Genomic DNA, 45,580 nt, shown 5'->3' with positions numbered 1-45,580 from the left:
TGTATAGACCGGGGACATAGGTAACGGGTGTGCCAGGACATGGGTAACGCTTTCGGGGTTTAGAAGCCCCGGAAGAAGCCCATGGTCTGGACGGAGAAGAGCACCGTGTCCCTGCGTGAAGAATTCGTGCACCTGGCCTGCCAGGACGGCGCCAACGTGCGCGCGTTGTGTCGCCAGTTCGGCATCAGCCCCAAGACCGGCTACAAGTGGCTCGGCCGCTTTGAACTCGCTCAGGGCGATGTCCAGGTGCTGCATGACCGCAGTCGCCGCCCGCTGAGCAGCCCCGCTCGCAGTTGCGATGCCATCGAGCAGGCCGTGCTGGCCGTTCGTCGCGAGCACCCCGCCTGGGGCGGCCGCAAGATCGCCCGGCGCCTGGCGGACCTTGGCCAGGCTTGCGTGGCGCCCAGCACCGTCACGYGCATCCTGCATCGGCACGACCTGATCAGTCCCGCGGCCAGCGACACCGCCCGGCCCTGGCAGCGCTTCGAGCACGAAGCTCCGAACTGTCTGTGGCAGATCGACTTCAAGGGCCACTTCCCCACGCTGGCCGGGCGTTGCCATGCGCTCACGCTGCTGGACGACCACTCGCGCTTCAACCTTTGCCTGCACGCGCTGACGCGCACCGACACGCCCGCTGTGCGCGATCAACTCATCCAGGCGTTCCAGCGCTACGGGCTGCCGCTGCGCATCAACGCCGACAACGGCTCGCCCTGGGGCACGCCCAAGGCCAGCGGGCACAGCCTCAGCGAGTTGGCGGTCTGGCTGATCCGCCAGGGCGTGCGAGTGAGCTTCAGCGCTCCTCACCATCCGCAGACCAACGGCAAACTGGAGCGGTTCCACCGCACGCTGGACGTGGAGGTGCTGGCCGGGCGGCACTTCACAGACATCGCTGCTGTGCAGTGCGCGTTCGATGCCTGGCGCCCGAGCTACAACTGCCAGCGTCCGCACGAGGCACTGGGCTTGCAAGCGCCCATGCAGCGCTACCGGCCCAGCGCCGTCGGCTACAACGAGGTGCTGCGCCCCATCGAGTACCCCGACACGGATTGCGTGGTCACCGTCGGCTGGAACGGCTTCTTCCACTTCCAGCGGCGCAAGCTGCACGTGTCCAGCGCACTGCAGGGACTGCCCATCGGCATCCGCCCGAGCCTGGAGTGCGATGGCCTGCATGACGTGTACTTCTGCCATCAGCGGTTCACGCAGTTCGACCTGCGCGAGCCGACGTTGGACACTTGAGAAGGTGTTACCCATGTCCTGGCACGGGTGTTACCCATGTCTCCGGTCTATACANAAGGCACGACGAGGATCAGGCCCAGCAGCGCGGTGGCCATGTGACGTGTACTTCTGCCATCAGCGGTTCACGCAGTTCGACCTGCGCGAGCCGACGTTGGACACTTGAGAAGGTGTTACCCATGTCCTGGCACGGGTGTTACCCATGTCTCCGGTCTATACAGCSCCGCAGAAGAAAGTTACCCGGCCGCCGGGACGGACTCCCGGCAATGCATCGAGCAGACGCTATTTGGACAGAGCGTCCAACAGCTTCTCGTGGATCCCGCCAAACCCACCATTGCTCATACACAGCAAATGGTCCCCAGGCTTGGCGGCCTTGACGACAGCCGCCACCAACGCATCCACATCCGCACCCACAACCGCTGACGCACCCATCGGCGCCAGCGCCTCTTTCGCATCCCAGCTCAAACCCTGCTGATTGCAAAACGCGAGGTCCACTTCCTCCAGCGCCCAGGGCAACTGAGCCTTCATCGTGCCCAGCTTCATCGTGTTGGAGCGCGGCTCGAATATCGCGAGGATGCGGTCGACGGGCGCAATGCGGCGGCGCAGGCCGTTGACGGTGGTGCGCATCGCCGTCGGGTGATGTGCGAAGTCGTCGTACACCTTGATGCCGCGCACCTCGCCGCGCAGTTCCATGCGGCGCTTGACGTTCTGGAACTCGGCCAGGGCCGCCGCCGATTGCTCGGGCGACACGCCGACATGCTCCGCGGCGGCGATGGCAGCCAGCGCATTCAACTGGTTGTGCTCGCCGAACAGGCTCCACTCGACACGCGCGACCTTGAGGCTGCCGCGCAGCACGTCGAAAGCCTGCGGCTCGCCGCGCGCGCGCAGCATGCCGGCCTCTTCCTTCTTGGCGCCGAAGCGCAGCACCTCGCTCCAGCAGCCGCGCGCGATGACGCGCTGCAAGGCCTCCTCGCGGGCGTTGACGACCAGGCGGCCGCTGGCCGGCACGGTGCGCACGAGGTGATGGAACTGGGTCTCGATGGCGGCCAGGTCCGGGAAGATGTCGGCGTGGTCGTGCTCGAGGTTGTTCAGCACAGCCGTGCGCGGCCGGTAGTGCACGAATTTGCTGCGCTTGTCGAAGAAGGCGGTGTCGTACTCGTCCGCTTCGATGACGAAGGTCTTGCCCTCACCGAGGCGAGCCGACACGCCGAAATTCTGCGGCACACCACCCACCAGGAAGCCGGGCTTGAGGCCGGCATGCGCCAGGATCCAGGCCAGCATCGACGTCGTCGACGTCTTGCCATGCGTGCCGGCCACGGCCAGCACGTGGCGACCCTGCAGCACATGCTCGGCCAGCCATTGCGGGCCCGATGTGTAGGGCAGGCCGGTGTCAAGGATGGCTTCCATCAGCGGGAAACGCTCGCCGCGCGTGATGACATTGCCGATGACGAAGACATCGGGCTTGAGTTCCAGCTGCTCGGCGCCGAAGCCGGTGATGAGCTCGATGCCTAACGCCTCGAGCTGGGTGCTCATGGGCGGGTAGACGTTGGCATCGCAGCCGGTGACCTTGTGGCCGGCTTCGCGTGCGAGTGCCGCGAGGCCACCCATGAAGGTGCCGCAGATGCCGAGGATGTGGAGATGCATGTCAACGCGCCCCGAAGGACGTCAAGAGATCAGCGCAATGCGGTGCGTGCGGCCGCGAGGGTGGCGTCGATATCGGCCTGGCTGTGGGCCGCCGACACGAAGCCCGCCTCATACAAGGCCGGAGCAAGATAGATGCCGGCATCCAGCATCGCATGGAAGAAGCGGTTGAAGCGCTCCTTGTCCGTCGTCATGACGGTGGTGTAGTTCTGCGGCAGATCGGGCATCAGGAAGAAGCCGAACATGCCGCCTTCACAGTCGGCGCTGAAGGGCACGCCGTTCTCGGCGGCGACGGCCTTGAGGCCATCGACGAGCTGGCGGGTCTTGGCCGACAGGGCCTCGAAGAAGCCGGGCTTCTGGATCTCGCGCAGCGTTGCCAGCCCGCAGGCCGTGGCCACCGGGTTGCCGGACAGCGTGCCGGCCTGGTAGACGCCACCCAGCGGCGCCAGATGCTGCATGACCGCGCGCCGGGCACCAAAAGCCGCCAGCGGCATGCCGCCGCCGATGACTTTGCCGAAGACCGATATGTCGGGTGCAAAACCCGGGATGAGCCGGGCGTAGTGAGCCTGGGCGCTGCCGAGGCCGACGCGAAAGCCCGTCATCACCTCATCCAGCACCAGCAGGGCGCCATGCTGGGTGCACAGGCGGCGCATGGCGCTCATGAAGGCCACTGACGAGCGCACGAAATTCATGTTGCCGGCGATGGGCTCGACGATGACGCAGGCCAGTTCGCTGCCGTACTGGGCGAAGGCGGCTTCGAGCTGCTCGACGTTGTTGTATTCCAGGACGACGGTGTCGGCCGCGGCTCCCGGCGTGACGCCGGCACTGGTCGGGTGGCCGAAGGTGGCCAGGCCGGAACCGGCTTTCACGAGCAACGCGTCGGTGTGGCCGTGGTAGCAGCCTTCGAACTTGATGAACTTGGCGCGGCCGGTGGCGCCGCGCGCCAGGCGGATGGCGCTCATGGTCGCCTCGGTGCCCGAGCTGACCAGGCGCACCTGGTCCATGCTGGGCACGAGCTTCAAGATCTCCTCGGCCAGCTCGATCTCCCGCTCCGTCGGCGCGCCGAAGGAGAAGCCTTCGGCTGCGGCCTTTGTGACTGCTTCGAGCACGGCCGGGTGGCCGTGGCCGAGGATCATCGGCCCCCAGGAGCCGATGTAGTCGACATAACGCTTGCCTTCGGCGTCATGGATGTAGGCGCCTTCGCCGCGCTGGATGAAGCGCGGCGTGCCGCCGACGGCGCGGAAGGCGCGCACGGGGGAATTCACGCCCCCGGGAATGACGCGCGCGGCGCGCTCGAAGAGCTCTGAATTGCTGGCCATGAGAGAGGAGTCAGGAGATCAATGCATGCGCCGCGGCGTCTTGGGCGGCTGTTCGGGTTCGGGTTCGGGCTCGAAGTCGGGCGGCTCGCCGCCTTCTTCGTCCGCCGCGGGCAGGGCCCAGAAGAAGCGGTCGGGGATGACGTTGCCCATACCGGGACGAAAGCCCGCATCCAGCGACTGGTCCAGGAAGGACAAGGCTTCACTGACGGCCGAGTGCAGTTCCGCGCCCACCGACAGCAGCGCCGCGAGCGCCGCCGACAGCGTGTCGCCCGCGCCGACGAAGGCCGTCTCGAAGCGCTCGAACTTCTCCCCGGTGATGGGCCCCTGCGAGTTGGCCAGCACGTTGTCCACGAACTGGTTGGGCAGCTGGATGCCGGTCACCAGCACGTGCTGGGCGCCGGCCTGGGCGGCTGCGACGGCCAGTTCGCGGGCCGACGGCGCGCGCTCGTTGTCCCAATCGGGCAGCAGGAAGTCCGTCATGGTCTTGTGGTTGCCCACCAGCACGGCGGTCTGCGGCAGCACCAGCTCGCGAAGCGCGTCCAGGTACTGCTGCTGGTCGTCCTCGTCGATCCAGGCGACGGAGGGCAGATAAGTCACCAGCGGCACGTCGGGGTAGTCGCTCAGCACCTCGGCCACGGCGCTGACGGCCTCGGCATTGCCCAGGAAGCCGACCTTCCAGGCCGTGATGGGCACGTCTTCCAGGATGTGGCGGGCCTGCTCGGCGACGGTGTCGGCGTCGAGGTTCTCGTGCTCGAAGGTCTCGGCCGTGTCGCGCAGCACGATGGCGGTGACGACGGGCAGGCAGTGCGCGCCCATGGCCGCAATCGTGGCGACATCGCCGGCCAGGCCGCCTGCGCCAGAGGCGTCGCTGGCATTGAAGCTCAGCACGCAAGCTGGCGGCGGGCTTTCCTGTTCGTCTTGGGCATCTTCGGCCGCGGGGTCGGTGGGGAGGGGTGTTGGGCTCATGGGGAAGTCATGGCGGTCGCGGCCAAATAGCAGCCGCAAAGCGTGGAGTCTGCCGCTAAAAGGGCGCTTCTGAGGCCCGGGGCACAGGCGTTTGCCCTCAGCATTGCGCTTTCGAGCCCTGGCTAGAATGATTCGATTGTAGTGAGCAAACTCTAAGCACCGTGAGCGAACCCAGTACCTGGATGTGCCTGATCTGTGGATGGATCTATGACGAAGCAGCGGGCGATCCGGAGCACGGCATCGCGCCGGGCACCGCCTGGGCCGATGTGGACATGAACTGGACCTGCCCCGACTGCGGCGCGCGCAAAGAGGATTTTGAGATGGTGCGCATCTGACTCGGCCTCACATGCCTCACAGGGGGCCGAAAGGGCCGGGCCCCGAGCTGAAGTTCCGAGGAGACGACGTTTGAACGAGCAAGTTTCCGGTGCAGGACCCACCCGCATCCTGGTCATCGACGACAGCAACACCATCCGCCGCAGCGCGGAGATCTTCCTGAAGCAGGGCGGCCATGAGGTGGCCCTGGCCGAGGACGGCTTCGATGCGTTGGCGAAGCTGGGCGACTTTCATCCCGATCTCGTGTTCTGCGACATCCTGATGCCTCGCCTGGACGGTTATCAGACCTGCGCCATCATCAAGCGCAACCCGCAGTTCTCGGGAGTGCCGGTGATCATGCTGTCGTCAAAAGACGGCCTCTTCGACAAGGCCCGCGGGCGCATGGTGGGCTCGCAGGACTATCTGACCAAGCCTTTCACCAAGGACCAGCTGCTTCAGGCGGTGCTCCAGCACCGTCGGCAAGAAGCGCGTACGTAAAGAGAACTGCCATGAGCATTCACAACATCCTGCTGGTTGACGATTCCAAGACCGAACTGCATGCCTTATCGGAAATGCTGGGCAAGCGCGGCTTCACTGTCCGCACGGCCGAGAACGCCGAAGAGGCCATGAAGCGCCTGGCCGAGGCCAAGCCCGACCTGATCCTGATGGACGTCGTCATGCCCGGCCAGAACGGCTTCCAGCTGACGCGTGCCATCACCCGCGACGAGCGCTACATCGGCATCCCCATCATCATGTGCACGAGCAAGGGCCAGGAGACGGACAAGGTCTGGGGCATGCGCCAGGGCGCCAGCGACTACGTCGTCAAACCCGTCAAGGCCGAAGAGCTGCTGGCCAAGATCAAAGCCCTGGGCTGAAATGATGACGCCCCCACGTTCACTTCGTTCACTGCCCCCCGCGGGGGCGCTTCATCGCCTTCGGGCGGCCGGGCGGCGCTGAGCATGGCAAACAAGACGGCACTCCGCGAACTCCAGCAGCGCTTGGCCGAGCGCATGGCGGCCGCGCGCGAGCAGACGCTCGTGGCGAACTGGCTGGCCGTGGAATGTGCCGGCGTCGGCCTGTTGTTCTCGCTGAAGCAGGCCAGCGAAATCTTCGCGCCCGTGCCCATCAAGCCCGTGCCCTATGCCAAGCCATGGCTGGCGGGCGTGGCCAACCTGCGCGGCGGCTTGTTCACCGTGGTCGACCTGGCCGTCTACCTGGGCTTGCGCGATCCCGCGCCTGGCCGCGCCGTGGCGGTGCAAAGCCGCCTGGTGTCGCTGGGTAGCGACCTGAACCTGAACTGCGCGTTGCTCGTCGACCGGCTGGCCGGCCTGCGCAGCGACGAGCAACTGCCGCTGGCCGAGCAGCAGCCCGCCGGGCCGCTGCCCCGTTTTGCTGGCGCCCTGCGCCGCGACGAAGCCGGGCGCAACTGGCAAGAAATCAATCTCGAAGCGTTGTCGCGGCAGGAGAATTTCCTGCACATCGTCGCGTGATGCGCGCATCTGTTTCCAAGCTTCAAGCCGCGCGCGAGTGCGGCACCACAAACACTGAAGGACGAGGGTGAGATGAGCCTGCTGGACAAAATCAGGGGAAAGTCCGAAGCCGATGATCTGCCGCTGGCGCCGCCGGAAGGCGTCGACACGACCATCGATTCGCGCAGCAACGTCGGCTTCGACGCCACCCGCAACGCCGACTCCACCCTGGCCGGCGTCGAGATTCCCGCGCGCACCGAGGTGTATCCACGCACCGAGGCGCCGTCCATCATTTCGCAGGCGGTGCCCACCGAACCGGGCCCGAACAGCGAGTTCGCGCCCAGCAGCACGATGAGCTTCGCGCCCACCACGCAGGCCGCCGACCCGACCATGCTGCCGCCCAAGGCGGCCACCGGTGCCGAGAAGCTGACCGACCTGTTCGGCCGCCACCGCCAGCGTGCACTGACCGGCCTCGTCGTCCTCGGCCTCGTCGGCACGGCCGTGTCGGTCAGCCTGGTGCTGGCCAGTTCCAGCCGCAGTGCGGCCCAGGTGCGTGCCACCGGCCAGGCGCTGATGCATTCACAGCGCATGGCCAAGTCCGTGTCCGCGGCCCTCGTCGGCAATCCAGCCGCGTTCGCGGAGCTGCGCGAGTCGGTCAGCACGCTGAGCGGCGTCGTCAACAACCTGCGCACCGGCGAAGGCGACCTGGCGGTCGCGCCGGCCGCCGTGCAGCCGACGCTGGACATGGTCAAGCCGCTGGTCGAGCGCGCCGAGAAGAACGGCAAGGTCGTGCAGTCCCAGGAAAAGATCCTGACCCAGGTCGGCCAGGCGCTGCGCGCCATCAACCGGCAGTCCAGCGACCTGCTGGAAAGCGCCGAGGCCGTGTCATCTCAAGCCCTGCAGATCGGCTCGTCGGCGGGTGAAGTCTCTGCCGTCGGCCAGCTCGTCATGCTGACCCAGCGTATCGGCAAGAGCGCCAACGAATTCCTGACCCAGGAAGGCGTCAGCCCCGAGGCGGTGTTCCTGCTGGGCAAGGACTTGAACTCCTTCAAGCTCATCACCGAAGCGCTCATCAGCGGCAGCCCCGAGCTGCGCCTGAACGCGGCACGCGACCCGCAACTGAAGGAACGCCTGCAGACCCTGCTCAAGCAGTACGAGCAGACCCGCACGCAAGCCTCTGCGATTCTGGGCAACCTGCAGGGCCTGGTGTCGGCACGTGAAGCGCAGACGGCCATCCTGAACGATTCCGAGCCGCTGCGTAAGGGCCTGGAGCAGGCCGCTGGCGAGCTGGAAAAGTCCGGCGGCGCGGGCTGGGGCCTGATCGCCTTCATGGTGCTGTCCCTGATTGCCCTGGTGGCCGGTGCCTTCGGTTTCCTGCGCCTGTTCGTGGCCGACCAGTCCGAGCGCGCGGCGCTCGCCGAAGCCTCACGCCGTGAAGCCGAGGCCCAGGAGCAAGAGGCCAAGCGCGTCAACGACGCCAACCAGGCCGCCATTTTGCGGTTGATGAACGAACTGGCCAGCGTCGCTGAAGGCGATTTGACGCAGCAAGCGACGGTGACGGAAGACATCACCGGCGCCATCGCCGACTCCGTGAACTATACGGTGGAGGAACTGCGCAACCTGGTCGGCCAGGTGCAGGCCRCGGCGGCTCGCGTGACAGACACGACCGGCGCGGTGGACCAGACGTCCACCGACCTGCTGGCGGCCTCCAAGGAGCAGCTGCACGAGATCCGCGCCACCGGCGAGGCCGTGCTCGGCATGGCGAGCCGAATCACCGACGTGTCCGCGCAGGCGCAGACAACGGCCGGTGTGGCGCGCCAGAGCCGTCAGGCTGCCGAGCAGGGTCTCTCCGCGATGCAGAACAACATCGCCGGTATGAACACCATCCGCGACTCCATCCAGGAGACCTCCAAGCGCATCAAGCGACTGGGCGAGTCGTCTCAGGAAATCGGCGAGATCACGGAGCTGATCTCGGACATCACGGAACAGACGAACGTGCTGGCCTTGAACGCCGCCATTCAGGCCGCGTCCGCCGGCGAAGCGGGTCGCGGCTTCTCGGTGGTTGCGGAAGAAGTGCAGCGCCTGGCGGAACGCTCCGGCGACGCGACGCGGCGAATCGCTGCGCTGGTCAAGACCATTCAGACCGACACCCACGATGCGGTGGCCGCCATGGAGCGTTCGACGCGCGGGGTGGTGGAAGGTACGCAGCTGTCTGACGCGGCCGGCAAGGCGCTGGAAGACATCGACAGCGTGTCCCGCCAGCTGGACAACCTGATCGGGCAGATCTCGACCCAGGCCCAGCAGGAAGCCGAGCATGCCAACGAGGTGGCCTCCAACATCCAGCACATCTTCGCGGTGACCGAGCAGACGTCGGAGGGCACGCGCTCCACCGCCCAGATGGTGCATGAGCTGTCGCGCTCTGCCGAGGCGCTGCGCACGTCCGTGTCCCGATTCAAGGTCGCCTGACCGGCCCCGCCCTACCGCATCGAGCGAGAAAGCCCACGCATGGACAGCTCCCTGCGAGACTCCGAACTCCCGGCCGACCTCAGCCCACTGGCCTGGGTGCAGGAGGAGTTACGCCGCTCCCTGGAGTCGGTGCACAAGACCCTGCGCCGCCTCGTGCGCGACAGCGGCGACAACCGCCTCTCCGCCTTTGGCGGTGATGCCCAGCCCAGCGCGCCGCTGCAGCAGGCGGCCGCGCAGTTGCACCAGGTCAGCGGCGTGCTGTCGCTGGTCGGCCTGCCGGCCGGCGCCAGCGTGCTGCGCGCCGCCGAAGTGGCCGTCGCGCGTCTGGCCGAGCGGCCGCTGGAGGTCGAAGCCAGCACCGTCGACACCATCGAACGCGCCGACTTTGCCCTGCTGGCCTATGTCGCCCGCCTGCTGGCTGGCAACAAGACCTCGTCGCTGGCCCTCTACCCGGGCTATCGCGCGCTGCAGCAGCTCAATGGTGCCGATCGCATCCACCCGGCCGACCTCTGGCAGTACGACTGGTCCTGGCGCAGCATTGCGTCCGAAGCCGGTGTGTCGCCGCGTTCGCCCGAGGCCGTGCGCGCGCCTTTTGAAGCCGCATTGCTGCGCCATATGCGCGAGCCCAGCTCGACGCATGCGGCCAATCTTTCCGGCCTGTGCGCTGGTCTGGCAGCCGCCTTGCCGGCTGGTACGACGCGCACGCTGTGGCAACTCGCCGCCGCCGTCTTCGAAGGCCAGGCACTCAAGCTGATTCCCAGCGACGGCTATGCCAAACGCCTGGGCTCCAAGCTGCTGCATGAACTGCGCCTCGTTGGCCACGGCGATCAGATGGACCCGGCACGCGAACGCCTGGCCCAGGATCTGCTGTTCTTCTGCGCCCAGTGCCGCGTCAACCAGGGCGCCGGCCCGCGCCTGACAGCGGTGCATGAAACCTACCGCCTCACTGATGAGCATGCCGGCGACTACGAGGACGCCGGCCTCGGCCGCATCGATCCGGCCTGGGTCGCGCAAGCCAAGCGCCGCGTGATTTCAGCCAAGGAAAGCTGGTCCAGCGCCGCCGAAGGCGACCAGCACCGCCTGGCCGGTCTGGACGAGCAGTTCGCCGGTCTGGCCGATTCGCTGACCCGCCTCTTCCCCAGCGGTGAAGTGCTGGCTCAGACACTGCAGCGCGCCGTCGTCGCGACGCTGCGCTCGCGCAGCACGCCGCCACCCGCGCTGGCCATGGAAATCGCCACCAGCCTGCTCTATGTCGAAGCCGCGCTGGAAGACGCCGCCTTCGACCAGCCCGAGCAGGCCGATCGCGTGCGTCGCCTGGCGCGCCGCGTCGAGGCCGTGGCCCATGGCCAGACGCCCGAGCCGCTGGAAGACTGGATGGAGGACCTGTACCGCCGGGTCTCCGACCGCCAGACCCTGGGCAGCGTCGTGCACGAGCTGCGTGCCAGCCTGTCGGAAGTCGAGAAGCAGTGCGACGAATACTTCCGCGACCCGGCCCGGCGTGAGCTGCTGATTCCCGTGCCCGGCCAGTTGCAGGCGATGCGCGGCGTGCTCAGCGTGCTGGGCCTGGACCAGGCGGCGCAGGCCACCGTTCGTATGCGCGACGAGGTCGACGGCCTGGCCAACACCGAGATCGATTTCGAGCGCGCCAGCGCCCGTGGCGTGTTTGAGCGCCTGGCCAACAACCTCGGCGCCCTGGGTTTCCTGATCGACATGCTCAGCGTCCAGCCTCAGCTGGCCAAGCGCATGTTCCAGTTCGACGACGCCAGCGGCCGCCTGGACGCCGTCATGGGCCGCCGCGAAGGCGCCGTCGAGCTGCCGAGTTTCGAGGCCAGCGGCTTCCACGTCGATCTGGTCGACGAATCGGCCCAGATTGCCGCTCCCGCCGCCTACGACGCCACCCAGCCCTTGCGCATCGACCTGGGGACGCTGGACCTGCCCGACCTCAGCCTGCCCGACGTCGACCTGTCGCAGCCGGCCGCTCCCGCACCCGTTCCCGTGGTTGCTCCCCCGCCGCCCGCGCCCAGCGTCGCGGACGACCCCGAGATGCGCGAGATCTTCCTCGAGGAAGCCGACGAGGTCATCGGCAACGCCCGGGCCGCGCTGGAAGAGCTGCGCCAGGCCCCCGCCGACCACGGCCAGCTCACCATCGTGCGTCGCGCCTTCCACACCCTCAAGGGCAGCGCCCGCATGGTCGGCCTGGACCCCTTCGGTGAAGGTGCCTGGGCCTGCGAACAGCTCTACAACGCCCGCCTCGCCGAAGCCACCCCCCAGGCCGACGCCGCCTTGCTGGGCTTCACCACCGAGGCGCTGGACTACTTTGCCCACTGGCGCAACCAGATTGCTGGCACGGAACCGGGCCACAGCTTGCCCGACCCGGTGCGCCGCAGTGCCGATTCGTTGCGCCTGCATGGCCAGCCCCTGCCTATTGCCGTTTCGGCTGCTCCGGCCGCCGAAGCCATCGAAGCGGTAGAAGCCCAGAGCCTCGACCTGCCGCTGGACGCCGCGACACCGGCCGAAGCCGCCGAGCGCGGCGCCGAGGCCATGGCCGAGCCGGCCGCAGAACCCATCGTCGCCGCACTGCCGGCGGAGATGGAGGAGACCCCGCCGCTGGTGCCCGACTTCGTTCTCGAGCTTGGCGCACCGGCCAACGAGGCCCCCATCGAGGCTGACCTCGACCTCGCCCTGCCCGAGGTCACGCTGGATCTCGACCCGACCGAACTACCCGCCGAGCTGGTCAGCGAGTTCGATGCCCACGCACCGACCGAACCCCTGCCGCTGCCGCCCACGCCTGATGAAGAGCCGACCTTGGCCAACTTCGGCGTCGTGCTGGATCTGGACGAGCCTGAGCCTGTCATTGCCGCCGAACCCCTGGCCGAGCCCCCGGTCCGGCCGGAGGAGTCCACGCTGGCCCTGCACAAGCTGCTCGAGGAGGACGAGGAGCCGGCCGCGCCGGTTCTCACGCTGGTCAGCCCTGCCGAGACGGAGCTGGAGCCTGAACCCGAGTCGGCCGACCCCGACGAAGGCTTCAAGGTCATCGGCTCGCTGCGCATCAGCATCGCGCTGTTCAACATCTTCCTGAACGAGGCCGACGAGCTGTCGCGCAAGCTGTCCATCGGCCTGGCCGAGTGGGCCGTCGAGCTCAGCCACCCGGTGCCGCAGAGCTGCGAAGTGCAGGCTCACGCCCTGGCCGGCAATGCGGCTACGGTGGGCTACGAGGATCTCTCCATCCTGGCCCGGGAACTCGAGCACACCCTGGGTCGCGCCCATCGCGCCGTGCGCTACGAGCAGGCCGACGCCGAACTGTTCGTGCGCGCCGCCGACGACATCCGCCGCCTGCTGCACCAGTTCGCAGCCGGCTTCCTGAAGCCCAACGATCCCGAGGTCGTCGCGCAACTGCATGCCTACGAGCCGCAGGAAGAGTCCTTCACGGCGTCCGCGCCGCTGGACGCGCTGCCCGTGCCGGCCCTGCACGACACCCTCGCCGGCGACCTGGATGACCAGGTCACCGTGGCTGCTGATCTGCCGGAGTCCGTCGTTGATCTCGCCGATCTCGTCGACCTGGCCGAACCCCTCGTCGAGCCCATTGCCGAGCCGGCCGCAGAGACGGTTGCCGAGGCTGTGCCGCAAACCGAGCCTGCCCCGCTGCTAGCGGCCGACGACGAGCCCGAGCCGGGCCTGCCCGACCACATCGAGCCCGACCTCTATCCCATCTTCGAGGAGGAAGGGCGCGACCTGCTGGAACAACTGCACGGTGCGCTGCGCGACTGGTTGGCCCATCCGGGCGAGCTGGGTCGCTCCGACGCCTGCATGCGTGCTCTGCACACCTTCAAGGGTGGCGCCCGCCTGGCCGGCGCCATGCGCCTGGGTGAGCAGGCCCACAACCTCGAATCCGCCATCGAGAACCTGCTGAGGGCCGGCAGCGCCAACCACAGCCAGGTCCAGGCGCTGCAGCATGAGGGTGATGCCCTCGAGCACGCCTTCGAGGAACTCGGTCGCCGGCTCGCATCTGCCGCCGTGCCAGCCGCGCCGGCCATCGTCGCCCCGCCGCCGCCCGCACCCGCTGCCAAGCCGCCGGTCGTTGTCGAGGCGGCTGCGCCGGCGCCTGAACCCGAGCGCCTGCTGGCCGAGATTGCCCAAGCCGATGTGCGGCCGGTCGCATCCACCTTCGTCGAGAAGCCCGCCGAACCAGCGCGCGAGATCGACTGGAGCCGCTTCACCGACACCGCCGAGGTCGCTGCCGGCAGCGACAACCTCGCCATCGGCCAGGCCCTGGTGCGTGTGCGCGGCAGCCTGCTGGAGCGCATGGCCACGCAGGCCGGCGAGGTCAGCATCCGCCGTGCGCGGATGGAGTCCGAGCTGGTCCAGATGAAGGGCGCACTGCTTGACCTGGACGACAACCTGGAGCGCCTGCGCGCCCAGCTGCGCGAGCTGGATCTGCAGGCCGAGGCCCAGATGCACGCCCAGCAAGAGGCGGCGCAGCAGGGCGGCCGCGAGTTCGACCCGCTGGAGTTCGACCGCTACACGCGCTTCCAGGAACTGACCCGCATGCTGACCGAGTCGGTGGGTGACGTGGCCACGCTGCAGCGCACACTGGGCCGCAACGTCCAGACCGGCGAAGACGAGCTGGCCGCACAATCCCGGCTGACGCGCGAGCTGCAGGACGACCTGCTGCGCACCCGCCTCGTCGACTTCGACAGCATCGGCGAGCGCATGCACCGCGTCGTGCGGCAGGCTGCCCGCGATGCCGGCAAGCAGGTCAAGCTGGAGATCACCGGCGGCCAGACCGAACTGGACCGCTCGGTGCTGGAACGTACCGCTGGGGCCTTCGAGCATCTGCTGCGCAACAGCGTCGCTCACGGCATCGAGTCGCCCGAGGTGCGCACGGCTTCGGCCAAGGACCCGGTCGGCACGTTGCGCATCGAGGTCAGCCAGCACGGCAACGAAGTGCTGCTGAATTTCTCCGACAACGGCGCCGGCCTCAACCTCGGACGCATCCGCGAGCGCGGCCTGCAGCTCGGGTTGATCTCGCCCGACGCCGAGCCTGACGACGCGCAGCTCAAGCGCCTGATCTTCGCGCCGGGCTTTTCCACGGCCAGCCAGGTTACCGAGTTGAGCGGCCGCGGCATCGGCATGGACGTCGTGCGTGCCGAGGTCGGCACGCTGGGCGGCACCATCGAAACCACGTCGACCACCGGCCAGGGCACCAGCTTCCTGCTGCGCCTGCCGCTCACCACGGCGCTGACGCAGGTCGTGCTGCTGAAGAGCTCCGACCAGGTCATCGCCGTCCCCGCGGCGCTGATGCAGTCAGTGCAGCGCGTGCCCGTCGATGCAGTCGAGGCGGCCTATGCCACCGGCAAGCTGCAGCATGGCGGTGTCGAGATGCCCTTCTACTGGCTGGGCGGCCTGCTCGGCCACGCGGGCCGTGGCCATGTCCATGGCCGCCACACCCATGTGGTGCTGGTGCGCAGCGCCCAGGGCGCACTGGCCCTGCACGTGGATGAGGTCGTCGGCAACCAGGAAGTCGTCGTCAAGAACCTCGGCGCCCAGCTCAACCGCGTACCGGGCCTGGCGGGCATCAGCCTGCTGGCTTCGGGCGAGGTGGCGCTGATCTACAACGTCGTGGCACTCGCCGACTGGTACGGCCTCGACGCCCAGGCCCGGCTGGCGGCGGCCCATGCAATGTCGCTGGGCGAAACGCCGCAGCAGGCCGCACCGGTCGTCGAGACGGTGACGCAGGCGCCGCTCGTCCTCGTCGTCGATGACTCGCTGACTGTGCGTCGCGTGACCCAGCGCTTCCTGGAGCGCGTCGGCCTGCGCGTCATGCTGGCCAAGGACGGCCTGGATGCGATGGAGAAGCTGTCGGGTGACGAGTTGCCTTCGGTGGTACTGTCCGACATCGAAATGCCCCGTATGGACGGTTTCGACCTGGTGCGCAATATGCGCGCCGACTCGCGGCTGGCTGCCCTGCCCGTCATCATGATCACCTCGCGCATTGCCCAGAAGCACCGCGACTACGCGGCTCAGCTGGGTGTCGACCACTACCTGGGCAAGCCCTACGATGAGGAGTATCTGCTCGGGTTGATCCAGCAGTTCACCCAGCAGGCCGTGGCGGCCTGAGCACCCCCCCCCATGTCCCAGGTTGTCGACCATCTTGCTGAACTGACCGGTTTTCGTGACCGGGATGTCATGGACGTCACCCTGGTCATGGCGCTGCGTGACCTGCTGGAACCCGAGTCCGTCGCGATCTACCGCAGCGTCGGCGAGCCGGGCGACGAACGTTGGCTGACCCGTGCCCATCTGCGCGCGGGTGATGCGGTCGCGTCGGCCGACCCGCTGTGGGCCAAGCCTGGTGCGCTGCCGAAGGCGACCGACCATCCGCTGCGCCTGGAGGCCATGCGCAGCCGCAGCGTCACCCAGGTGGCCCAGGGCGGCCAGTGGCTCTACCTCTTCCCGATTGCGACCGACCGCGACGTCATCGGCGTCATCGAGATACTGTCCACGCGGCGCCTGGGCACGGGCGCGCAGCGCATGGTCAGCAGCGTGCTGCGGATCTATCACAACTTCCAGGGCCTGCTCGACTACTCCGAGCGTGACACGCTGACGGGGTTGCTGAACCGCAAGACCTTCGACGAGAGCTTCCTGAAGGTGTTGTCGGACATCCCGACGCGTGCCGACGTGACGCACGAGGCCGAGGACCGCCGCCACGAGACGGCCATCCAACACTATGTGCTCGGCGTGATCGACATTGATCACTTCAAGACCGTCAATGACCGCTTCGGGCACCTGATCGGCGACGAAGTGCTGTTGTTGCTGTCGCGCCTGATGCGCGGCTCTTTCCGCTTTCACGACATGCTCTATCGCTTCGGCGGCGAGGAGTTCGTCGTGCTGATGCGCTGCGATGAAGAGATCCACGCGGGCGAGGCCTTCGAGCGCCTGCGCCTGAACACCGAACGCTACGCCTTCCCGCAGGTGGGCCGCATCACCGTCAGCATCGGCTTCACCGAGGTGCGCCCTGGCGACGGGCCGGCCGATGCGTTCGAGCGCGCCGACAAGGCGGTCTATCACGCCAAGGGCCATGGTCGCAACCAGGTCCACAACTACGCGGCCCTGGTGGCCAGCGGCGTGATCCAGGAATCGGCACAGCTCAGCGACGTCGAGCTGTTCTGAAGTCGCCGCGCTGAAGCATTCGTCACCCGCGCAAGACCGCAGGTTGACCTTTTCGCTCCCCGTTCATCGCCTGACGACGGCGTAGCGAGCCAGCGTGCGCTCCCGTGCGATGGCGTGGTCGACGATGGGGCGCGGGTAGACGCTGCCCTGCATCTGCAGCGGCGCGCGCGCCCAGGGCTCGTGGATGGTCTTGGCCGGCAGCTCCGCCAGTTCGGGGCAGTAGCGGCGGATGAAGCGGCCCTGCGCGTCGAACTTCTCGCTCTGGCTCACCGGGTTGAAGATGCGGAAATAGGGCTGGGCGTCGCAGCCGCTGCTGCTGGCCCACTGCCAGCCGCCGTTGTTGGCGGCGAGGTCGAAGTCCAGCAGTTGCTGCGCGAAATATGCCTCGCCGCGTTGCCAGGCGATGCCGAGATCCTTGGTCAAGAAGCTGGCCGTCACCATGCGCAGGCGGTTGTGCATATAGCCCGTCTGGTTGAGCTGGCGCATGGCGGCGTCCACCAGCGGGTAGCCGGTGCGGCCCTCGCACCAGGCGGCGAACAGCGCGTCGGCTTCGGCGCCCGTCTCCCAGCGGATGGCGTCGTATTCCGGCCGGAAGGCCGCCGTCATCGCATGCGGGTGGTGGTGCATGACCTGGTGATAGAAATCGCGCCAGATCAGCTCCGACAGCCAGATCTCGGCGCCGTGGTCGCCGCCTTGCATCAACTGGTGGGCGATGCGCGCGAGGCGCCGGATCGACACGGTGCCGAAGCGCAGATGCACGCTGAGATAGCTTGGGCCCTTGACCGCCGGGAAGTCGCGCTTGCTGTCGTACTGGTCGACGCGGTCCAGGAAGTCGTCCAGCAGCGCCTCGGCACCGGGGCTGCCCTGGCCGACATGCCCGGTCAGCCCGGCGGGTTTGAAGCCGATGTCTTCGAGCGTGGGAACGCCCTTGGCGAACTCGGTTCTCGCCAGTGCCCGCGCATGGCGCTCGACCGGATAGCTGCTCAGGTAGAACTCGTCCACCTTGCGCAGCCAGGCGTTCTTGTAGGGTGTGAACACGCTGTACGGCCCACCCGCGGCCGTCATGACCTCGCCGCGCTCGAAGATGACATGGTCCTTGAAGGTGCGCAGCTCGGCATTGAGGGGTTTCAGCAGGTCGGCCACCAGCGCGTCGCGCATCAGCGCCTGCGGTTCGTCGTCGTGGTTGGTGAACACGGCCTGCGCGCCCAGCTCGGCCACCAGGCGCGGGATCTCGTCCGCCGCAAAGCCATGCCGCACGATCAGCGCCCCGCCGAGCTTGCCCAGGTCCTCGTCCAGCACCTGCAGCGCGCCCAGGATGAACTCGACGCGTCGGTCCGCGCGTGGCAGGGCGTCGAGGATGTCGCGGTCCAAGACGAAAGCGCAGAAGACCTGTTTCGCGCTGCGCAGCGCGTGATACAGCGCGGCCTGGTCGTCCGCGCGCAGGTCGCGGCGAAACCAGACAAGAGCGCGGTCAAGGTGAGCAGGCATGGGCGCAGATTAAGGTCTTTGCGCGCCCGCCCAGGCTGGGCGACCTCGGCAAGCACCAGTCTCCCGGGCGATAAAGCGCTGAAGCGCAAAGCGGCCAGAATAAAATGCCGCCATGCCCGCCGACCGGATCGTCCTGACCAACCAATTCCTCATCGCCATGCCCGGCATGGCCGACGAGGCCTTCGCAGGCACCGTGGTCTACCTCTGCGAGCACAACGACAACGGCGCCCTGGGCCTCGTCATCAACAAACCCATCTCTCTGACGCTGGGCAATCTGTTCGAGAAGGTCGAGCTCAGCCCACCGGCCGAACCGCTGGCCGACAGCCCCGTCTTCTATGGCGGCCCGGTGCAGACCGACCGCGGCTTCGTGCTGCACGAGCCGCTGGACGAAGAGGGTGGCCACTACAACGCGACGCTGGCCGTGCCCGGCGGCCTGGAGATGACGACCAGCCGCGACGTGCTTGAAGCGCTATCCAACGGCGCCGGCCCCAGGAAGATCTTTGTCACGCTCGGCTACAGCGGTTGGGCCGCGGGCCAGCTCGAAGAGGAAATCGGCCGCAACGGCTGGCTGACGGTGGACGCGGCGCCCGAGATCATCTTCGACACGCCGGTGGAGCAGCGCTACGAGCGCGCACTGGCCCTGCTGGGCGTGGACCCACGCATGCTCAGCTCGGACGCGGGGCACGCATGATGGCGGCGTTGGCGCCGTCGCATCAGATCTTTCTTGCTTTTGACTTTGGCACCCGACGCATCGGCATCGCCTCGGGCACACGCTTGCTCGGTTCGGCCGAGCCGCGTGCCACGGTCAGGAGTGGCGATTTCGACGCGATTGCCGCCCTCGTCAAGACCTGGCAGCCCGACGCCCTCGTCATCGGCGTGCCGCGCCACCCCGACGGCGCGCCCCACGAGATGACGGCCAAGGCACAGAATTTCGGTCGCCGGCTGGCCGGGCGCCATCACCTGCCGGTCTTCGAAGTGGACGAGCGCTACACCAGCGTCGAAGCCGAGGCTGAAGGCGCGCACGACGTGGACGCCGCAGCGGCCGCCCTCATCCTTGAACAATTTTTCCGGGAACATCCATGAGTGACCTCAAGCTGGACGCTGAAGGCCTTTACCTCGAGCTCAGGCGCGGCGTGCAGCGACTGCTGACCGCCGACACCGCCCTCGTGGGCATCTGGAGCGGCGGCGCCTGGCTGGCCGAGCGCCTGGCCGTCGACCTGGGCCTGGCCGACGCCGGCACCATCTCCAGCGTGCTGCACCGCGACGACTTCGGCTCGCGGGGCCTGGCCAAGGCCGACCACACCTCGCTGCCTTTCGACGTCAACGGCCGCGACATCCTGCTCATCGACGACGTGCTCTACACCGGCCGCACGACGCGGGCCGTGCTCAACGAGTTGTTCGACTTCGGCCGCCCGGCGAGCGTGCAGCTGGCGGTGCTGGTGGACCGCGGCGGGCGGCAGCTGCCGATCGAGCCGGCGTTCTCTGCGGCCCGCGTCACGCTCGCCGCAGACCAGAGCCTGCGCCTTGCGCGCGCCGACGGGGGCCGATTTGCCTTTGAGGTGAAGTGATGCTTTCCAAACGCAACCCCCAGCTCAACAAGCACGGCGAGCTGATCCACCTGCTGTCCACCGAAGGCCTGCCGCGTGCGGTCATGGAACAGATCCTGGACACCGCGGGCAGCTTCCTCTCGGTCAACGACCGTGAGGTCAAGAAGGTGCCGCTGCTGCGCGGCAAGTCGGTGTTCAACCTGTTCTTCGAGAACAGCACCCGCACCCGCACCACCTTCGAGATCGCCGCCAAGCGCCTGTCGGCCGACGTCATCAACCTGGACATCGCGCGCAGCTCCACGGCCAAGGGCGAGACGCTGCTGGACACTGTGGCCAACCTCAGCGCCATGCACGCCGACATGTTCGTCGTGCGCCACAGCGAGAGCGGCGCGCCCCACCTGATTGCCCAGCATTGCGCGCCGCACGTGCACGTTGTCAACGCCGGCGACGGCCGCCACGCCCACCCGACTCAAGGGCTGCTGGACATGTACACGATCCGGCACTTCAAGAAAGACTTCCGCAACCTGACCGTATCCATAGTCGGCGACATCGTTCACTCGCGCGTCGCTCGCAGCGACATCCATGCGCTCAACATCCTGGGCGTGCCGGAGATCCGCGCGGTGGGCCCCAAGACCCTGGTCCCCGGCGACCTGCGCGACATGGGCGTGCGCGTCTGCCACGACATGGCCGAAGGTGTGAAGGACGCCGACGTCATCATCATGCTGCGCCTGCAAAACGAGCGCATGAACGGCGGCATGCTGCCCAGCAGCGGCGAGTTCTTCAAGCACTTTGGCCTGACGCCCGACAAGTTGCGCCTGGCCAAGCCCGACGCCATCGTCATGCACCCGGGGCCGATCAACCGCGGCGTCGAGATCGCGTCCGAAGTGGCCGACGGCAAGAGCAGCGTCATCCTGCCGCAGGTCACCTTCGGCATCGCGGTGCGCATGGCCGTCATGGCCATCCTGGCTGGCAACGAGGCATGAGCATGAAGATCCTGATCCAAGGCGGCCGCCTGATCGACCCGGCGTCCAATCTCGACCGCATTGGCGACGTCGCCATCGCGAACGGCCGCATCGTGCACCTGGGGGATGTGGGCGACTTCGTTGCCGACCGCACCGTGGACGCGAGCGGCCTCATCGTCGCGCCCGGCCTCGTCGACCTGTGCGCCCGACTGCGCGAGCCCGGGCACGAGCATGAAGGCCTGCTCGAAAGCGAACTCGCCGCAGCGGCCGCTGGTGGCGTGACCAGCCTGGTCTGCCCGCCCGACACCGACCCGGTGCTCGACGAGCCCGGTCTCGTCGAGATGCTGAAGTTCCGCGCCCGCAAGCTCAGTCGCTGCCGCCTGTTTCCGCTCGGCGCGCTGACGCGCCAGTTGAACGGCACGGCGCTGACCGAGATGGCCGAGCTGACCGAGGCTGGCTGCATCGGCTTCTCGCAGGCCGAGGTGCCGATCAAGGACACGCTGGTGCTGAGCCGGGCGCTTCAATACGCCGCCACCTATGGCTACACGGTCTGGCTGCGCCCGCAGGACGCGTATCTCGGCGGTGGCGTCGCGGCCAGCGGTTCGGTCGCGACGCGGCTGGGGCTGTCCGGCGTGCCCGTCAGCGCCGAGACAGTGGCGCTGCACACCATTTTTGAATTGGTACGCGCCACGGGCGCCCGGGTGCATGTGTGCCGCCTGTCCAGCGCCGCCGGCGTCGAACTGGTGCGCGCGGCCAAGCGCGAGGGCCTGCCCGTCACGGCGGACGTGTCCATCAATTCGCTGCACCTCAGTGACGTCGACATCGGCTACTTCGATTCGGCCATGCGCCTGACGCCGCCGCTGCGCCAGGGTCGTGATCGCGATGCGCTGCGCGCGGGCCTCGCCGATGGAACTATTGACGCGCTGGTGTCCGACCACATGCCCGTGACGATCGACGAGAAGGCTGTGCCCTTTGCCGAGGCCACGCCGGGCGCGACGGGCCTGGAGCTGCTGCTGAGCCTGGCGCTGCGCTGGGCCCAGGATTCCAAGCTGCCGCTGCAGCGCGCGCTGGCCGTCGTGACGGCCGAACCGGTGCGGGTGCTGGGCAGCGCACTCGGCTCTTTGTCCGCCAGCGCCGGTCGCCTGGTGGAAGGTGGCGTCGCCGATGTCTGCGTGTTCGACGCGGCGGCGAGCTGGTCCGTCACGCCCGACGCCCTGGCCAGCCAGGGCAAGCACACGCCGTTTGCCTTCGCCTCCAGCGGTTTCGAGCTGCCCGCGCGCGTGCGTTGCACCCTTGTCGCCGGCCACGTCGCCTACGAAGGATGACCGCCCCCACGCGCGCTTCGCACGCTGCCCCCCGAGGGGGTGCAGCCTCCCTAGGGGCGGCCCGGCGGGAGGCTGAATGAGATCCCTGATCGCCACCTGGCGCCTCACGCGCCTTGTGCCGCATGTGCTGCACGGCCTGTGGATCGTCAAGCGCCGCTTCGAGCTGCTGACGGCGTCCGAGCGGCATGGGCTGATCCAGTGGTGGTCGCTCAAGACGCTGCGCATCCTCGGCATCGCGCTGAAGTCCCAGGGCCAGGCCTTGCCGACGGGTCATCTCATGGTGGCCAACCACATCTCCTGGCTGGACATCGCCGGCGTCCACGCGGTGCTGCCGCAGGCGCGCTTCGTGTCCAAGGCGGACGTGAGGCACTGGCCGGTGGTCGGCGCCCTCGTCGAAGGCGCCGGCACGCTCTTCATCGAGCGCGCCAGCAAGCGCGATGCGCTGCGTGTCGTGCACCAGACGGCCGCAGCCCTGCAGGCGGGCGACTGTGTCGCCGTCTTCCCGGAAGGCACCACGGGCGCCGGGCCCGAGATGCTGCCCTTCCACGCCAACCTGCTGCAGGCGGCGGTGTCGGTCGATGCCCCGGTGCTGCCCGTCGTGCTGCGGTGGCACGAGCCCGGCGAGCGCTTCAGCTCGTCGGCGCGCTTCATTGGCGACACGACGTTGGTTGAGAGCCTGTGGCGCATTGCTTCGGCCAAGGGGCTGGGCATTGATGTGCAGATCCTGCCCAGCGTGATGACGACCGGCCAGGACCGTCGCGCCCTTGGTGCGATGCTGCGCGGCGTGATCAGCGCGAAGCTGGGCTGAGCCAGGCCAGGCCGGCCGGCGTATTGCCACGGGGCCGGTATTCCAGGCCGACAACGCCTTGCCAGCCACGCGCGTCCAGCAAGGCCAGCTCCGCCGCGAATTCACCGGCCTCGGGCTCATGCCGCCCGGCAACGCCGGCGACCTGCACATGGCCCAGCACGCCGAGGTCCAGCGCGCGCGCCAGATGTGTCAGTGATTCACCTTCAGCGACGCGGCAATGGTAGAGGTCGAGTTGCAGTTGCACGCGGGGCGTGTCCAGCGCCGCCAGCAGCTCCAGCGCCTGGGCCTGGCGATGCAGGAAATAGCCGGGCATGTCGCGGCGGTTGATGGGCTCGACGACCAAGGGCAGGGGCGACTGCTCGGCGGCCCAGCCGAGGTTGGCCAGCCAGGTCGAGCGGTGCTCGGGCGTGTCCTCGGCCAAGCCTGACAGCAGATGCACGCGGGCCGCGCCAAGGCGGTCGGCCAAGTCCAGGCCGCGCAGCGTCGCGTCGCGAAACTCGGCCACGCGGCCGGGCAGGGCGGTGAAGCCGCGCTCGCCGACGGCCCAGTCGCCGGCAGGGGCGTTGATGAGGACGACCTTCAGCCCCGCCAGCGCGGCCGTCAGCGGTGGGCGGTCATGCAGATGCGGCTGCTGCAGCTCGACGGCGGCAAAGCCGTCGGCCCGCGCCACCGCCGGCCGGTCGAGATAGGCGTGCTCGGTGTAGAGCCAATCGAGATTGGCTGCGAAGCGTGGCGGGATCACTGCGACTCCGCTACCAGGGCGGCGTCATGGCTGGCGATCACTTTGGCTGAGGAGGGCAGGGTGATCTCGGGCATGGAGAACGGGCCTGCGCAGGGAGAATCCCGCGTCACTTGTAAAGAATTGCTGATGATAGAAGCCCGACCGTTGATCGTCCGTCTGCGCAACTTCGTTGGCGACACGGTTTTGAGCATTCCGGCGCTGCGGCTGCTGCAAAGCCACGGCTATCGCCTTGAACTGGTCGGCAAGAGCTGGGCACGCGGGTTGTTGGAGACGGAAGGCTGGCGCGTCCATGTGCGGCCCGAGAGGCTCGGCGAGCGCGTGGCGCAGTTGCGCGCGCTGCGGCGGCAGCTGCGTGCGCAAGACCCCGGATTCGACCGACGCTCCAATACGCTGCTCTTTCCCTACGCGTTTTCAGCGGCGCTGGACGCGCGACTGGCCGGCCTGCGCGCCGAGGGCCATGCGGTGGAGGGGCGCACCTGGCTGATGCGCCGTGGTCACCCGCGGCGCCCGGGGCGGCACACGCTGGTCGAATACTGGGAACTGGCCTGCGACTTCCTCGGCATCGACGAGCCGCCTCCGCCGGCCATCGGCCTGCAGGTCAGCGAGGCCCAGCGGGAGCGGGCCGCGGCTCTGCTGGCGGGGCAAGGCATCGCGCCGGGGCGCTACGTGATGATCTGCCCGTTCGCCAACGGGAAAACCGAGTTCCTGGACCGTACCTGGCCGGCTTTCCCGGAATTCGTGCGCCGCCTGAATGCGGCGGGGCGCCGCATCGTGATGGTGCCGGGACCGACCGAGCTGGAGGGTGCCCGCCAGCTCTACCCTGACGTGGTGCGGTTCGAAGGCGTGGGCCTGGGCATCTACGCCGCGTTGCTGCAGATGGCCGGCATCGTCGTCTCCAACGACACCGGGCCGGGCCACATCGCCGCCGGCGTCGGCGCACGGCTGCTCACCCCCTGGGGGCCGGCCGATCCCGCGGTCTGGGCGCCGTGGGGGCCGACGGTCAAGCTGCTTCAGTACTGGCCCGGCTGGGCCAGCGTGGAGGAGGTGCTGGCCGAGGTGGATCAGGCCTTGCCCTGATTGGCCACGGCGGCAGCCGCCTTGGCGGCGGCTTCGGCGTCGCCCAGGTAGTAGCTCTTGATCGGCTTCAGGTTCTCGTCCAGCTCATAGACCAGCGGGATGCCGTTGGGGATGTTGACGCCAACGATGGCGTCGTCGGCGATGTTGTCGAGGTACTTCACCAACGCGCGGATGCTGTTGCCATGGGCGGCGATGAGCATGCGCTGGCCGCCCTTGATGGCGGGCGCGACGGTCTCGTTCCAGAAGGGCAGCACGCGGGCGACCGTGTCCTTCAGGCATTCCGTCAGCGGAATGTCCTCGGCGTCCAGGCCGCGGTAGCGCGGGTCGCTGCGTTCGCTGCGCGGGTCGGTCGCTTCCAGCGCCGGCGGCGGTGTGTCGTAGCTGCGGCGCCAGATCAGCACCTGCTCGTCGCCGTACTGCTTGGCCATGTCGGCCTTGTTCAGGCCCTGCAGGCCGCCGTAATGGCGCTCGTTGAGGCGCCAGGCGTGGCGCACCGGCAGCCAGGTGCGGTCCATCTGGTCCAGGGCGTGCCACAGCGTCCACACGGCGCGCTTGAGCACCGAGGTGTAGGCGATGTCGAAGTCATAGCCCGCTTCCTTCAGCAGCCGGCCGGCCGTCTTGGCCTGCTCGACACCGGTGGGCGTCAGGTCCACGTCGGTCCAGCCGGTAAAGCGGTTTTCCAGGTTCCAGGTCGATTCGCCGTGGCGGATGAGGACGAGCTTGTACATGGGGCAAGGCGCGCTGAGGTGGTGGGAAGCGGCGGATTATCCGACCCAGCGATAATCGCCGGCTTCGTTGAATTACACGGGATGCTTGCTTGAACTTCCTGATCGAGAACTGGTTTCTGCTCGTCGCCGCACTTGTGTCCGGTGGCCTGTTGCTCTGGCCCATGCTGATGTCGGGTGCACAGGGCGGCGGCCTCGCCCCCGCCCAGGCGGTGCAACTGATCAACCGCGAGAAGGGCGTGCTGATCGATGTCAGCGAGCCCGAAGAGTTTGCCAAGGGCCATGCCGTCGGCGCGCGCAACATCCCCTTTGGCCAGATCGAGGGCCACAAGTCCTTGCCGTCCAACAAGGCCCTGCCGCTGGTGTTGGTGTGCCCGACCGGCGCACGCGCCGGCCGCGCCGCGGGCATGCTGCGCAAGCTGGGCTATGACAAGGCCCAGGTGCTGGCCGGCGGCCTCAAGGCCTGGCGGGAGGCGAATTTGCCGGTGGAAAAAAGCGCGTGAGCGGTTTTTCGCCCAACCGACTTTTTCTGCCTTTCATTGGGCAGAAATCTGCGTAGGCAGATTTGCGGCTGAAGGAGATTGAGATGGCTGTCGTCAAGATGTACACCACCCTGGTCTGTCCGTTCTGCGTGCGCGCCAAGATGCTGCTCAAGCAACGCGGCGTCGAGCAGATCGACGAGATCCGCGTCGACCTCAACCCGGCCGAGCGCCAGGACATGATGGCCAGGACGGGCCGCCGCACCGTGCCGCAGATCTTCATCGGCGACACCCATGTCGGGGGGTGCGATGACCTCATCGCCCTCGACCAGAAGGGCGGCTTGCTGCCCTTGCTCCAAGCGGCCTGAAGGGTCGCTTTGGGCGTTCTGGCCTGATTTCAACACCGGGCAAGCCCGATCGGCTTGTCACGAGGCCTCGCCCATAATCCAGCCACCGCCCGCAGCACGCCGCCTGCGGGCTTTTGTTTGACGCTTCGCTAGAAAGAATCCCATGGCCGACGAGATCCAAGCCGCCCCCGAAGGCACCCCCGTGTTCCAGATCCAGCGCATGTACCTGAAGGATCTGTCGCTGGAGCAGCCCAATGCGCCGCACATCCTGCTGGAGCAGCAGCAGCCCCAGGTCGACATCAACCTGACGCTGTCGGCCGAGAACGTCACCGACGGCATCTTCGAGGTCTGCGTGACGGCCACCGTCAACACCAAGGTCGGCGACAAGACGCTGTTCCTGGTCGAAGCCAAGCAGGCCGGCATCTTCGAGATCCGCAATGTGCCGCAGGACCAGCTCGAAGGCATCCTGGGCATCGTCTGCCCGCAGATGGTCTACCCCTATCTGCGCGCCATCGTGTCCGACGTCTGCACCCGCGCCGGCTTCCCGCCGGTGCTGCTGACGGAAGTGAACTTCCAGGCCATGTTCGAGGCCCAGCAGGCCCAGCGCGAAGCCCAGGGCGGCCAGGCCGTCAACTGAGCATCGAGGCTCGCCTCGTGATGACGCCCCGCTCCGTGCGGGGCGTTTTACTTGGGTGACACTTCTGCGCATGACGACGATGAAGATCAGCGTTCTCGGCGCCGGTGCCTGGGGCACGGCCCTGGCCATCCAGGCGGCCAACGCCGGCCATGACGTGAGCCTGTGGGGCCGTGACGCAACTGCCATCGGACAAATGCGGGCCAGCCGCCGCAACGCGGCCTATCTGCCCGACGGCGAACTGCCCGCCGCGCTCGGCCTGACCGGCGACCGCGCCGCAGCCATTGCGCACGCCGCCGACGGGCTGACCATCGTCGCGACGCCGATGTCCGGCCTGCGCGAAACCCTCGCCGTCCTGCCATCCACGCAGCGCGTGCTGTGGCTGTGCAAGGGCTTCGAGGCCGGCACTGGGCGGCTCGGCCATGAGATCGCACGCGAGTTGCAGCCGGCGATGCGCGTGGGCAGTCTGTCTGGCCCCAGCTTTGCGCAGGAGGTGGCCGCCGGGCGGCCCACGGCCCTCGTTGCGGCGAGCGAGGATGTCGACCTCGCCCAGGCCGCCGTCGATGCCTTTCATGGCGACAGGCTGCGCGTCTACACGTCCAACGATCCGGTTGGCGTCGAAGTCGGCGGCGCGGTCAAGAACGTCATGGCCATTGCCGTGGGCGTCTGTGACGGCCTCTCCGGCGCCGCACCTGATGCACCCGGGCTGAACGCCCGCGCCGCCGTCATCACGCGCGGCCTGGCCGAGATGCTGCGCCTGGGCCTGGCCCTGGGCGCCAAGGCCGAGACCTTCATGGGTCTGTCGGGCCTGGGCGACTTGGTGCTGACCGCCACCGGTGACCTGTCGCGCAATCGCCGCGTCGGCCTGATGCTGGCGCAGGGGCTTGCATTGCCGGACATCCTGGCCAGGCTGGGCCATGTGGCCGAAGGCGTCTACAGCGCGCCGACGGTGCTGGCGCGTGCGCGCGAAGCCGGCGTCGAGATGCCGATCACCGAGGCCATGGTGGCTTTGCTGGACGGGCGGCTGCGCGTTGGTGAGGCGGTGGAGCGGCTGATGAGCCGCGATGCGCGGGCGGAGTAGGGCGCGGCATGGTCAGAAGCTGCGCACAGTGCGGAAATGAAATTCCGGAAGACGGGGCAATGTGCCCGCGCTGCGGCGCTGATGGCCTGCCCGAGCAAGTGCCACCTGTTGGCCTGCTCGACTCGATTGCCTCGTCTGTTGATCGGGTTCTCGTGGGTGGCGCGGTGTGGTTGGGCTACATGGCCTTTGCCGTCGCCGCAGTCTTCCTCGGAGGTTCCTTGGCAGGGAAGACCTTGATGGGCTTTGGACTGCTGATAGCCCTTGCAGCCAGTGTCTGGGCAGCCATTCCAGTTCTTCGCTGGGTATCAGGCAGACTGGTGGGCGCTCGTCGTGGGGCAAAGAAGCCAACCTTGGAATAGGGCCGGTCGGGTGCTTGCTCGTCGCCCCTTTGCTGCAACCAGTGCACTGTCAGCTGCCACCCGCGTAGTCGTTCTGCCGCCAGGCTTCGAACACAGCCACCGCCACGCTGTTGCTCAGGTTGAGGCTGCGCTGGCCCTCGCGCATCGGCAGGCGCACGCGCTGCTCGACGGGGAAGCTTTCTCGCAGTGCCGGCGCTAACCCGGCCGTCTCGCTGCCGAAAACGAGGTAGTCACCCGGCTGCCAGGCGACCTCGCCAAAAGGCCGGCTGCCGCGCGTGGTGAAGGCGAACATTCGCGCCGGGCCGGGCGACTCGGCCGCGAGGAAGGCCGCCCAGTCCGCATGGCGTTGCACGCGGGCGTACTCGTGATAGTCCAGCCCCGCGCGCTGCAGCAACTTGTCCTCCATCGAGAAACCCAGCGGCTCGATCAGGTGCAGGCTGCAGCCGGTGTTGGCAGCAAGGCGGATCACGTTGCCGGTGTTGGGCGGAATTTCCGGCTGGACGAGGACGATATGGAACATGGGGCAGGAGTATCCCGCCGGCTTCACTCACCTCCCGGCTCGGGCGTGCGCGCAATGACCCAGGCCTGCACGCTCATCGCGCCGGCCTGCAGCAGCACATGGGCCAGCTCGAACAGCGTCGCGCCGCTGGTCATCACGTCGTCGAGCAGCGCGACGCAGGTGCCGCGCAACTGCGCCGCGCGCAGCGGCTCGACGGCGAAGACGCCGCGCACATTGGCTGCGCGCGCCTCCAGCTTCAGGCTGGCTTGGGCAGCGTTGTGGCGTACCCGCAGCAGCATCTCCGGCTCGCAGCGCAGGCCGCGCCGGCGCGCCAGCGCCTTGGCCAGCTCGTGTGCCTGGTTGTAGCCGCGCTCGCGCAGGCGGTCGTTCGACAGCGGCACGGGCAGCAGCCAGTCTGGCGCGTCGACCTCGGCCGCGGTCAGCGCCGTATTCAGGCGCTCCAGCAGGCTCTCGCGCAGTTCCAGGGCCTGGTGGTATTTGAAGTGCTGCAGCAAGCCGTCCCAGGGGAAGCGGTAGTCCAGCGCAGCCACGGCGCGGTCCAGCGGTGGTGCCGCGTGCAGGCAGCGCCCGCATTGGGGGCGGGGCCTGCCGGTCAATTCGATGGGCAGCCTGGCCGCGCAGGTCCAGCAGCGCGGCTGCGGGCGTGCGTAGAGGGCCAGGCAGGCTTCGCAGATGGTCTGGTGGCTCCAGGCGCGGCAGACGGCGCACTGGCCGGCGCAGCGCAGCAGGACTTTCTCGATCAGAGCAGGCTTCGTTGCCGACAGGGAGCGCTCGGGCATCGGCTCAATATACTGACCGCTCCATGAGTGAACCGGCTTCGACCCCTACTTCAAACAAGGGGCCGCGGCCCCAGGACCTCGACGCCGCCGCCGTTCGCCACCAGGCGCGCCGCCTCGCGGCCGCTGCGCAGCCGCCGTGGTTGCACGACGAGGTCGCCGGGCGCATGGCCGAACGCCTGACCTATATCAAGCTGCAGCCGAACCGCGTGCTGGACGCATCGCCGGCCTTGGGCGCCAGTGGCGAGCTGCTGCGCCTGGCTTACCCGAGCGCGGAGTTGCTGTGGCATGAAGCCGACACGGCGCTGGCGGCTCGCGCGGCCGAGAAGCGCCAGCGCAACTGGTGGCAGAAGCTGCGTGGCGCCTCCTCCGGTCATGTCGATTCGCTGCCAGCGTTGCCCCAGGTCGACCTGTTGTGGTCCAACATGGCCCTGCATGCCTGCGCCGACCTGCCGGAGCTGCTCGACACCTGGCAGGCCAGCGTCGCGGTCGGCGGCTTTGTGATGTTTTCCTGCCTGGGCCCGGACAGCTTCGTCGAACTGCGGCCGTTGTATGCGCGCGCCGGCTGGGGCCGGCCGACGCCTGACTGGTGGGACATGCATGACATCGGCGACCTGGTGCTCAAGGCCGGCTTTGCCGACCCCGTCATGGACCAGCAGCGGCTGCGCCTGACCTGGGCCACGCCCGAAAGCCTGCTGGCCGACCTGCGGGCGCTGGGCGGCAACCTGGCGCCCGCGCGCTTCGCCGGCTTGCGCGGTCGCAAGTGGAAGGCGGCACTGCTGGCGCAGCTGGAAACGCTGCGCGACGGCGAGGGCCGGCTTGCGCTGACGGTAGAGCTCGTCTTCGGCCACGCCTTCAAGGCGGCGCCGCGGCTGACGATGGCGGCCGAGACCCATGTGTCCATCGACGCCATGCGCGCAACGCTGCGCAAGGGCCGTGAAACCGGGTGAAGGGGGATGAAGGGGGTGAATCCCCGGGGGCGGCATGGGCCGTCCCTCTCGGAGCCTGGGCTAAAATCCCGCGCCGCATAGAGGGCTTTGGGGCAACACCCGGCTCAACCCACGGAACTTGCCTCCCAAATCCAGCTGTCGGGCTGGACAAGCAAGCCCCGCTCTTCAAAGAACCAAGTGACAACCATGACGATGATGAACGCACGAGTGCATAGCGCCTCACGCGCTTGGGGCCGTTGGGCCACGGCGGCGATGGCGGCCCTGGCGGCCGGCCCAGCCCTGGCGGTCAACGACCTGAAGGGCGGCCCCGGCGTCAATCAGCTCAATCTGCACGAGCCAGTCACGCGCATCGCGGCCGACCAGATGTGGCTGCACAACTTCGTGATGATCGTCTGCCTGGTCATCTTCTTCGCGGTGTTCGGGGTGATGTTCTATTCCATCTTCAAGCACCGCAAGTCCAAGGGCGCGGTGTCGGCCAACTTCCACGAGAGCGTGGCCGTCGAGATCGCCTGGACGGTGGTGCCTTTCCTCATCGTCATCGGCATGGCCCTGCCGGCGACCAAGGTCGTCGTCGCGATGAAGGACACCACCAACGCCGACGTGACCATCAAGGCCACCGGCTACCAGTGGAAATGGGGCTACGACTACCTGAAGGGTGAAGGCGAAGGCATCGGCTTCCTGGCCACGTTGGACACCGCCCAACGCGAGTCATCCAACACCGGCAAGCCCGAGCCGGTCGACAACTACCTGCTCAAGGTCGACAACCCGCTGGTCGTGCCGGTGGACAAGAAGGTCCGCATCATCACGACGGCCAACGACGTCATCCACGCCTGGATGGTGCCGGCCTTCGGCGTCAAGCAGGATGCCATCCCCGGCTTCGTGCGCGACACCTGGTTCAAGGCCGAGAAGATCGGTGACTACTACGGCCAATGCGCCGAGCTGTGCGGCAAGGAACACGCCTACATGCCCATCCACGTGAAGGTCGTGTCCGCCGAGGACTACACCAAGTGGGTGGATGGCAAGAAGAAGGAAATCGCCGCCAAGGCCGATGACCCGAACAAGGTCTGGGAGCAAGCCGCCCTGGTCGCCCGCGGCGAGAAGGTCTATGGCGCCAATTGCGCCGTCTGCCACAAGGCCGACGGCTCGGGCGCCGGCCCGATCAAGCCGCTGGACAAGTCGCCGGTCGTGCTCGCCGAAGACAAACTGCAGCAGGTTCAGGTCGTGCTGAACGGCCGCATGGACAAGGGCATGCCCGCCTGGAAGCAGCTCAGCGATACCGACATCGCCGCCGTGATCACGTACACGAAGAACAGCTGGTCCAACAAGACGGGCCAGACGGTGCAACCGGCCGAAGTGCTGGCCGCCCGCAAGTAATCGACCGAACGCCGAATCAGAGGAAATCACATGAGTGCAGTGCTCCCCCCCCACGGCGCGGTCGGTGGCCATGACGGCCACGCCCACGATCACGATCACGACCACCACGATGATCACCACGCACCCCACGGCTGGCGCCGCTGGGTGTTCGCGACCAACCACAAGGACATCGGCACCCTCTACCTGCTGTTCTCCTTCACGATGCTGATGGTCGGCGGCATCCTGGCCCTGTGCATCCGCGCCGAGCTGTTCCAGCCGGGCCTGCAGTTCTTCAACCCCGAACTCTTCAACCAGTTCACGACCATGCACGGTCTGATCATGGTGTTCGGCGCCATCATGCCGGCCTTCGTCGGCTTCGCGAACTGGATGATCCCGCTGCAGATCGGCGCGGCCGACATGGCCTTCGCGCGGATGAACAACTTCAGCTTCTGGCTGCTGATCCCTGCGGCCATCATGCTGGTGGGCAGCTTCTTCATGCCCGGCGGCGCCCCCGCTGCCGGCTGGACGCTCTATGCGCCGCTGACGCTGCAGATGGGCCCGTCGATGGACGCCGGCATCTTCGCGATGCACATCATGGGCGCCTCGTCCATCATGGGCTCGATCAACATCATCGTCACCATCCTCAACATGCGCGCCCCCGGCATGACGCTGATGAAGATGCCGATGTTCGCCTGGACCTGGCTGATCACGGCCTATCTGCTGATCGCCGTCATGCCCGTGCTGGCCGGCGCCATCACGATGACGCTGACCGACCGCCACTTCGGCACCGCCTTCTTCAACCCCGCGGGCGGCGGCGACCCGGTCATGTACCAGCACATCTTCTGGTTCTTCGGCCACCCCGAGGTCTACATCATGATCTTGCCGGCCTTCGGCATCGTCAGCCAGATCGTGCCGGCCTTCGCCCGCAAGCGCCTGTTCGGCTACGCCTCCATGGTGTACGCGACGGCGTCGATCGCCATCCTGTCCTTCATCGTCTGGGCTCACCACATGTTCGCCACCGGCATGCCGGTGACGGGCCAGCTGTTCTTCATGTACGCGACCATGCTGATCGCCGTGCCCACGGGCGTGAAGATCTTCAACTGGCTGGCGACGATGTGGCGCGGCTCGATGACCTTCGAGACGCCGATGCTGTTCGCCGTCGGCTTCATCTTCGTGTTCACGATGGGCGGCTTCACCGGCCTGATCCTGGCGATGGCACCGGTCGACATCCAGCTGCAGGACACCTACTACGTCGTGGCCCACTTCCACTACGTGCTGGTGGCCGGCTCGCTGTACGGCATGTTCGCCGGCTACTACTACTGGTCGCCGAAGTGGACCGGCGTGATGTATTCGGAGACCCGCGGCAAGATCCACTTCTGGGGTTCGCTGATCTTCTTCAACATCACCTTCTTCCCGATGCACTTCCTGGGTCTGGCCGGCATGCCGCGTCGCTATGCCGACTACCCGATGCAGTTCGCCGACTTCAACGCGATTGCATCCATCGGCGCCTTCGGCTTCGGCCTGATGCAGGTCTACTTCTTCCTGTTCGTCGTCGTGCCGGCCATGCGCGGCAAGGGTGAGAAGGCGGCGCAGAAGCCCTGGGAAGCCGCCGAAGGCCTGGAGTGGGAAGTGCCGTCGCCGGCGCCCTTCCACACCTTCGAAGAGCCGCCCAAGCTGAACGCTTCGGCCACCAAGATCGTCGCCTGATGGCCATGACGCCCGAACAGCGCAAAGCCAACCGACGGCTGGGATTGATCCTGCTGTCGATTGCCTTGATTTTCGGCATCGGCTTCGTCACGAAGATGGTGCTGCTGGCTCACTGACATGATGAAGCCCCCACGCGCACTTCGTTTGCTGCCCCCCGAGGGGGCGCGTCAGCGCCTTCGGGCGGCCGGGCGGCACTGACATGCGCTTCCTGGCCGCTCTGCATCGCGACAACCGGCAGCTCGTCATGAAGCTGGCGGTGGTGGTCGCGTTGATGTTCGGCTTCGGTTACGCGCTGGTGCCGCTGTACAAGGCCATCTGCAATGCGCTGGGCATCAACGTGCTGTCGCTGGCCGAGCGCCAGACCGCGCTTTCTGCCAAAGGCATCGCCGACGGCAACGGCCAGATCGACTTCAGCCGTGAAATCACGGTCGAGTTCGACGCCAATGCCCGCGGTCCCTGGGACTTCAAGCCGGCGGTGCGCCATCTGACGGTGCACCCGGGCGAACTGACCCAGGTCATGTACGAGTTCCGCAACGTGCAGGACCGCACCATGGCGGCCCAGGCCATCCCGAGCTATGCGCCGATGCAGGCGAGTGCGCATTTCAACAAGCTGGAATGCTTCTGCTTCAACGAATACACGTTGAAGCCGGGCGAGAGCAAGCAGTGGCCGGTCGTGTTCGTCATCGACCCCAAGCTGCCCAAGGATGTGAAGACCATCACCCTGTCCTATACCTTCTTCGAGGTGGCGGGCAAGGGCGGTGTGAAGTTGGGCCAGGCGCCTGGATCCCGTTCAGCGACGGGAGCCGCGCTGTGAGCGAAGCCGGCAAGGATCTGAAGGAAGCCGTGGGCCGCAAGGCCTCGTTCGCCCAGACGATCTCGGCTGTGGCCTGGAGTTTTTTCGGCGTGCGCCGGGGCAAGGACCATGAGAACGACATGGCCAAGCTCAACCCGGTGCATGTGTTGATCGCGGGCGTGCTTGGCGCCGCCCTGTTTGTATTGGTGCTGGTGCTGCTGGTCCGTTGGGTCATCAGCAGTGGCGTGGCCGGGGCCTGAGGGCCCGAGCCGCAACAGAGTTCAGAACGAGCGAGTACTAGGAGAACAACATGTCGGCAGCGACTACCCCGGGCAAGACCCCGTACTACTTCGTCCCGGCGCCTTCACGGCATCCGGTGATGGCCGCGATCGGCCTGTTCTTCGTCATCCTCGGCGCGGGCCAGTGGGTCAACGGCCATGGCTGGGGCATGTACTCGCTGTTCGGCGGCCTGGCCTTCTGGGCCTTCGTGCTGCAGCAATGGTTCCGCCAGGCCATCGGCGAGAGCGAGGGCGGCCTGTACAGCGACCGTATCGATGTCTCCTTCCGCTGGAGCATGGGCTGGTTCATCTTCTCGGAGGTGATGTTCTTCGCCGCCTTCTTCGGCGCGCTGTTCTGGTCCCGCCTGTACTCGGTGCCGGTGCTTGGCAGCCTGGAAAACGCCTTGCTGTGGCCCGACTTCAAGGCCATCTGGCCCAGCACGGCGCCCGGCTTTACCGCTGCGCCGGCGGGCACCGTCGAGGCTTTCAGCACCATGGGCCCCTGGCCCATCCCGACGATCAACACGGCCCTGCTGTTGACCTCGGGCGTCACGCTGACCATCGCCCATCACGCGCTGATCGCCGGCAACCGCGGCAAGACCATCCTGTGGATGTGGATCACCGTGCTGCTGGGCGCGACCTTCGTCGGCTTCCAGGCCTATGAATACCACCACGCCTACACCGAGCTCAACCTGAAGCTGACCTCCGGCATCTACGGCTCGACCTTCTTCATGCTGACCGGCTTCCACGGCTTTCACGTCTGCGTGGGCGCACTGATGCTGCTGTTCATCACCATCCGCCTGATGAAGGGCCACTTCACGCCGGAGCGCCACTTCGGCTTCGAAGGCGCCGCCTGGTACTGGCACTTCGTGGACGTGGTGTGGCTGGGCCTGTACGTCATCGTCTACTGGATGTGACTTCCCGGTCTCGCAATGAGAAAGCGCCGCAGCAGCGGCGCTTTTTTGTTGTTGAAGCTCAGGATTTCACCGGCAGTCCGGTCGGCTGTATCCAGCCCATCTGCCAGCTCAGCAGGATGATCAGGAACAGCGTCACCGACACGGCGACCCGCACCGCCAGCGCACGGGCCATGTTGGGGCTTTTCTTGTTGCCGCCCTTGCGCAGCATGAAGAAGCCGGCCGCGCCGAGCGCGCCGAGGATGCCGATGAAGGCGATCAGGATCACGAATTTCATGGTGTCGAATTATCCGCCCGGAGGTTTTGCATGACCGCCAGGCGTTGGCTGGTGCTGCTGGCGGCCCTGCTGGGCGCCGCGCTGACGGCGCGGCTGGGCGTCTGGCAGCTTGACCGTGCCGCGCAGAAGATCGCGTTGCAAGCAGCCATCGAGGCCGAAGCCGACAAGCCGGCGCTCACCGAGGCCGAGTTGGGCGGCGAAGGCCAACTGCACCGCCGTGTGGCCCTGCGTGGCACCTGGATGGCCGAACGCACGATCTGGCTGGACAACCGGCCCATGGACGGCCGCACGGGCTTCTTCGTCGTCACGCCGCTGCGCCTGGCGGGCCGCGACGACGTCGTCCTGGTACAGCGCGGCTGGGCGCCGCGCAATCAACTCGACCGCCAGCAGCTGCCCCCCTTGCTCACGCCGCCCGGCGAGGTTGCCGTCGAAGGGCGGCTGGCGACGTCGCCCTCCCGGCTTTACGAGCTGGGCGAAGGGTCGGCCGGCACGATCCGGCAAAATCTCGACCCTGCGGCCTTCGCCGTCGAGTCCGGCCTGAAGCTCTTGCCGCTGACCGTCGTGCAGACCGCCACCGATTCGCCCGACGACACGTTGCTGCGCCATTGGCCAGCGCCCGACCTCGGCCTGCAAAAACACTATGGCTATGCCTTTCAATGGTTTGCGCTCTGCGCGCTGATCGTCGGTCTCTATGTCTGGTTCCAACTCATCCGTCCCCGGCTCCGCCGTCAGCAGTCCTGAACCGCTGAGCTTCGCGGTGCACAGCCTGCCCGATCCCGGCACGACGGGGCAGCAGCGCGTCGGCCGCTGGAAGATGCTGCTGGTGCTGGCCATGTGCGCGGCGCCGGTCGTCGCCTCCTACTTCACCTTCTACGTCGTCAGGCCCAGCGGCTCGGCCTATGGCGAACTGATCGCGCCTGCCGTCGACATGCCTGCCGACCTGCCGCTCACCGACCTGCAGGGCAGGGCGGTCGCGCCGGCTTCCTTGCGGGGTCAATGGCTGCTGGCCGTCGTGCACGGTTCCGACTGCCCGGCCGCCTGCGAACAGCAGCTCTTCGTGCAGCGCCAACTGCGCGAGATGCTGGGCAAGGAGCGGGCGCGCGTGGACAAGCTCTGGCTCATTCCCGATACCGGCACGCCGCGCCCCGAAGTGATGGCTGCCGTCAGTCAGAAGGGCGCCGAAGTGACCGTGCTGCGCGTGCCCAGGGACCGGTTGGATGCCTGGCTCAAACCCGCCTCGGGCAAGGCGCTGGCCGACCATTTCTACATCGTCGACCCCATGGGCAACTGGATGGAGCGCGCCCCTGCCGAGCCCGAGCCCAAGAAGCTCAAAGCCGATCTCGACAGGCTGCTGCGCGCCAGCGCCAGCTGGGATACGGCAGGCCGATGAACGACCTGCTGGTCCCTCTTGGCCAGGTCGCCGCCATCGGCGGCGCGGTCGCCATCGGCCCACTGCTCTGGTGGCGCCAGCGCTCGCGAAGCGCGACGCCGGCAGGGCGGCTGCGCGCGCTGACCCTGCTGACGCTGTTCCTGACCTTCGACCTCATCGTCTTCGGCGCCTTCACGCGCCTGACCGATTCGGGCCTGGGCTGCCCGGACTGGCCGGGTTGCTACAGCGCTGCAAGCCCGGCCGGCGCCCACGACCACATCGAGGCCGCCCAGACCGCGATGCCCACCGGCCCGGTCACGCACGGCAAAGCCTGGATCGAGATGGTTCACCGCTATCTGGCCAGCGGCGTGGGCCTGCTCATCCTCGTCATGGCTGCGCTGAGTTGGCGGCTGAAGCGGCGGGGCGCAGAGACCGCACCATCGCCCTGGCTGCCGACGCTGACGCTGGCCTGGGTCTGCGTGCAGGGGGCCTTCGGCGCGCTGACGGTCACGATGAAGCTCTTCCCGGCCATCGTCACGCTGCACCTGCTGCTCGGCATCGGCCTCTTGATGCTGCTCGCCTGGCAGCACGAGGCCTACGAGCCGCGGCCGATCATCGCGCCGTCGGCGTTGCGCCGTGCGGTCGCCGTCGTCCTTGTGCTTGCACTTGTCCAGGTCGCCCTTGGCGGCTGGGTCAGCACGAATTACGCCGTGCTGGCCTGCGACGAATTCCCCACCTGCCACGGCGGCCAGTGGTGGCCGCAACTGGACTTCGCGCAGGGCTTTCAGCTCTGGCGCGCACTGGGCCAGCGCGCCGACGGCGGCTGGCTCGGGTTCGAGGCGCTGGCCGCCATCCACACGGCCCATCGCATCGGCGCGGGCGTCGTCTTTGCGGCCATCCTGGCACTGGCCTGGCGGCTGCGTCGGCATGCGGCGAACTGGTCCAACTGGCTGCTCGCCGCGGCTGGCTGGCAGCTCGCCTCCGGCCTGTCCAATGTCGCGCTCGACTGGCCTATCGTGGCTGCCCTCGCCCACACCGCTGGCGCCGCTCTGCTGCTAGCCCTGCTCACCATCTTGCTCGCGCGCCTGAGGGCGCAAACTTGACCATGGCCTCCACGTCCACCGCCAGCGCCTTCGTGCACAGCCCGCGCTGGCAGCAGTTCTACCAGCTGACCAAGCCGCGCGTCGTCCAGCTCATCGTCTTCTGCGCAGCCATCGGCATGGCCCTGGCCGTGCCCGGCCTGCCCTCGCCGGAACAGGCCCTCACCATGCTTGCCGCCGTCGCTGGCATCTGGCTGGTCGCCGGCGCTGCGGCCGCCTTCAACTGCCTCATCGAGGACGGCATCGACGCGCGCATGAAGCGCACCGCCTGGCGCGCCACGGCCAAGGGTGAGCTCAGCCGTACGCAGACGCTCACCTTCTCGGCCCTGCTGTGCGCAGCCGGCATGGCGCTGCTGGGTTTCTACGTCAACGTGTTGACGATGTGGCTGACCTTCGCCACCTTCATCGGCTATGCCGTCATCTACACCGTCATCCTGAAGCCGATGACGCCGCAGAACATCGTCATCGGCGGCGCCTCGGGCGCCATGCCGCCGGTGCTGGGCTGGGCCGCGCTGCGTGGCGACCTCGGCCCCGAGCCCTGGCTGCTGTGCTTGATCATCTTCCTGTGGACGCCGCCGCACTTCTGGGCGCTGGCGCTGTACCGCGCTGAAGATTACGCGCGCGCCGGCCTGCCCATGCTGCCCGTCACGCACGGCAACGACTACACGCGGCTGCAGATCCTGCTCTACACCTGGGTGCTGTTTGCGGCCACGCTGCTGCCCTTCCTGACCGGCATGAGCGGCTGGTTCTACCTCGCCAGCGCCGTCGCACTCGGCCTGGGCTTCTGCGGCTATGCCTTCCGGCTGTGGCGCTCGTATTCGGAGATGCTGGCGCGGCGGACCTTCTGGTTCTCCATCTGGCATTTGTCGCTGCTCTTTGCGGCGCTGTTGATCGACCACTACATCGCATGAACACCCGTCGTTTCGCGCTGACCGCGCTGGCCGCACTGTCGTTGGCCGCCTGCCAGAAGGCGAGCCCCGACAAGCCTGCCTTCAAGGGCATCGACCTGACCGGCGCCGAGTACGCCCGCACGCTGAACCTGACCGACCAGGACGGCCGCGCCCGCTCGCTGGCTGACTTCAAGGGCAAGGTGCTGGTGGTCTTCTTCGGCTACACCCAATGCCCCGACGTCTGCCCGACGACGATGGCCGAGGTGGCCGAAGTCAAGCGCAGCCTGGGCGCGGACGGCGACAAGGTGCAGGGCATCTTCGTCACCGTCGACCCGGAGCGCGATACGGCGCAGCTGCTCAAGGCCTATCTGGCCAGCTTCGATCCCAGCTTTGTCGGCCTGCGCGGCAGCGAGGAGCAGACGAAGGCCGCGGCCAAGGAGTTCAAGGTCTTCTACGCCAAGGCGCCGGGCAAGACACCCGAGACCTACACGATGGACCACACGGCGGCGAGCTTCATCTTCGACACCGAAGGCCGCGTGCGCGTTTACGCGCGCTACGGCTCGGGCGCCCAGCCGCTGGCGGACGACATCAAGCTGCTGCTGGCCGAAGCCAAAAAGTAGAAAAGGCCCCGAGGGGCCTTTTACTTGGAGCCGAGGAGGTCAATCAGGCCGCTTCGGTCAGCGCCTTCTTCATCTTCTTCATCGCCGCCACCTCGATCTGGCGGATGCGCTCGGCCGACACGCCGTATTCGGCAGCCAGCTCGTGCAGCGTCATGCCGCCCGACGAATCGTCGTTCACCTTCAGCCAGCGCTCCTCGACGATGCGGCGGCTGCGCGCGTCCAGCACGTCCAGGGCGCGGTGGATGCCGTCGCCGGCCAGTTCGTCGCGCGAACGCGCCTCGATGACGCGGGTCGGCTCATGGCTGTCGTCGGCCAGGTAGGCGATGGGCGCGAAGCTCTCGCCATCGTCGTCGGTCTGCGGCTCCAGCGCCACGTCGCCGCCCGACATGCGGGTCTCCATCTCCAGCACTTCCTCGCGCTTGACGTTCAGCGTGCTGGCGACATGGGCCAGTTCGGCCTCGGTGAGCGTGTTGCGATGCGTCTGGCCGTCGGCCTGGTCGGCCTTCATCTGGTGCTTCATCGAGCGCAGATTGAAGAACAGCTTGCGTTGGGCCTTGGTCGTCGCGACCTTGACCATGCGCCAGTTCTTCAGGATGTACTCGTGGATCTCGGCCTTGATCCAGTGCATGGCATAGCTCACCAGGCGCACACCCTGGTCCGGGTCGAAGCGCTTGACGGCCTTCATCAGGCCGACATTGCCTTCCTGGATCAGGTCGCCCTGGGGCAGGCCGTAGCCCATGTACTGGCGGGAGATAGCCACCACCAGGCGCAGATGCGACAGCACCATGCGGCCGGCGGCTTCCAGGTCGCCCTTGTCGCGCAGGCTGCGCGCGGCGGACCCTTCTTCCTCGGCCGTCAGCAGCGGCAGGCGGTTGACGGCGGAGATGTATGCGTCCAGATTGCCCAGCGAAGGCACCATGGCCCAGGGGTCGCGGACGGCAATGGCAGAAGAGGCGGACATCGTCATGAATCCTTGCTAAACCGCGGCGCGGAATGCCGCGGTGAGCAGGATATTAGCACTCTGGTTTGGCGAGTGCTAAGTCAGTTCGTGACGGTGCTGGAATGCAATGTTTCCAACGGTGAAACAGTCAGCGATCGCTAACTTTCCTTCAGTCGACCAGGCCGAAATCCGGGCTTTTGATCATGGCCTCGATATCCAGCAGGATCAGCATGCGCTCGCCGAGCTTGCCCAGGCCGGTGATGAAGCGGGCGTCCAGGGCGGCGGCCACTTCCGGGCGCGGCTTGATCTCGTCGGCGCTCAGTTCCAGCACGTCGGACACCGAATCCACGACGACACCGACGACGCGGCCGGCCACATTGAGCACGATGACGACGGTGAAAGCGTTGTATTCACCGGCCTGGCCCAGGCGGATGCGCAGGTCCACGATGGGCACGATGACGCCGCGCAGGTTGACGACGCCCTTGACGAAGGCCGGTGCATTGGCAACGCGGGTGGGCGGCTCGTAAGAGCGGATTTCCTGCACGCGCAGGATGTTGAGGCCGTATTCCTCTGCGCCGATGCGAAAGGTCAGGAACTGGCGACCATCGGTGCGTGCCAGGGCCTGCACGGCCTGGGCACCGGTGCTGGGAACGAGATCGGTGGAACTCATCGGGCGCTGACGCGTGTTGGGGACTGGGCCCTCATTCTGCCCCCGCTACGACGGAGCCCGGCGCCAACAATTCATCGACCAGGGCGAGCAATTCACGCACGTCCAGCGGCTTGGTCAGATAGTGCTGGGCGCCCGCCACCTCGGCGGCGGCGATCTGCTCGGGCTGGGCATTGGCCGACACGACGACGACGGGGGGAAGCGGCTGGCCCAGCTCGCGCATGCGGCTCAGCAGCGTCAGACCGTCGCCGTCGGGCAGCTGCCAGTCGAGCAGCAGCAGGGCCGGCGGGCGCTCGCGCAAGGCGCGCAGGCCGGCTTCAACGGTCGGCGCCACTTCCAGCTCGATGCCGGGCCGCTGCTCCAGGATGCCGCGCATGACTTCGGCGTTGAGCGGGTTGTCCTCCACGTAGAGCACGCTCCGCTGGGGGCTGGGGCGCGGGCTGGTCGGTTCGTCCGGGGCTGTCTCCTGGGACAGTGCAGCGGCAGCGCCGCTGGCCGGCAGCCTCAGCACGAAGCAGGCGCCGGGGCCGTCCTGCTCTTCGGCGCGCAGGCTGCCGCCCATCATCTCGGCCAGGCGCTGGCTGATGACCAGGCCGATACCCGTGCCCGGCAGGCCGCTGCGCTCGCGGCCCAGGCGGTTGAAAGGTTGGAAGAGGGCGGCGCGCTGCTCTTCGGTAAGGCCCAGCCCGGTGTCGCGCACGGCGATTTCGACCCACCCCAGCTCAGGACGAGCCACCTCGACGCTGACGCTGCCGCCTGGGCGGTTGTACTTGACCGCGTTGCTGAGCAGGTTGGTCAGGATTTGGGTAACCCGCGTGGGGTCGCCGACGAGGCGCACGGCGGCCGGGTCGATACGCTGGCTGATGGCCAGGCCGCGCTCTGCGGCTTGACCTTGCACCAGCGCCAAGGCCCGGGCCAGCAGCGGCGGCAGCTCCAGCAGCACAGGCTCCAGGCGCAGCGAGCCTGCCTCGATGCGCGACAGGTCCAGCGTGTCGTTGATCATTTCCAGCAGATGCCAGCCGGCCTGGGCGATCTGCTGGGCGCGTGCGCGCTGGCCCGGTGCCAGCGGTTCACCGGCGTCCATCTGCATCAGCTGCGTGAAGCCGAGGATGGCGTTCATCGGTGTGCGCAGCTCATGGCTCATGCGCGACAGGAACTCGCTCTTGGCCTGGTTGGCCGCCTCGGCGGCCTCGCGGGCGCGGTCCAGCTCCTCGATGCGCAATTGGTCGGTGATGTCCTCGATGATGCCCACCAGCCGGTGTGGCCGGCCGTCCGCGCCGCGCAGCAGGCTGACCAGCACGCGCGCATGGGCGGTGCTGCCGTCGGGACGGATATAGCGCTTCAAGCGGCGGTAGAACGGGATCTCACCGCGCATCAGCCGGCGTGCCAGGCGGATGTCCTCACGGCGGTCATCGGCATGGGTCACGTCGATGGAGCGCTTGTTCGCGAGCGCCTCGGCCGTGTAGCCGACCAGATGGCAGAAATGGGCATTGACCTCCTGGAAGCCGCCGTTGAGGTCGGTGAAGGCGATGCCGATGGGCGCAGTCTCGAAGATGCTGTGAAAGCGTTGCTCGCTCTGGCTCAGCGCGCGCTCGCCCTGGGCGCGGTTGGCAACCTCGCGCTCCAGCGCGGCGGTGCGTTCCTGCACCAGCGCCTCGACATGCTGGGTGCGGCCCGACATCAGCAGCAGCAGCGCGCCCACCATGGCCGTGGCCAGCAGGCCGACGAGGGCGAAGGCCCAGCTGCGCCCCGGCGCCTGCACCAAGCCGGGCAGGTCATAGATGCGAATCTCCCATGACCGGCCGCCGAACTCCAGCGGCATCTTGACCAGGGGCAGGTCGGCACCCCCACGTTGCACGGCCTCGCAGCCCAGGCGCCCGCCCAGTCGCGGATAGAGCGCGCCGCGCTCCAGGTCGACGAGACAGGCGCCGAGATGCTCGGGCCAGTTGGCCGCCAGGCGCGACAGCAGCAGGTCGGGCCTCAGCGTGGCGAAGACGACGCCGTCCAAGGCCTGCTCGCTGGGCGCCGCCTGGCCCCGGTAGAGGGGCTGGTAGACCACAACGCCGACCGCGGCCTCCTTGTCCTGCGACAGCTGGAAGCCCGCCGACGCCACCGGTTTCCCCAGCGAAGCGGCGCGCTCGATGGCCGCGCGCGCGCCGGGGATGGTGCGCACGTTCACGCCCAGCGCGCCGGCATTGCGCGACAGCGGTTCGATGAGGCGGATGGCCAGCATGTCCTCGTCCGCCGGTGGGCGCAGGTCGCCGGCACGCAGGCGGTCGCGCGCCTGGTAGCCGCCGGGAAAGGCATCGGCCGCGGCAGCCGCGTTGAAGCGGTCGACGTCGGCGCGCGCAACACGCAGCGTCAGGCCCAGCGCGATCAACGGGCTCTCCTCGGTCAGGAAGCCGCTCGTCGCTTGGGCGAACTCCGCGCGCGTCGGCCTTGGTTTGACCTTGACGAGGCCGTGCACGCCCTCCAGTGCCAGCAGCGGCTCGCGCAGCCGGCCGGCCAGGTCCTGGGCGGCGCTGGTCGCGTCGCGCGTGAAGTCGGCGCGGTTGCGCTGGCGGTCCCATTCCATCGTGACGGCCACGCCCAGGCCCACGAGCAGCGTGGTCAGCAGCATCGGCAGGCCGACGCTGAAGCGCCGCGTTGCCCAGGCCGAACGCGGCTGGCCGATCAGGGCCAGGGTGATCGGCGTGGCGATGAGCACGCCCATCAGGTCGCCGGTCCACCAGATCGTCCAGACCAGGCCCATCTGCGCGGTGGCGATGACGCCGAAGGCCTTCAGCACCAAGCTCGCGCAAGTTGGGCTGACGACGCCCGCCAGCGCCGCCGCGAACAGATAGCCGGCGATCTCGCGCGGCGAGGCCAGCACCAGCGGCCGGCCGCACCAGCGCCGCATCAGCAGCGTGCCGGCCACTGCCTGGGCGGCGGCACCCAGGCCGATGCCCAGGGCCAGCGGCAGCACGCCGCTCAGTTCGTTCATCGTCGTGGCCTGCACGATGAAGGACCCCAGGGCCACGGCCGGCGTGTAGCGCAGGCCCCAGACAAGCAGCACGGCCAGGCCCCAGCCGGCGGCGGGGTAGATGGGCGCGACCTGGTAGGGCGGCAGCACCATCAGCAGGCCCAGCCGCGCCAGCACGTAATAGACGGCGACGATGGCCGCCGACAGCGCCAGGTAGCGGCCCACGTCGCGGGCGCTCAGCGGCCGCATGGCCTTCATTCGGCCTGGGCCTCCCTCAGCGTCTGCACGACGGGCCGCTGCAGCACGCCGCGCAGGCTCCACCAGCCGGCGCTCCAGGCCAGCAGCGCGCCGCAGGCCGCGCCAACCAGCGGCACCCAGGGCTTGATGTGCCAGTCGAACTCGAAGACGAAGCGCGCCAGCAGGGCCGCCAGCACCAGCGCCACGGCGCCGGCCAGGAAGCCGGCCAGGGCGCCGACACCCAGCAGCTCGGCGCGCTGCACCTGGGCCAGCAGCGACGACGGCGCGCCCAGCGCCCGCATCAGCGCGAACTCACGCGTGCGCGCCTCGCGCGTGCTGCCCACGGCCGCCAGCAGCACGACCAGGCCGGTCGCCAGCGTGAAGCTGAACAGGAACTGCACCGCCTGGATGACCTGATCCAGCACGCCCTGCACCTGATTGAGCTGGGCCGACACGTCGATGACCGTGAGATTGGGGAACTGGCGCGCCAGCTCGCGGTCCAGCTTGGTGGCCGGCGGGCTGCGGTAGGCGGCGATCTGCGTGGACGGCAGGTCGGGCAGTTCTGCCTTCTCGAACAGCACGAAGAAGTTGACGCGCATGGACGACCAATCGACCTTGCGCAGATTGGTGATGCGCCCCTGCACGGGCTGGCCGGCGATGTCGAAGGCCAGCGTGTCGCCGAGCTTCAGGCCGAGCGTCTGGGCCAGGCCTTCTTCGACGCTCAGGCCGGTCTCGTCGGGCTTGGCATCACCCCAGCGGCCGCTGGTGATCTGGTTGTGGGCCGGCTTGTCGGCCGTGTGGCTGAGGTTGAACTCGCGCTCGGCCAGGCGCTGGGCGCGTTCCTCGGCAAAGCGCTTGGCCTGCACCGGCTCGCCGTTGATCGCCGTCAGGCGGCCGCGGATCATCGGGTACCAGTCGTAGTCCTTCACGCCGGCGTCGGTCAGCGTCTTGCGAAAGGCTGTTGCCTGGTCGGGCTGGATGTTGATGACGAAGCGGTCCGGTGCGGCCGCCGGCGTCGCGCGGCGCCAGCTGTCGATCAGGTCGGTGCGCAGCAGCACCAGCAGCGCCAGCGCCAGCAGGCCA

At 67.8% G+C, this 45,580-nt stretch carries 44 protein-coding genes (1 of these 44 only partly in view); 31 read left to right on the top strand and 13 right to left on the bottom strand.

Features of this window, described 5'->3' with window-relative positions; all coding sequences use genetic code 11:
- Positions 1-81 precede the first annotated feature (81 nt).
- The gene (locus ASC91_RS17890) at positions 82-1,233 is read left to right on the top strand and encodes an IS481 family transposase (RefSeq protein WP_056199489.1); all 1,152 of its coding nucleotides are present in this window, start codon (positions 82-84) and stop codon (positions 1,231-1,233) included.
- 279 nt (positions 1,234-1,512) lie between these two features.
- Here the strand turns inward: ASC91_RS17890 and mpl are convergent, their stop codons facing one another.
- The 3 genes from mpl to ASC91_RS17875 are packed head-to-tail and all read right to left on the bottom strand — an operon-like array spanning position 1,513 to position 5,156.
- Positions 1,513-2,874: a UDP-N-acetylmuramate:L-alanyl-gamma-D-glutamyl-meso-diaminopimelate ligase gene (gene mpl, locus ASC91_RS17885; protein WP_056199486.1), complete on the bottom strand. Its 1,362-nt coding sequence runs from the start codon at positions 2,872-2,874 to the stop codon at positions 1,513-1,515.
- A gap of 29 nt (positions 2,875-2,903) precedes the next feature.
- On the bottom strand, positions 2,904-4,190 hold the full coding sequence (gene hemL / locus ASC91_RS17880; RefSeq protein ID WP_056199483.1) for a glutamate-1-semialdehyde 2,1-aminomutase: 1,287 nt from the start codon (positions 4,188-4,190) through the stop codon (positions 2,904-2,906).
- Positions 4,191-4,208: 18 nt separating this feature from the next.
- Entirely contained in the window at positions 4,209-5,156 is a 948-nt protein-coding gene (locus ASC91_RS17875) for a bifunctional hydroxymethylpyrimidine kinase/phosphomethylpyrimidine kinase (RefSeq protein WP_056199479.1), read from the bottom strand.
- Between the two features lie 182 nt (positions 5,157-5,338).
- Here ASC91_RS17875 and ASC91_RS17870 point away from each other — a divergent pair, with 182 nt between their 5' ends.
- From ASC91_RS17870 to ASC91_RS17840, 7 genes are all read left to right on the top strand, one after another.
- Positions 5,339-5,491 carry a rubredoxin gene (locus tag ASC91_RS17870; RefSeq protein ID WP_056199756.1) on the top strand — a complete coding sequence of 51 codons (153 nt, stop codon included), beginning with the start codon at positions 5,339-5,341 and terminating at the stop codon, positions 5,489-5,491.
- Positions 5,492-5,561: 70 nt separating this feature from the next.
- Entirely contained in the window at positions 5,562-5,966 is a 405-nt protein-coding gene (locus tag ASC91_RS17865; protein WP_056199476.1) for a PleD family two-component system response regulator, read from the top strand.
- Between the two features lie 11 nt (positions 5,967-5,977).
- Positions 5,978-6,343 carry a response regulator transcription factor gene (locus tag ASC91_RS17860; protein WP_056199473.1) on the top strand — a complete coding sequence of 122 codons (366 nt, stop codon included), beginning with the start codon at positions 5,978-5,980 and terminating at the stop codon, positions 6,341-6,343.
- A gap of 84 nt (positions 6,344-6,427) precedes the next feature.
- Positions 6,428-6,958, top strand: coding sequence for a chemotaxis protein CheW (locus ASC91_RS17855; RefSeq protein ID WP_056199470.1), 531 nt, complete (start codon positions 6,428-6,430; stop codon positions 6,956-6,958).
- Positions 6,959-7,030: 72 nt separating this feature from the next.
- Entirely contained in the window at positions 7,031-9,403 is a 2,373-nt protein-coding gene (locus ASC91_RS17850) for a methyl-accepting chemotaxis protein (protein ID WP_056199467.1), read from the top strand.
- A 39-nt stretch (positions 9,404-9,442) separates the two neighbouring features.
- Positions 9,443-15,520, top strand: a complete 6,078-nt coding sequence (locus ASC91_RS17845) for an Hpt domain-containing protein (RefSeq protein WP_056199464.1) — start codon at positions 9,443-9,445, stop codon at positions 15,518-15,520.
- Positions 15,521-15,532: 12 nt separating this feature from the next.
- Complete coding sequence (locus ASC91_RS17840) at positions 15,533-16,570, top strand: GGDEF domain-containing protein (protein WP_056199460.1); 1,038 nt, start codon at positions 15,533-15,535, stop codon at positions 16,568-16,570.
- Between the two features lie 63 nt (positions 16,571-16,633).
- Here ASC91_RS17840 and ASC91_RS17835 read toward each other — a convergent pair whose 3' ends face one another.
- Positions 16,634-18,058 carry a deoxyribodipyrimidine photo-lyase gene (locus ASC91_RS17835; RefSeq protein ID WP_056199458.1) on the bottom strand — a complete coding sequence of 475 codons (1,425 nt, stop codon included), beginning with the start codon at positions 18,056-18,058 and terminating at the stop codon, positions 16,634-16,636.
- A gap of 112 nt (positions 18,059-18,170) precedes the next feature.
- Between ASC91_RS17835 and ASC91_RS17830 the strand changes: the two genes are divergently transcribed.
- The 6 genes from ASC91_RS17830 (at position 18,171) to ASC91_RS17805 (ending at position 22,700) form a co-directional block, all read left to right on the top strand.
- Positions 18,171-18,749 carry a YqgE/AlgH family protein gene (locus tag ASC91_RS17830; protein ID WP_056199455.1) on the top strand — a complete coding sequence of 193 codons (579 nt, stop codon included), beginning with the start codon at positions 18,171-18,173 and terminating at the stop codon, positions 18,747-18,749.
- Positions 18,746-19,141 (top strand): Holliday junction resolvase RuvX, encoded by a 396-nt coding sequence (gene ruvX / locus ASC91_RS17825; RefSeq protein WP_056199452.1) that lies wholly within the window; start codon positions 18,746-18,748, stop codon positions 19,139-19,141. The genes ASC91_RS17830 and ruvX overlap by 4 nt, the downstream gene beginning before the upstream one ends.
- Entirely contained in the window at positions 19,138-19,626 is a 489-nt protein-coding gene (gene pyrR, locus ASC91_RS17820) for a bifunctional pyr operon transcriptional regulator/uracil phosphoribosyltransferase PyrR (protein ID WP_056199449.1), read from the top strand. The genes ruvX and pyrR overlap by 4 nt, the downstream gene beginning before the upstream one ends.
- Positions 19,626-20,588 (top strand): aspartate carbamoyltransferase catalytic subunit, encoded by a 963-nt coding sequence (locus tag ASC91_RS17815; RefSeq protein WP_056199446.1) that lies wholly within the window; start codon positions 19,626-19,628, stop codon positions 20,586-20,588. The genes pyrR and ASC91_RS17815 overlap by 1 nt, the downstream gene beginning before the upstream one ends.
- A 2-nt stretch (positions 20,589-20,590) precedes the next feature.
- Positions 20,591-21,892: a dihydroorotase gene (locus tag ASC91_RS17810; protein WP_056199444.1), complete on the top strand. Its 1,302-nt coding sequence runs from the start codon at positions 20,591-20,593 to the stop codon at positions 21,890-21,892.
- A gap of 76 nt (positions 21,893-21,968) precedes the next feature.
- Positions 21,969-22,700, top strand: a complete 732-nt coding sequence (locus tag ASC91_RS17805; RefSeq protein WP_056199441.1) for a 1-acyl-sn-glycerol-3-phosphate acyltransferase — start codon at positions 21,969-21,971, stop codon at positions 22,698-22,700.
- On the opposite strand, the gene ASC91_RS17800 is transcribed toward ASC91_RS17805, so the two are convergent.
- Entirely contained in the window at positions 22,681-23,442 is a 762-nt protein-coding gene (locus ASC91_RS17800; protein WP_056199437.1) for a hydroxypyruvate isomerase family protein, read from the bottom strand. The genes ASC91_RS17805 and ASC91_RS17800 overlap by 20 nt on opposite strands.
- Before the next feature lie 60 nt (positions 23,443-23,502).
- Between ASC91_RS17800 and ASC91_RS17795 the strand changes: the two genes are divergently transcribed.
- Positions 23,503-24,519, top strand: a complete 1,017-nt coding sequence (locus tag ASC91_RS17795) for a glycosyltransferase family 9 protein (RefSeq protein WP_162247813.1) — start codon at positions 23,503-23,505, stop codon at positions 24,517-24,519.
- On the opposite strand, the gene gpmA is transcribed toward ASC91_RS17795, so the two are convergent.
- Complete coding sequence (gene gpmA / locus ASC91_RS17790; RefSeq protein ID WP_056199432.1) at positions 24,504-25,247, bottom strand: 2,3-diphosphoglycerate-dependent phosphoglycerate mutase; 744 nt, start codon at positions 25,245-25,247, stop codon at positions 24,504-24,506. The genes ASC91_RS17795 and gpmA overlap by 16 nt on opposite strands.
- An 89-nt stretch (positions 25,248-25,336) precedes the next feature.
- On the opposite strand from gpmA, the gene ASC91_RS17785 reads away from it, so the two are divergent.
- From ASC91_RS17785 to ASC91_RS17770, 4 genes are all read left to right on the top strand, one after another.
- On the top strand, positions 25,337-25,747 hold the full coding sequence (locus ASC91_RS17785; RefSeq protein WP_056199428.1) for a rhodanese-like domain-containing protein: 411 nt from the start codon (positions 25,337-25,339) through the stop codon (positions 25,745-25,747).
- An 83-nt stretch (positions 25,748-25,830) separates the two neighbouring features.
- Positions 25,831-26,091: a glutaredoxin 3 gene (gene grxC / locus ASC91_RS17780; RefSeq protein WP_056199753.1), complete on the top strand. Its 261-nt coding sequence runs from the start codon at positions 25,831-25,833 to the stop codon at positions 26,089-26,091.
- A 142-nt stretch (positions 26,092-26,233) separates the two neighbouring features.
- Entirely contained in the window at positions 26,234-26,707 is a 474-nt protein-coding gene (gene secB / locus ASC91_RS17775; RefSeq protein ID WP_056199425.1) for a protein-export chaperone SecB, read from the top strand.
- A 79-nt stretch (positions 26,708-26,786) separates the two neighbouring features.
- A complete protein-coding gene (locus ASC91_RS17770; protein ID WP_056199422.1) occupies positions 26,787-27,785 on the top strand; it encodes an NAD(P)H-dependent glycerol-3-phosphate dehydrogenase in 999 nt (332 codons plus the stop codon).
- A gap of 408 nt (positions 27,786-28,193) precedes the next feature.
- Here the strand turns inward: ASC91_RS17770 and trmL are convergent, their stop codons facing one another.
- The gene (trmL, locus tag ASC91_RS17765) at positions 28,194-28,664 is read right to left on the bottom strand and encodes a tRNA (uridine(34)/cytosine(34)/5-carboxymethylaminomethyluridine(34)-2'-O)-methyltransferase TrmL (RefSeq protein ID WP_056199419.1); all 471 of its coding nucleotides are present in this window, start codon (positions 28,662-28,664) and stop codon (positions 28,194-28,196) included.
- A 23-nt stretch (positions 28,665-28,687) separates the two neighbouring features.
- Positions 28,688-29,443 (bottom strand): ComF family protein, encoded by a 756-nt coding sequence (locus tag ASC91_RS17760; RefSeq protein ID WP_056199415.1) that lies wholly within the window; start codon positions 29,441-29,443, stop codon positions 28,688-28,690.
- A gap of 23 nt (positions 29,444-29,466) precedes the next feature.
- On the opposite strand from ASC91_RS17760, the gene ASC91_RS17755 reads away from it, so the two are divergent.
- From ASC91_RS17755 to ASC91_RS17730, 7 genes are all read left to right on the top strand, one after another.
- Entirely contained in the window at positions 29,467-30,390 is a 924-nt protein-coding gene (locus ASC91_RS17755) for a biotin synthase (RefSeq protein WP_157281734.1), read from the top strand.
- A gap of 195 nt (positions 30,391-30,585) precedes the next feature.
- Entirely contained in the window at positions 30,586-31,764 is a 1,179-nt protein-coding gene (coxB, locus tag ASC91_RS17750) for a cytochrome c oxidase subunit II (RefSeq protein ID WP_394326335.1), read from the top strand.
- A 30-nt stretch (positions 31,765-31,794) separates the two neighbouring features.
- Positions 31,795-33,450 carry a cytochrome c oxidase subunit I gene (ctaD, locus tag ASC91_RS17745; protein ID WP_056199408.1) on the top strand — a complete coding sequence of 552 codons (1,656 nt, stop codon included), beginning with the start codon at positions 31,795-31,797 and terminating at the stop codon, positions 33,448-33,450.
- Positions 33,450-33,566, top strand: a complete 117-nt coding sequence (locus tag ASC91_RS30370) for a cytochrome oxidase small assembly protein (RefSeq protein ID WP_394326330.1) — start codon at positions 33,450-33,452, stop codon at positions 33,564-33,566. Before ctaD ends, ASC91_RS30370 begins: the two co-directional genes overlap by 1 nt.
- 83 nt (positions 33,567-33,649) lie before the next feature.
- Positions 33,650-34,264: a cytochrome c oxidase assembly protein gene (locus ASC91_RS17740; RefSeq protein WP_056199405.1), complete on the top strand. Its 615-nt coding sequence runs from the start codon at positions 33,650-33,652 to the stop codon at positions 34,262-34,264.
- Positions 34,261-34,503 (top strand): DUF2970 domain-containing protein, encoded by a 243-nt coding sequence (locus ASC91_RS17735; RefSeq protein WP_056199402.1) that lies wholly within the window; start codon positions 34,261-34,263, stop codon positions 34,501-34,503. Before ASC91_RS17740 ends, ASC91_RS17735 begins: the two co-directional genes overlap by 4 nt.
- Before the next feature lie 50 nt (positions 34,504-34,553).
- Positions 34,554-35,438, top strand: a complete 885-nt coding sequence (locus tag ASC91_RS17730) for a cytochrome c oxidase subunit 3 (RefSeq protein WP_056199399.1) — start codon at positions 34,554-34,556, stop codon at positions 35,436-35,438.
- 58 nt (positions 35,439-35,496) lie between these two features.
- Here the strand turns inward: ASC91_RS17730 and ASC91_RS17725 are convergent, their stop codons facing one another.
- Complete coding sequence (locus ASC91_RS17725) at positions 35,497-35,712, bottom strand: DUF2909 domain-containing protein (RefSeq protein ID WP_056199395.1); 216 nt, start codon at positions 35,710-35,712, stop codon at positions 35,497-35,499.
- 30 nt (positions 35,713-35,742) lie between these two features.
- Between ASC91_RS17725 and ASC91_RS17720 the strand changes: the two genes are divergently transcribed.
- Genes ASC91_RS17720 through ASC91_RS17700 form a run of 5 tightly spaced genes read left to right on the top strand, consistent with a single transcriptional unit; the run spans position 35,743 to position 39,691 of the window.
- Positions 35,743-36,453 carry an SURF1 family protein gene (locus ASC91_RS17720; RefSeq protein ID WP_056199392.1) on the top strand — a complete coding sequence of 237 codons (711 nt, stop codon included), beginning with the start codon at positions 35,743-35,745 and terminating at the stop codon, positions 36,451-36,453.
- A 16-nt stretch (positions 36,454-36,469) separates the two neighbouring features.
- A complete protein-coding gene (locus ASC91_RS17715) occupies positions 36,470-37,102 on the top strand; it encodes a hypothetical protein (RefSeq protein WP_327082885.1) in 633 nt (210 codons plus the stop codon).
- Positions 37,099-38,184, top strand: a complete 1,086-nt coding sequence (locus ASC91_RS17710; protein ID WP_056199387.1) for a heme A synthase — start codon at positions 37,099-37,101, stop codon at positions 38,182-38,184. The genes ASC91_RS17715 and ASC91_RS17710 overlap by 4 nt, the downstream gene beginning before the upstream one ends.
- Positions 38,185-38,186: 2 nt before the next feature.
- Entirely contained in the window at positions 38,187-39,092 is a 906-nt protein-coding gene (cyoE, locus tag ASC91_RS17705) for a heme o synthase (protein ID WP_056199384.1), read from the top strand.
- Positions 39,089-39,691, top strand: a complete 603-nt coding sequence (locus ASC91_RS17700) for an SCO family protein (RefSeq protein ID WP_056199381.1) — start codon at positions 39,089-39,091, stop codon at positions 39,689-39,691. Before cyoE ends, ASC91_RS17700 begins: the two co-directional genes overlap by 4 nt.
- Before the next feature lie 43 nt (positions 39,692-39,734).
- Here the strand turns inward: ASC91_RS17700 and rpoH are convergent, their stop codons facing one another.
- From rpoH to ASC91_RS17680, 4 genes are all read right to left on the bottom strand, one after another.
- Positions 39,735-40,652: an RNA polymerase sigma factor RpoH gene (gene rpoH / locus ASC91_RS17695; protein ID WP_394326329.1), complete on the bottom strand. Its 918-nt coding sequence runs from the start codon at positions 40,650-40,652 to the stop codon at positions 39,735-39,737.
- A gap of 148 nt (positions 40,653-40,800) precedes the next feature.
- Positions 40,801-41,301: a chemotaxis protein CheW gene (locus tag ASC91_RS17690; RefSeq protein WP_056199375.1), complete on the bottom strand. Its 501-nt coding sequence runs from the start codon at positions 41,299-41,301 to the stop codon at positions 40,801-40,803.
- A 31-nt stretch (positions 41,302-41,332) separates the two neighbouring features.
- Positions 41,333-44,509: a CHASE domain-containing protein gene (locus ASC91_RS17685; protein WP_056199371.1), complete on the bottom strand. Its 3,177-nt coding sequence runs from the start codon at positions 44,507-44,509 to the stop codon at positions 41,333-41,335.
- A 5-nt stretch (positions 44,510-44,514) separates the two neighbouring features.
- On the bottom strand, positions 44,515-45,580 hold the 3' end of the coding sequence (locus tag ASC91_RS17680) for an ABC transporter permease (protein WP_056199369.1). The gene runs 1,502 nt beyond the window's last position; 1,066 of the gene's 2,568 nt are visible here — the last part of the coding sequence; its start codon lies beyond the right edge, outside the window; the stop codon is at positions 44,515-44,517.

It is taken from the genome of Pelomonas sp. Root1237, assembly GCF_001425055.1.
GTDB lineage: Bacteria > Pseudomonadota > Gammaproteobacteria > Burkholderiales > Burkholderiaceae_C > Pelomonas.
Note: the sequence above shows the minus strand (reverse complement) of the source record. Positions and strands in the feature narration are given on the sequence as shown.

Coding starts and splice junctions, on each gene's coding strand:
- mpl (WP_056199486.1), bottom strand. CDS start 2,874: ATGCATCTCCACATCCTCGGCATCTGCGGCACCTTCATGGGTGGCCTC.
- hemL (WP_056199483.1), bottom strand. CDS start 4,190: ATGGCCAGCAATTCAGAGCTCTTCGAGCGCGCCGCGCGCGTCATTCCC.
- ASC91_RS17875 (WP_056199479.1), bottom strand. CDS start 5,156: ATGAGCCCAACACCCCTCCCCACCGACCCCGCGGCCGAAGATGCCCAA.
- ASC91_RS17870 (WP_056199756.1), top strand. CDS start 5,339: ATGTGCCTGATCTGTGGATGGATCTATGACGAAGCAGCGGGCGATCCG.
- ASC91_RS17860 (WP_056199473.1), top strand. CDS start 5,978: ATGAGCATTCACAACATCCTGCTGGTTGACGATTCCAAGACCGAACTG.
- ASC91_RS17855 (WP_056199470.1), top strand. CDS start 6,428: ATGGCAAACAAGACGGCACTCCGCGAACTCCAGCAGCGCTTGGCCGAG.
- ASC91_RS17845 (WP_056199464.1), top strand. CDS start 9,443: ATGGACAGCTCCCTGCGAGACTCCGAACTCCCGGCCGACCTCAGCCCA.
- ASC91_RS17840 (WP_056199460.1), top strand. CDS start 15,533: ATGTCCCAGGTTGTCGACCATCTTGCTGAACTGACCGGTTTTCGTGAC.
- ASC91_RS17835 (WP_056199458.1), bottom strand. CDS start 18,058: ATGCCTGCTCACCTTGACCGCGCTCTTGTCTGGTTTCGCCGCGACCTG.
- ASC91_RS17830 (WP_056199455.1), top strand. CDS start 18,171: ATGCCCGCCGACCGGATCGTCCTGACCAACCAATTCCTCATCGCCATG.
- ruvX (WP_056199452.1), top strand. CDS start 18,746: ATGATGGCGGCGTTGGCGCCGTCGCATCAGATCTTTCTTGCTTTTGAC.
- pyrR (WP_056199449.1), top strand. CDS start 19,138: ATGAGTGACCTCAAGCTGGACGCTGAAGGCCTTTACCTCGAGCTCAGG.
- ASC91_RS17815 (WP_056199446.1), top strand. CDS start 19,626: ATGCTTTCCAAACGCAACCCCCAGCTCAACAAGCACGGCGAGCTGATC.
- ASC91_RS17810 (WP_056199444.1), top strand. CDS start 20,591: ATGAAGATCCTGATCCAAGGCGGCCGCCTGATCGACCCGGCGTCCAAT.
- ASC91_RS17805 (WP_056199441.1), top strand. CDS start 21,969: ATGAGATCCCTGATCGCCACCTGGCGCCTCACGCGCCTTGTGCCGCAT.
- gpmA (WP_056199432.1), bottom strand. CDS start 25,247: ATGTACAAGCTCGTCCTCATCCGCCACGGCGAATCGACCTGGAACCTG.
- grxC (WP_056199753.1), top strand. CDS start 25,831: ATGGCTGTCGTCAAGATGTACACCACCCTGGTCTGTCCGTTCTGCGTG.
- secB (WP_056199425.1), top strand. CDS start 26,234: ATGGCCGACGAGATCCAAGCCGCCCCCGAAGGCACCCCCGTGTTCCAG.
- ASC91_RS17770 (WP_056199422.1), top strand. CDS start 26,787: ATGAAGATCAGCGTTCTCGGCGCCGGTGCCTGGGGCACGGCCCTGGCC.
- trmL (WP_056199419.1), bottom strand. CDS start 28,664: ATGTTCCATATCGTCCTCGTCCAGCCGGAAATTCCGCCCAACACCGGC.
- ASC91_RS17760 (WP_056199415.1), bottom strand. CDS start 29,443: ATGCCCGAGCGCTCCCTGTCGGCAACGAAGCCTGCTCTGATCGAGAAA.
- ASC91_RS17755 (WP_157281734.1), top strand. CDS start 29,467: ATGAGTGAACCGGCTTCGACCCCTACTTCAAACAAGGGGCCGCGGCCC.
- coxB (WP_394326335.1), top strand. CDS start 30,586: ATGAACGCACGAGTGCATAGCGCCTCACGCGCTTGGGGCCGTTGGGCC.
- ctaD (WP_056199408.1), top strand. CDS start 31,795: ATGAGTGCAGTGCTCCCCCCCCACGGCGCGGTCGGTGGCCATGACGGC.
- ASC91_RS30370 (WP_394326330.1), top strand. CDS start 33,450: ATGGCCATGACGCCCGAACAGCGCAAAGCCAACCGACGGCTGGGATTG.
- ASC91_RS17740 (WP_056199405.1), top strand. CDS start 33,650: ATGCGCTTCCTGGCCGCTCTGCATCGCGACAACCGGCAGCTCGTCATG.
- ASC91_RS17730 (WP_056199399.1), top strand. CDS start 34,554: ATGTCGGCAGCGACTACCCCGGGCAAGACCCCGTACTACTTCGTCCCG.
- ASC91_RS17725 (WP_056199395.1), bottom strand. CDS start 35,712: ATGAAATTCGTGATCCTGATCGCCTTCATCGGCATCCTCGGCGCGCTC.
- ASC91_RS17720 (WP_056199392.1), top strand. CDS start 35,743: ATGACCGCCAGGCGTTGGCTGGTGCTGCTGGCGGCCCTGCTGGGCGCC.
- ASC91_RS17710 (WP_056199387.1), top strand. CDS start 37,099: ATGAACGACCTGCTGGTCCCTCTTGGCCAGGTCGCCGCCATCGGCGGC.
- cyoE (WP_056199384.1), top strand. CDS start 38,187: ATGGCCTCCACGTCCACCGCCAGCGCCTTCGTGCACAGCCCGCGCTGG.
- ASC91_RS17700 (WP_056199381.1), top strand. CDS start 39,089: ATGAACACCCGTCGTTTCGCGCTGACCGCGCTGGCCGCACTGTCGTTG.
- rpoH (WP_394326329.1), bottom strand. CDS start 40,652: ATGTCCGCCTCTTCTGCCATTGCCGTCCGCGACCCCTGGGCCATGGTG.
- ASC91_RS17690 (WP_056199375.1), bottom strand. CDS start 41,301: ATGAGTTCCACCGATCTCGTTCCCAGCACCGGTGCCCAGGCCGTGCAG.
- ASC91_RS17685 (WP_056199371.1), bottom strand. CDS start 44,509: ATGCGGCCGCTGAGCGCCCGCGACGTGGGCCGCTACCTGGCGCTGTCG.